The sequence below is a fragment of the Mycobacterium sp. Panama NTM2 genome, from assembly GCF_054355555.1.
The window spans coordinates 4265952-4322645 of the sequence record NZ_CM135953.1; the positions used below are offsets into that span (position 1 = coordinate 4265952).

59 protein-coding genes, 1 tRNA gene and 1 pseudogene (2 of these 61 running past the window's edge) are annotated in these 56694 nt (G+C 67.7%); 29 read left to right on the plus strand and 32 right to left on the minus strand.

Features of this window, described 5'->3' with window-relative positions:
- On the minus strand, positions 1–255 hold the 5' portion of the coding sequence (locus tag ACXYX3_RS20350; protein ID WP_236645037.1) for a type II toxin-antitoxin system RelE/ParE family toxin. It extends 48 nt beyond the left edge of the window; only the first 255 of its 303 coding nucleotides appear in the window; it begins with the start codon at positions 253–255; its stop codon lies beyond the left edge, outside the window.
- A gap of 163 nt (positions 256–418) precedes the next feature.
- Between ACXYX3_RS20350 and ACXYX3_RS20355 the strand changes: the two genes are divergently transcribed.
- Complete coding sequence (locus tag ACXYX3_RS20355; RefSeq protein WP_458608785.1) at positions 419–949, plus strand: hypothetical protein; 531 nt, start codon at positions 419–421, stop codon at positions 947–949.
- A 373-nt stretch (positions 950–1322) separates the two neighbouring features.
- Here ACXYX3_RS20355 and ACXYX3_RS20360 read toward each other — a convergent pair whose 3' ends face one another.
- From ACXYX3_RS20360 to ACXYX3_RS20375, 4 genes are all read right to left on the minus strand, one after another.
- A complete protein-coding gene (locus ACXYX3_RS20360; protein WP_013470983.1) occupies positions 1323–2714 on the minus strand; it encodes a hypothetical protein in 1392 nt (463 codons plus the stop codon).
- Between the two features lie 1314 nt (positions 2715–4028).
- Positions 4029–4517, minus strand: coding sequence for a hypothetical protein (locus tag ACXYX3_RS20365; RefSeq protein ID WP_458608787.1), 489 nt, complete (start codon positions 4515–4517; stop codon positions 4029–4031).
- 22 nt (positions 4518–4539) lie between these two features.
- Positions 4540–5067, minus strand: coding sequence for a hypothetical protein (locus ACXYX3_RS20370; protein ID WP_458608788.1), 528 nt, complete (start codon positions 5065–5067; stop codon positions 4540–4542).
- A 9-nt stretch (positions 5068–5076) separates the two neighbouring features.
- Entirely contained in the window at positions 5077–5364 is a 288-nt protein-coding gene (locus tag ACXYX3_RS20375) for a type VII secretion target (RefSeq protein ID WP_458608789.1), read from the minus strand.
- 187 nt (positions 5365–5551) lie between these two features.
- Between ACXYX3_RS20375 and ACXYX3_RS20380 the strand changes: the two genes are divergently transcribed.
- From ACXYX3_RS20380 to ACXYX3_RS20400, 5 genes are all read left to right on the plus strand, one after another.
- Positions 5552–6163, plus strand: coding sequence for a TetR/AcrR family transcriptional regulator (locus ACXYX3_RS20380; RefSeq protein ID WP_458608790.1), 612 nt, complete (start codon positions 5552–5554; stop codon positions 6161–6163).
- 131 nt (positions 6164–6294) lie between these two features.
- Positions 6295–7803: an MFS transporter gene (locus ACXYX3_RS20385; RefSeq protein WP_458608791.1), complete on the plus strand. Its 1509-nt coding sequence runs from the start codon at positions 6295–6297 to the stop codon at positions 7801–7803.
- 82 nt (positions 7804–7885) lie between these two features.
- Entirely contained in the window at positions 7886–8743 is an 858-nt protein-coding gene (locus ACXYX3_RS20390; RefSeq protein WP_458608792.1) for an ABC transporter substrate-binding protein, read from the plus strand.
- Positions 8740–9567 (plus strand): amino acid ABC transporter permease, encoded by an 828-nt coding sequence (locus tag ACXYX3_RS20395; protein WP_458608793.1) that lies wholly within the window; start codon positions 8740–8742, stop codon positions 9565–9567. Before ACXYX3_RS20390 ends, ACXYX3_RS20395 begins: the two co-directional genes overlap by 4 nt.
- Positions 9564–10304, plus strand: coding sequence for an amino acid ABC transporter ATP-binding protein (locus ACXYX3_RS20400; RefSeq protein ID WP_458608794.1), 741 nt, complete (start codon positions 9564–9566; stop codon positions 10302–10304). The genes ACXYX3_RS20395 and ACXYX3_RS20400 overlap by 4 nt, the downstream gene beginning before the upstream one ends.
- Positions 10305–10323: 19 nt before the next feature.
- Here the strand turns inward: ACXYX3_RS20400 and ACXYX3_RS20405 are convergent, their stop codons facing one another.
- Together ACXYX3_RS20405 and ACXYX3_RS20410 are read right to left on the minus strand one after the other, a co-directional pair.
- A complete protein-coding gene (locus tag ACXYX3_RS20405) occupies positions 10324–10635 on the minus strand; it encodes a hypothetical protein (RefSeq protein WP_458608795.1) in 312 nt (103 codons plus the stop codon).
- Between the two features lie 11 nt (positions 10636–10646).
- Positions 10647–11270 carry a flavodoxin family protein gene (locus ACXYX3_RS20410; protein ID WP_458608796.1) on the minus strand — a complete coding sequence of 208 codons (624 nt, stop codon included), beginning with the start codon at positions 11268–11270 and terminating at the stop codon, positions 10647–10649.
- A gap of 180 nt (positions 11271–11450) precedes the next feature.
- Between ACXYX3_RS20410 and ACXYX3_RS20415 the strand changes: the two genes are divergently transcribed.
- Positions 11451–11633, plus strand: a complete 183-nt coding sequence (locus tag ACXYX3_RS20415; protein ID WP_241207238.1) for a hypothetical protein — start codon at positions 11451–11453, stop codon at positions 11631–11633.
- Here the strand turns inward: ACXYX3_RS20415 and ACXYX3_RS20420 are convergent.
- The 3 genes from ACXYX3_RS20420 to ACXYX3_RS20430 all read right to left on the minus strand — a co-directional run bounded on the left by ACXYX3_RS20420 (position 11630) and on the right by ACXYX3_RS20430 (position 14330).
- Positions 11630–12451: an alpha/beta hydrolase gene (locus ACXYX3_RS20420; protein ID WP_458612159.1), complete on the minus strand. Its 822-nt coding sequence runs from the start codon at positions 12449–12451 to the stop codon at positions 11630–11632. The two genes, ACXYX3_RS20415 and ACXYX3_RS20420, sit on opposite strands and share 4 nt — an antisense overlap.
- A gap of 86 nt (positions 12452–12537) precedes the next feature.
- Positions 12538–13302: an SDR family NAD(P)-dependent oxidoreductase gene (locus tag ACXYX3_RS20425; RefSeq protein WP_458612160.1), complete on the minus strand. Its 765-nt coding sequence runs from the start codon at positions 13300–13302 to the stop codon at positions 12538–12540.
- A gap of 5 nt (positions 13303–13307) precedes the next feature.
- Positions 13308–14330, minus strand: coding sequence for an alpha/beta fold hydrolase (locus ACXYX3_RS20430; RefSeq protein ID WP_458608797.1), 1023 nt, complete (start codon positions 14328–14330; stop codon positions 13308–13310).
- An 83-nt stretch (positions 14331–14413) separates the two neighbouring features.
- Here ACXYX3_RS20430 and ACXYX3_RS20435 point away from each other — a divergent pair, with 83 nt between their 5' ends.
- Complete coding sequence (locus tag ACXYX3_RS20435) at positions 14414–15313, plus strand: LysR family transcriptional regulator (protein ID WP_458608798.1); 900 nt, start codon at positions 14414–14416, stop codon at positions 15311–15313.
- Here the strand turns inward: ACXYX3_RS20435 and ACXYX3_RS20440 are convergent.
- From ACXYX3_RS20440 to ACXYX3_RS20460, 5 genes and pseudogenes are all read right to left on the minus strand, one after another.
- Positions 15299–15556 carry a DUF7218 family protein gene (locus ACXYX3_RS20440; protein WP_458608799.1) on the minus strand — a complete coding sequence of 86 codons (258 nt, stop codon included), beginning with the start codon at positions 15554–15556 and terminating at the stop codon, positions 15299–15301. The two genes, ACXYX3_RS20435 and ACXYX3_RS20440, sit on opposite strands and share 15 nt — an antisense overlap.
- Before the next feature lie 68 nt (positions 15557–15624).
- Positions 15625–16647: a DNA topoisomerase IB gene (locus ACXYX3_RS20445; RefSeq protein WP_458608800.1), complete on the minus strand. Its 1023-nt coding sequence runs from the start codon at positions 16645–16647 to the stop codon at positions 15625–15627.
- Positions 16648–16695: 48 nt separating this feature from the next.
- Positions 16696–17877, minus strand: a complete 1182-nt coding sequence (locus ACXYX3_RS20450) for a zinc-dependent alcohol dehydrogenase (RefSeq protein WP_458608801.1) — start codon at positions 17875–17877, stop codon at positions 16696–16698.
- 39 nt (positions 17878–17916) lie between these two features.
- Positions 17917–18755, minus strand: a pseudogene (locus ACXYX3_RS20455) (SDR family oxidoreductase).
- 62 nt (positions 18756–18817) lie between these two features.
- Positions 18818–19318: a DUF6328 family protein gene (locus tag ACXYX3_RS20460; RefSeq protein WP_241207262.1), complete on the minus strand. Its 501-nt coding sequence runs from the start codon at positions 19316–19318 to the stop codon at positions 18818–18820.
- A gap of 72 nt (positions 19319–19390) precedes the next feature.
- On the opposite strand from ACXYX3_RS20460, the gene ACXYX3_RS20465 reads away from it, so the two are divergent.
- Entirely contained in the window at positions 19391–19666 is a 276-nt protein-coding gene (locus ACXYX3_RS20465; protein ID WP_458608802.1) for a DUF4235 domain-containing protein, read from the plus strand.
- 70 nt (positions 19667–19736) lie between these two features.
- Positions 19737–19976 (plus strand): hypothetical protein, encoded by a 240-nt coding sequence (locus ACXYX3_RS20470; RefSeq protein ID WP_241207264.1) that lies wholly within the window; start codon positions 19737–19739, stop codon positions 19974–19976.
- Positions 19977–20003: 27 nt separating this feature from the next.
- Here ACXYX3_RS20470 and ACXYX3_RS20475 read toward each other — a convergent pair whose 3' ends face one another.
- A complete protein-coding gene (locus ACXYX3_RS20475) occupies positions 20004–20876 on the minus strand; it encodes an alpha/beta fold hydrolase (RefSeq protein WP_458608803.1) in 873 nt (290 codons plus the stop codon).
- 37 nt (positions 20877–20913) lie between these two features.
- On the opposite strand from ACXYX3_RS20475, the gene ACXYX3_RS20480 reads away from it, so the two are divergent.
- Complete coding sequence (locus ACXYX3_RS20480; protein WP_458608804.1) at positions 20914–22785, plus strand: propionyl-CoA synthetase; 1872 nt, start codon at positions 20914–20916, stop codon at positions 22783–22785.
- A gap of 74 nt (positions 22786–22859) precedes the next feature.
- Positions 22860–23327, plus strand: a complete 468-nt coding sequence (locus tag ACXYX3_RS20485; RefSeq protein WP_458608805.1) for a DUF4383 domain-containing protein — start codon at positions 22860–22862, stop codon at positions 23325–23327.
- Positions 23328–23336: 9 nt separating this feature from the next.
- Here ACXYX3_RS20485 and ACXYX3_RS20490 read toward each other — a convergent pair whose 3' ends face one another.
- From ACXYX3_RS20490 to ACXYX3_RS20510, 5 genes are all read right to left on the minus strand, one after another.
- Positions 23337–24278 (minus strand): Ppx/GppA phosphatase family protein, encoded by a 942-nt coding sequence (locus ACXYX3_RS20490; protein ID WP_458608806.1) that lies wholly within the window; start codon positions 24276–24278, stop codon positions 23337–23339.
- Positions 24275–24766, minus strand: a complete 492-nt coding sequence (locus ACXYX3_RS20495; RefSeq protein ID WP_458608807.1) for a DUF501 domain-containing protein — start codon at positions 24764–24766, stop codon at positions 24275–24277. Before ACXYX3_RS20495 ends, ACXYX3_RS20490 begins: the two co-directional genes overlap by 4 nt.
- Positions 24759–25448 carry an FtsB family cell division protein gene (locus ACXYX3_RS20500; RefSeq protein WP_458608808.1) on the minus strand — a complete coding sequence of 230 codons (690 nt, stop codon included), beginning with the start codon at positions 25446–25448 and terminating at the stop codon, positions 24759–24761. Before ACXYX3_RS20500 ends, ACXYX3_RS20495 begins: the two co-directional genes overlap by 8 nt.
- 3 nt (positions 25449–25451) lie before the next feature.
- The gene (gene eno, locus ACXYX3_RS20505) at positions 25452–26741 is read right to left on the minus strand and encodes a phosphopyruvate hydratase (protein ID WP_241207271.1); all 1290 of its coding nucleotides are present in this window, start codon (positions 26739–26741) and stop codon (positions 25452–25454) included.
- A gap of 65 nt (positions 26742–26806) precedes the next feature.
- Positions 26807–27556, minus strand: a complete 750-nt coding sequence (locus tag ACXYX3_RS20510) for a lytic transglycosylase domain-containing protein (protein ID WP_241207272.1) — start codon at positions 27554–27556, stop codon at positions 26807–26809.
- 170 nt (positions 27557–27726) lie between these two features.
- Between ACXYX3_RS20510 and efeU the strand changes: the two genes are divergently transcribed.
- From efeU to ACXYX3_RS20535, 5 genes are all read left to right on the plus strand, one after another.
- Positions 27727–28650, plus strand: a complete 924-nt coding sequence (efeU, locus tag ACXYX3_RS20515; RefSeq protein WP_458612161.1) for an iron uptake transporter permease EfeU — start codon at positions 27727–27729, stop codon at positions 28648–28650.
- A complete protein-coding gene (gene efeO, locus ACXYX3_RS20520; RefSeq protein WP_458608809.1) occupies positions 28647–29804 on the plus strand; it encodes an iron uptake system protein EfeO in 1158 nt (385 codons plus the stop codon). Before efeU ends, efeO begins: the two co-directional genes overlap by 4 nt.
- Entirely contained in the window at positions 29785–31095 is a 1311-nt protein-coding gene (efeB, locus tag ACXYX3_RS20525) for an iron uptake transporter deferrochelatase/peroxidase subunit (protein WP_458608810.1), read from the plus strand. The genes efeO and efeB overlap by 20 nt, the downstream gene beginning before the upstream one ends.
- 160 nt (positions 31096–31255) lie before the next feature.
- Entirely contained in the window at positions 31256–31885 is a 630-nt protein-coding gene (locus ACXYX3_RS20530) for a TetR/AcrR family transcriptional regulator (RefSeq protein ID WP_458608811.1), read from the plus strand.
- The gene (locus tag ACXYX3_RS20535) at positions 31882–32790 is read left to right on the plus strand and encodes an SDR family NAD(P)-dependent oxidoreductase (RefSeq protein WP_458608812.1); all 909 of its coding nucleotides are present in this window, start codon (positions 31882–31884) and stop codon (positions 32788–32790) included. The genes ACXYX3_RS20530 and ACXYX3_RS20535 overlap by 4 nt, the downstream gene beginning before the upstream one ends.
- A gap of 24 nt (positions 32791–32814) precedes the next feature.
- On the opposite strand, the gene ACXYX3_RS20540 is transcribed toward ACXYX3_RS20535, so the two are convergent.
- The 3 genes from ACXYX3_RS20540 to ACXYX3_RS20550 form a co-directional block, all read right to left on the minus strand.
- Complete coding sequence (locus tag ACXYX3_RS20540) at positions 32815–33810, minus strand: nucleoside triphosphate pyrophosphohydrolase (RefSeq protein WP_458608813.1); 996 nt, start codon at positions 33808–33810, stop codon at positions 32815–32817.
- A complete protein-coding gene (mfd, locus tag ACXYX3_RS20545; protein ID WP_458608814.1) occupies positions 33807–37445 on the minus strand; it encodes a transcription-repair coupling factor in 3639 nt (1212 codons plus the stop codon). Before mfd ends, ACXYX3_RS20540 begins: the two co-directional genes overlap by 4 nt.
- Before the next feature lie 63 nt (positions 37446–37508).
- On the minus strand, positions 37509–38102 hold the full coding sequence (locus ACXYX3_RS20550) for a TetR/AcrR family transcriptional regulator (protein ID WP_458612162.1): 594 nt from the start codon (positions 38100–38102) through the stop codon (positions 37509–37511).
- Positions 38103–38189: 87 nt separating this feature from the next.
- Here ACXYX3_RS20550 and ACXYX3_RS20555 point away from each other — a divergent pair, with 87 nt between their 5' ends.
- The 11 genes from ACXYX3_RS20555 (at position 38190) to pth (ending at position 47612) form a co-directional block, all read left to right on the plus strand.
- Entirely contained in the window at positions 38190–39707 is a 1518-nt protein-coding gene (locus ACXYX3_RS20555) for a PucR family transcriptional regulator (protein ID WP_458608815.1), read from the plus strand.
- Positions 39708–39821: 114 nt separating this feature from the next.
- Positions 39822–41078, plus strand: a complete 1257-nt coding sequence (locus ACXYX3_RS20560; protein WP_458608816.1) for an NAD(P)/FAD-dependent oxidoreductase — start codon at positions 39822–39824, stop codon at positions 41076–41078.
- A gap of 70 nt (positions 41079–41148) precedes the next feature.
- Positions 41149–41598 (plus strand): GreA/GreB family elongation factor, encoded by a 450-nt coding sequence (locus ACXYX3_RS20565; RefSeq protein WP_458608817.1) that lies wholly within the window; start codon positions 41149–41151, stop codon positions 41596–41598.
- A gap of 25 nt (positions 41599–41623) precedes the next feature.
- Positions 41624–41695, plus strand: a tRNA-Gln gene (locus ACXYX3_RS20570).
- A 94-nt stretch (positions 41696–41789) separates the two neighbouring features.
- The gene (gene glmU, locus ACXYX3_RS20575; RefSeq protein WP_241207279.1) at positions 41790–43244 is read left to right on the plus strand and encodes a bifunctional UDP-N-acetylglucosamine diphosphorylase/glucosamine-1-phosphate N-acetyltransferase GlmU; all 1455 of its coding nucleotides are present in this window, start codon (positions 41790–41792) and stop codon (positions 43242–43244) included.
- Positions 43245–43348: 104 nt separating this feature from the next.
- Positions 43349–44329, plus strand: a complete 981-nt coding sequence (locus ACXYX3_RS20580; protein WP_241207280.1) for a ribose-phosphate diphosphokinase — start codon at positions 43349–43351, stop codon at positions 44327–44329.
- Positions 44326–44667 carry an arsenate reductase (glutaredoxin) gene (arsC, locus tag ACXYX3_RS20585; RefSeq protein WP_458608818.1) on the plus strand — a complete coding sequence of 114 codons (342 nt, stop codon included), beginning with the start codon at positions 44326–44328 and terminating at the stop codon, positions 44665–44667. The genes ACXYX3_RS20580 and arsC overlap by 4 nt, the downstream gene beginning before the upstream one ends.
- The gene (locus ACXYX3_RS20590) at positions 44664–45335 is read left to right on the plus strand and encodes an LpqN/LpqT family lipoprotein (protein WP_458608819.1); all 672 of its coding nucleotides are present in this window, start codon (positions 44664–44666) and stop codon (positions 45333–45335) included. The genes arsC and ACXYX3_RS20590 overlap by 4 nt, the downstream gene beginning before the upstream one ends.
- A 21-nt stretch (positions 45336–45356) precedes the next feature.
- On the plus strand, positions 45357–46226 hold the full coding sequence (locus ACXYX3_RS20595; protein WP_458608820.1) for an oxidoreductase: 870 nt from the start codon (positions 45357–45359) through the stop codon (positions 46224–46226).
- 133 nt (positions 46227–46359) lie between these two features.
- The gene (locus ACXYX3_RS20600; protein ID WP_458608821.1) at positions 46360–47025 is read left to right on the plus strand and encodes a 50S ribosomal protein L25/general stress protein Ctc; all 666 of its coding nucleotides are present in this window, start codon (positions 46360–46362) and stop codon (positions 47023–47025) included.
- A gap of 8 nt (positions 47026–47033) precedes the next feature.
- Entirely contained in the window at positions 47034–47612 is a 579-nt protein-coding gene (pth, locus tag ACXYX3_RS20605) for an aminoacyl-tRNA hydrolase (protein WP_241207285.1), read from the plus strand.
- Here the strand turns inward: pth and ACXYX3_RS20610 are convergent.
- From ACXYX3_RS20610 to ACXYX3_RS20645, 8 genes are all read right to left on the minus strand, one after another.
- Entirely contained in the window at positions 47609–48658 is a 1050-nt protein-coding gene (locus ACXYX3_RS20610; protein WP_458608822.1) for an epoxyqueuosine reductase, read from the minus strand. The two genes, pth and ACXYX3_RS20610, sit on opposite strands and share 4 nt — an antisense overlap.
- A 36-nt stretch (positions 48659–48694) precedes the next feature.
- Entirely contained in the window at positions 48695–49546 is an 852-nt protein-coding gene (locus ACXYX3_RS20615) for an ABC transporter permease (RefSeq protein ID WP_458608823.1), read from the minus strand.
- Positions 49543–50499 carry an ATP-binding cassette domain-containing protein gene (locus tag ACXYX3_RS20620; RefSeq protein ID WP_458608825.1) on the minus strand — a complete coding sequence of 319 codons (957 nt, stop codon included), beginning with the start codon at positions 50497–50499 and terminating at the stop codon, positions 49543–49545. The genes ACXYX3_RS20615 and ACXYX3_RS20620 overlap by 4 nt, the downstream gene beginning before the upstream one ends.
- A 60-nt stretch (positions 50500–50559) precedes the next feature.
- Complete coding sequence (locus ACXYX3_RS20625) at positions 50560–52194, minus strand: fatty acyl-AMP ligase (protein ID WP_241207289.1); 1635 nt, start codon at positions 52192–52194, stop codon at positions 50560–50562.
- 318 nt (positions 52195–52512) lie between these two features.
- Positions 52513–53481, minus strand: a complete 969-nt coding sequence (locus tag ACXYX3_RS20630; protein ID WP_458608826.1) for a 4-(cytidine 5'-diphospho)-2-C-methyl-D-erythritol kinase — start codon at positions 53479–53481, stop codon at positions 52513–52515.
- Positions 53482–53614: 133 nt separating this feature from the next.
- Positions 53615–54556, minus strand: a complete 942-nt coding sequence (rsmA, locus tag ACXYX3_RS20635; RefSeq protein WP_241207291.1) for a 16S rRNA (adenine(1518)-N(6)/adenine(1519)-N(6))-dimethyltransferase RsmA — start codon at positions 54554–54556, stop codon at positions 53615–53617.
- A complete protein-coding gene (locus ACXYX3_RS20640; protein ID WP_241207292.1) occupies positions 54553–55680 on the minus strand; it encodes a transglycosylase family protein in 1128 nt (375 codons plus the stop codon). The genes rsmA and ACXYX3_RS20640 overlap by 4 nt, the downstream gene beginning before the upstream one ends.
- 79 nt (positions 55681–55759) lie before the next feature.
- A complete protein-coding gene (locus ACXYX3_RS20645; RefSeq protein WP_458608827.1) occupies positions 55760–56623 on the minus strand; it encodes a TatD family hydrolase in 864 nt (287 codons plus the stop codon).
- 17 nt (positions 56624–56640) lie between these two features.
- Between ACXYX3_RS20645 and metG the strand changes: the two genes are divergently transcribed.
- Positions 56641–56694, plus strand: partial view of a methionine--tRNA ligase gene (metG, locus tag ACXYX3_RS20650; protein ID WP_458608828.1) — the 5' end (the start) only. Its footprint extends 1491 nt past the window's final position; only the first 54 of its 1545 coding nucleotides appear in the window; its start codon is at positions 56641–56643; its stop codon lies off the right edge, out of view.

Sequence of the window (56694 nt, forward strand, 5' to 3'; positions counted from 1 at the left end):
CGGCTCAGTTGCGTCGTGTGGACGAATCACAAGGCGGTAGTTGCCGCTGAGCTTTCCCGCCCACTGACCGTCCCGGTCAGCGCTGAGCTGGTGCCATTCCCCCAGCGGGTCGTGAGTGGACAGCTCGCCAACAGACTTCGCTGTCTCCAGCGCTTTGATCCGCAGCCGCAGCTTCCCCGCGATGTCAGAGCGCCTCTTCTTCATTTCCCGCTCGTCTGTGCACAGCTTCTTAAGCTTCTTGTGTTCGTACTGCACTTCCAAGTGGATGTCACCGATCTCGTTACAGTCTAACGCACGTACTGGAGACATTATGCCCATCAGAGGCGACGACCCAGAGGGCGCGCGCAGGCATTCTCCCCGTCAGGTGTTGCGGCCATGCTTAGCCAAGGTTGGCGCCCCAACCGTAGATACTTGCCCCATGGAGAAGTGGGTCGTCCCTCTCAGCGTGGCGCTGATCGCCGGTCTCGCGACGATCGCTGCCGCCTACCTCGCGGCGCGCAAGGACCGCCGAGACCTCCGGGATGGCATCGCACGCGACCTCGACCTGCTGGAGAAGTTGCCGGGGGACTCTGAGGCTCGACGAATGCTCGCCTTCTACGTCGAAGAACGCGTCATGCTTCTGTCCGCTGAGCAGCAGATACGCGCCGCGGGGAGGAGAGACCTTTGGCAAATGCTGACGCCGGTCGAGGCCTTGGTTGCTGCGTGGGCTTGGCACCGGACGGGCAGCTGGGTCGCCGCCGCGGTGGTCCTACTCGTTGTTCCGGTGTTCGTGCTGTGGGAGCTTCGGTTGAGGCGAAAATCGCACGATTCAGCGATCACCGCCCGCGTGGAGTACATACGTGATCACATCAGGCCGATTAGCTACACACCCAGTCGCGGGCTGTGCGACTGTCCCGCCGATTCCGGCCTGGCCCGGGCTTCAATGACGCCTAGTGGCTCACCGTCGTAGCGGTCCGGTTCGGGGAGAGGTAACCGATACATGGAACCGAAACTGCGGTACCGGATAGAACCGTTTGCAGCGCGGCAGTCGCCGGCTACACACCCCTGAGCCAAGCCAGGCGGTACCGCAGTCGTTTCACTCGGCCCCGACGCCGGCCAACGCAGCCAATACTGCATTCTGCGCGAAGCGATTCTCAACAAACGCCCAGTTCAGGAACTTCTAAGCCCGAATACCCTGCCTGATTAGGGTTTCTACGACGCTTCGTCGCGATCCAACAGGGCCGTCAATATCCAGTTCAGCGGTGGGGTACGGCTCCGAGAACGGGCACTGTAGCCGGTGCTGTCTCGTTGTCGCAGGCAGCCGGATTGCTGCCGCGCTGCTGTCAGGTCGCTGTCCCGTCACCTGCATCACTGGCACCCACGTCGTCAGGTTCGTACGAAGCGACGAAGGACAGCACGCGCGGGGCGAGTGGGCTCATGGGCGGACACATCTTGCGACGCGTGAAGCCAGGACCGTCCTGCAGCGCATGCACTCCGTTCGGGTGCGGGTAGCGGCTCAACAGTTCGCGAACGGTCGCAACATCATCCGCCACGTTCGGGTACAGAATCGTGTCAAGCTTCTCCTGAAGCGGTCCCATGAGCGGCTGAATTGCCTTGATCATGTCCAACACGCTCGGATCAGAATCCATGTCTTCCAGTTCCCGACGCTTCAACCACTTCTTCTGCGACGAGTTGCGCGTGAAGTCGAGCATGAACTCCCGACTCATGTACACGTTCGCCACCGGTTCTTCGTTCATCGATGCCCCGAAGCCCCACTTAAAGGCGTTGATGTCGCCGTGCTGCAGCGCGCCACGCAGTTCTTCCAGCCAGCCGTACTCGAACGACGTCTTGCGCAGCTCGTCAAACAATTTCTCGACCGCCTGGACCTCAGGACCGCGATTGAGGGTCTTCTTGGCCGTCCTGACCGTCTGCTCCCTGTGGCTGTACAGCGCGGCAGTAAATGAGATCAACGCGGACCGCACCTTGCGCCTGTGTTCGTCCCAAGCATCCTCATCGAAGATTGGAATCCGGTTGTACCGCAGGTCAGTCAGCAGCGCCATCACCACGTCGCAGAGCCGGTCGCTCTCGTCCGAGATGTGCTGCAATAGTTCGCTGTCGATCATGCGCCGAAGTTGTTCGTATGCATCGCGATAACGCTCATCTTCGTCCTCAGTCAAGGAACACACCTTCTCGAAGATTGGAGCATCAGCAGATCGGCTGGGGTCCAGGTGAACCAGGATCGCGCCGTAGGGGTCTGCCGCAGCTTCTGCGTCTTGCGCGTCATGCTCTGCATTGCGCTTGCCAAGCAGTTCCTGCGCGTCTCGCATGTCCTTCGCCGCGGTCGAGATACGTTGCTTCACTTCCTCCTCGGAAGGTAGGCCGTCGGAAAACCAACGCGTGCAGTTCGAGAGCACGCGATCCAGCGCGTCCTTCACGAGCCGCTGCGCGGTGTCCCGTGTGTAACGATCCCGAACGTCAGGTGTGTCCGCCCAGTCCATGATCACGGTTGTCGTTGCCCAGGTCACCGTGCTCGCGGCCTCCAACGCCAGCAGCATTGACGGAACCCGTGCCGGGGCCACGTGCGGCATCACCACGGACTGCATTGCCTCAAGCACGTCGTTGGCGAAATCAGTGGCGCTGTTGCCTTCGATGTCGTCAAGTGCAGAGGCGAAGGCTTCAAGCCGGCCGATCCACTCTCGTACTCGCTCTATCTCTTCCTGCTCGTCGGCCTCCACATGCGTGCCTTTCTTCGATCTTTCACATCGTGTGTGGCTCCCTTCTGGTGGGCAGCCATACAGGATCGCACAGAGGTGCGACAGAACGCACGACAGTTTCCTGGCGTTCCCTACAAAGGCCGACTATGCGCGACAGCAGCAGGCGGCCTCAGTTGGGCGCGATTTGGTCGTACCTCTCTAATAGAATCCGCTCGCGCGATCGCTAAAGGCACCGCAGAGCGATGGGAGGTGGGACGACAACGCCGTGAACGCCTGTGGATGCGGGTGCGGAGGCGAAACCAAGCGTCAGTTCGTCCGTAGACACCATCGCCGGGTGCCAGGAGCGAAGCCTCCACGCGCTGCGCAGCCACTCGACCGTCCTCAGTCACCCGAGAGTTGTTGCGAATGCGGTCATCCTCGGGGCCACATGAGAACTCCTAGCCTCCGAGTCCAGTTCGTCCATGTCCAGCGGACGTCTTTCCCGATCTCGAGTGGCGCGCGGCTAGTTAAATTCTCGCACGAAGTATGACCAGGGAAATACCGCAGTGAGTACCGCAGTGCTCTCGTCCGATTTCGATGACCGCCAACGCAGCCAACACAAAATCCGCAGCTAGATACGGTTCTTCCGGCGGCTACCGCCACTTCCCAACACAACAAACGCCCAGTTCAGAGGATTTTAAGTCCGCTGCCTCTGCCAATTGGGCTATGGGGGCGTTTCAGCTCCGAGAGTAGTTCAGGCCGTCTTGGCCCCCTGCCGCCGAAGGCCCTTCAGACCACGTACCCAGAGCCGCCACGCGACCACGCCCATGTCACCGTGGCGGAAGCGGGCCGTCGGGATCTGCGTACCGGCGAGGTTCTACCGCAGGCGGGAGGGGATCGATCCACGCCGGATCCGGAGGCGGCGGCATATAGCGATGGTTCGCGGGAAGCTCGGAGAGACGGGCCGGCAGATGATCGAGCGGGTATCCGCGCCACCAGATCAGATCGTCATCTTCGTCGGGCTCTCTGGACTCTGCGCCTGGCCACTCCTCTTCGAGATCTAGCAGGTAGTAGTACAGCGCTGGGTTGTCGGCCTCGTTCCACGGACCCGGGTCTATGAGTGACCTTCGGGTGTCGCGGGCCAACCCCCACGTGCGATCCGAGGGGGGTGTGACGTAGACCAGACGAATCGAAGAACCATCCGTCCACGCGTGAGAAACCAGGAATACGCACCGCCCTGGCCCTGGATGGGAAGTGGCGTTGGCGTTGCGGACTTCAATTCGATGGAGCAGGTCCTGGAGAACCCCGGCCGCGAACTCGCACTCCGCGGCGCTTGGAGTCTCGTCAGGTGAGGGCTCAGTTGATGGGTGCATAGTTGTTTACCCACGGCGGCGTCAGCGTCCAGTTTTTCTCTACTTCAACGACTCCGCTGCCCCCTGGGAGGGGATACATCGTGATCACTCCTTTCTGCCCGCCGCCGGGCACGTCGTAGCTGGGATTGGTGTTGGCCACGATTCTCATCGTCAAGCTCTCGCCAGTGTCGGTACAACTGGGCAATCCGAGAAAGCCGGATGTGCAGTGAGCTTTGTTGATCGGCACGTCGTAGACAAGTGTTCCGCCCTGACTCTCCTTCGGACGGCTATGGGAGATAAGGTCACTGAAGACGTTCGGGTTGATCAGTCCGTGCTTCCAATAGATCTTGTCCCATCCAAACCCCTCCTTCGTTGCGGCGCTGTAGTAGCCGCGCCTCAGCACGACGTGGTTGCCATCGAGATCGGTTGCCTCGGCGATGACATCGTTGACCGGGTACGCCGGATCAGGCGGCGGCGCGAGCGGGACATCCAACGCGTGGACCGTTTGGGGCGACTCAGCGAATGGATCGCCGCTCAATCGGGTTGTTGCGGCGCTGATCTTCGCGGCGATATCCCGGTCCCCGGTACTCAGAGCGGCCGCACGAGCTGCGATCGCGCCAGCATGTGAACGCGCGGCAGCGATCCGAAGACCGCTGTACTTGCTGGCGTCGGTGACTGAGAGGGGTTGCGTCCACGATGAAGCCCGCCTCGTGGGCCTCGTTGATGGCCTCGACGACCTTGCGTTTCAAATAATCCAGCTGATCAGCACCGCGCCGCGCGATCGTTGCGGCGTCGCTCAGCGCATCGGACATACCGCGCACCTTCACCAGGTCGCTGAAGGTGCGTTGTTGGGCTGCGTCAGCAGCTGGGCCTTCCCATGCGGTACCACCCGGCGCCAGCGTGCCGCGGTGCACGTTGGTAAAAGTCTGTTCCCAGTGCTGTGCCGCGCTTGTCCAGTCGGTGGCCGCCCGGTGTAGGTGCGTGGTGTCCCAGCCCAGAATTTGTGACAAGCTCGGAATGCCGCCACTCACATCGGCACGCATCAACGCCCGCTACGGCTCGATACGCAGCGCAGACAGCCTCTGGCCGGAAGCTTCGTCGGTCTTCGAATACTGCGTTGCCGCGACGTTGAGTTTGTCCGCAGTGGCCTGCACTCGGCCAGCCAACATCGCCGCCGCGGATGTAGTCGCCGCATACGCGTGGCTGACCGCTAGCGAGGTTGCCTGCTGTGGTGGCCCTGTCATCCCGATCGAGAGCAGACCCAATAACCGTTCCGCATCTACCGAACACTGCCCAGCCAGTGCCTGCAAACCTTCGCCACAGACGTCCAGTGCCTCCACAATCCGAGTTTAGGGCGCCTCTCCAGACCGCCAGCACACCAATTTGGCTGGCAGTGGCTGATGCCAGGTGCATAGACCTTTCAAGTCCGCTGCCTCTGCCAATTGGGCTATGGGGGCGTGCGCCTTCAGAACATACTTCAGGCCGCTTTGGCTCTGATGCGCCGTGCCCGATGTAAGACTGGTCAACATGGCCGCAAGCTCGTATCACCACGGCAACCTGCGTCAGGCGCTGCTCGAGCAGGCCCTCGACCTCGCTCGCACCGGCGGCCCCGATGCCGTCGTCATGCGCGACGTCCAGCGCGCCGTCGGCGTGAGTAATGCTGCGGCATACCGGCATTACTCCGATCGCCACGCACTTATAAACGCCGTCAAAGAGCACGCGATGGGCCTTCTCGGCGACCAGATGCTCGAGGCGCTGACGCACGTCCCCAACCGTGGCCCCCGCGGCCCCCGCGCCCTGGCCCGCCTCCGCGCCACCGGGCAAGCCTATGTCGACTTCGCACTCGCCGAACCGGGCCTGTTCCGCGCCGCATTCGCCCCCGGCGAGTCGACGCCCACTGACGACGCCACTCCGTCGAGTCGTCACCCCTTCCGCATCCTCAGCGGCTGCATCGACGACCTGGTGACCGCCGGCCTCCTCGACGAGCGCAACCGCGACGGGCTGGACGAAGCCGCCTGGGCTTCGGTCCACGGGCTTTCGGTTCTCTACCTCGAGGGCCCCCTGGCGACGACCGACGACGCGCGCAAAAAGGTGATCACCGATCGCCTGCTCGAGGTCATCGGCGCGGGCATCCGCTAGCCACCCAATATGTTGACAGCGATAACTTCGACTGTCATGCTCGACGAAGTTATCAGCGCCAACATAAGGCGGTTCCTCCCGTGGCCTCACACACGCTCGACCGATCCGCAACCGGCAGCATCACGCCCCTGGTGAAACGACCCGGAGCAGTACTGGCCGTTGTCCTCGTCGCCGCCCTGGCGATCAATGTCGAAACCACCATCGTCAATGTCGCTCTGCCCACGCTGAATTCGTCGCTCGATGCCTCCACCCGCGGCCTGCAGTGGATCGTCGATGCCTACAACCTGGCATTCGCAGCACTGGTCCTCGCGGGTGGCACCATCGGCGACAAGTTCGGCCGGCGCAGCACGCTCATCGCCGGCCTCGTCTTGTTCGCGGCAGCCAGCGTCGGCGCGGCGCTGTGCACCACCACCGGCGAGCTCATCGCGATGCGGGTGGTGATGGGCGTCGCGTCGGCGATGATTTATCCGACCACGCTGGCGATCATCACCGACACCTTCCGCGATCCCCGCCAACGCGCGGCGGCGATCGGATTGTGGGGTGCGGTCACCGGCCTCGGCGTGGCCATCGGCCCGATTCTCGGCGGCGCTCTGCTCGAGGTGTTCTGGTGGGGCAGCCTGTTCCTCGCGCTCGCCCCGATCGCGCTGGCCGCAGCCGTCGCCGCGCCCCTGCTGATCCCCGCCGCCAAAGCCGACACGCAGTCGCGGCTCGATCGCGGCGGGCTGCTGCTGTCCGTGGTCATGCTGGCCGCGCTGGTCTACACGATCATCGAGGCACCGGAGCGGGGGTGGACATCGCTTCCGACCCTCGCCGGCTTCGCGGTGACGCTCGTCGCCGGCATCTGGTTCGCAGTCTGGGAGCGCCGCCAGCGTGACCCCCTGATCGACATCAGCCTCTTCGCCAACCTGCGTTTCAGCGCAGCCAGCGGAGCCGTCACCGTGGCGTTCTTCGCCCTGTTCGGTTTCATCTTCCTGATCACCCAGTTCATGCAACTGCTTCAGGAGTTCGGCCCCCTGGAGACCGGCGTTCGGATTCTCCCGGTCGCGTTGTCCATCGCCATCGGGTCAGTGCTCGGCACCCGGCTCGCCGTCGGCCGCATCGGCACGAAAATCATTGTGGCGCTGGGCTTGATCCTGATGGCGGCGGCGTTCGCCTGGGTGAGCGTGATCGACGTCAGCGTGACCTATCCGGTGATGGCGGCCCAGATGGTTCTCCTCGGCGGCGGGCTCGGACTGACGAGTGCCCCGGCGACCGATTCCATCATGGGCGTCGTGCGTCCCGAGCAGGCCGGCGCCGGCTCGGCCGTCAACGACGCCACCCGTCAGGTGGGAGGCACGCTTGGAGTCGCCGTGCTCGGCAGCATCTTCTCGACGCTCTACCTCACCCGCCTGAATGATGCAGCGGCCGTGCAGATCTTGCCGGAGCCCGCCCGCGCGGTCGCAGGCGAAGGTCTCGCGCAGGGGCTCGCTGTCGCGGCGCAGTCCCCCGCGGCGATCGCCGGCTCCGTGCGTACTGCCGTCGGCGATGCATTCCTGTCCGGCATGAGCGCGGGGTGCCTCACGGCAGCCGGGGTGTGCCTCGCGGGCGCGTTGGTCGTGCTTCTCGCTCTCCCCTCGCACCCGCTGGCCAAGCGGCCATGAGCAGAGCCGCCCGACACCGCGGATCCGATCACCTCGCTCCGATCCGTGGCGTCGGGCGGCCGGATGCGCGATGATGCCGCGCATGCATCGCCTCACTGGTGTCCTCTGCGCGCTCACCCTCGTCCCCGCGGCCATGACCGCCTGCGCCCCGGCCGACGAGCAGCCGGCCGCGTCGTCGTCTGCCTCGGCCAGCGCCGACACCTGCACCAAAGACAACCTCACGACGCTCACGTCGGGCACCTTCACATTCGCCACCGACCAACCGGCCTACGCCCCCTGGTTCGACAACGACGATCCCGCCAACGGCAAGGGCTTCGAGTCCGCCGTCGCCTACGCCGTCGCCGACGAACTCGGCTACGCGAAAGAGAACGTCACCTGGATTCGCGTCCCCTTCAACGCCGCGATCGCTCCCGGCCCCAAGCAGTTCGACGCCGACCTCAACGAGTTCTCCATCACCGACGAACGCAAGCAAGCCGTCGACTTCTCCTCCCCCTACTACGACGTCACCCAGACCGTCGTCGCGCTGAAGTCCTCCCCCGCAGCCGAGGTCACCACGGTCGACGGCCTTAAGGGACTCAAGCTCGGCGCGCAGGTGGGCTCCACCAGCTACACCGCCGCCCAGAAGATCGACCCCGGCGTCGCGGTGTTCAACAACAACGATGACGCCAAAGCCGCACTCGCCAACGGCCAGATCGACGGCCTCGTCGTCGATCTGCCCACCGCGTTCCAGATCCAGGCCGAACTCACCGACGGCACGATCGTCGGGCAGCTGCCCGCCGGCACGGACAAGCCCGAACAGTTCGGCATCGTTCTCGACAAGGGCAGCCCGTTGACGGCCTGCGTCTCCCGCGCCGTCGATCAACTCCGCGATCGCGGCGAGCTTGCCGAGCTGCAGAAGACCTGGCTCGCCCAGGCGGGGAACGCACCGGTCCTGTCGTGACCACGGTCGGCATCGACCGCGTCGCCTTCCGGCAGGCGCGGGCACGCCGCTCCACGCTCGTGGCGCTGCTGTCCACAGTCGTGTTCGCCGCGGTCCTGCTGTTCGCGGTGACCTCGGCACCGGGTTGGCCCCGGGTGCGCGACTCGTTCTTCAACCTGCGCATCGGATGGGACAGCCTGCCGGCGCTCCTGTCGGGGCTCTGGCTGAACATCCGCGTGCTCATCGTCTGCCAGATCCTCGTGCTCGTCGTCGGCCTCACCCTCGCCGCACTGCGCACCCTGCGCGGACCGGTCTGGTTCCCCCTGCGCGCCGTGGCCACCGGTTACGTCGACCTGTTCCGCGGCCTCCCGCTGCTCATCTGTCTTTATCTCGTCGGGTTCGGACTGCCGGGTCTGCGCCTCACCGGCCTGCCGACCAGCCCCGTGATCCTCGGCGGCCTCGCCCTCGTTCTGGTCTACTCGGCCTACGTCGCCGAGGTCCTTCGCGCCGGCATCGAATCCGTGCATCCGTCGCAGTTCGCCGCCGCTCGCTCCCTCGGACTGACGTACCGCCAGACCATGCGCCTGGTGGTGCTGCCCCAGGCCACCCGCCGCGTGACCCCGGCGCTGCTGAATGACTTTGTCGCGCTGCAGAAGGACTGTGGGCTGATCTCGGTGCTCGGCGCCGTCGACGCCGTGCGCGCCGCGCAGATCCAGTCCGCGACCACCTACAACTTCACTCCGTACGTGGTGGCCGGTCTGCTCTTCGTGGCGCTCGCGGTGCCGTCGGCCCGGCTCGCCGACTGGGTCGCGCGTCGATCCGCGATGCGGCAGGGCGCGCTGTGACGCCGCTGCTACAGGTGCAGGGCCTGGTCAAGATGTATCACGACCGGACCGTGCTGGCGGGGGTCGATCTGGACGTCGCCGAGCACGAGGTGGTGGTGTTGATCGGCGCGTCCGGCTCGGGCAAGTCGACGCTGCTGCGGTGCATCGATCTGCTGGAAGAGATCGACGACGGTCGAATCCTGTTGAGTGGGCGCGACATCAGCGATCCCCGCATCGACGCCGAAGAGGCTCGCCAGGCCATCGGCATGGTGTTCCAGTCGTTCAACCTGTTTCCGCACATGACCGCGTTGGGCAACGTGGCCCTCGCCCCGCGGGTCGTGCACCACCACAGCCGCGGTGACGCGGAGCAGCGCGCCCGCGATCTGCTCGCCCGGGTCGGCATGCAATCGCATGCCGACTCCTATCCCGACAAGCTGTCCGGCGGCCAACAGCAACGAGTGGCCATCGCACGCGCCCTGGCCTATGACCCGAAACTCTTGCTGCTCGATGAGATCACAAGTGCTCTGGACCCCGAACTGGTCGGCGACGTACTCACTCTCGTCGGTGAGCTCGCTGCAGCGGGGGCGACGATCGTGATGGCCACCCACGAGATGGCGTTCGCCCGCGACGTCGCCGATACCGTCCATTTCCTCGAGGGTGGCCGGATCGTCGAATCCGGTTCGGCCGCCGATGTTCTCGACTCACCGCGCGAGGAGCGGACGCGACAGTTCCTGCGGCGCTTCACCTCCGGCCGCTGAGCCCTCAGCTCGTCGACCCTCAGCTCGTCGGTGGCTCGTAGGGCACTTCGGGGTGTTCGCGATGCCATTCCACCTTCTTCTCGACCACCTTGCGGTGGCGCAACGCGAGCCACGCGAACCCTGCGGCGGCGAACAGCACGGCCACGATGATCGCGACGACGCCCGTGGTGCGCGATCCGTTGGCGAACGAGAACAGCGCGACCACCATCGACAACACCCCGAGGCCGATACCGATCAGGCCCACTGCGTTCTTGCCGGCCTTCATTGTTTCGCCGGCGTGCTGACGGTAGGTGCGGGCGTGGTCGATGGGATCTCTCGATGTATCCGGCATCTTCACTCCTCTCACTCGACGGGTGGGTACTGGGAGTGCCTCAGTACCCGGGCGAGGTGCGCGGCATTGCGCGCGACCATCGCGTTGGTCGACGCGGTGGCCTGCGGCACCTCGTCCAGCTCTTTGTAGTCGGTCGAATTCATCGCGGGGCCGTTCCAGTACGTCGACCCCTGTGCAGGGACGGTGTAGCCGATGTCATTGAGCGCCTGGAACATATCGGCGACGATCTTGTGCGCACCATCCTCGTTACCGACGACCGCAACCGTGGCGACCTTGCCGAACATCGCGGGCCGCCCCTGCTCGTCGGTGTTCGACAGCTCGGCGTCCAGTCGCTCGAGCACCCGTTGGGCCACCGACGACGGATGACCTACCCACGTCGGTGTGCTCAGCAGCAGGATGTCTGCTGCGAGCAATTTGTCGCGGATCTGGGGCCACTGGTCGCTGTCGCCCATATCCGCTTCGGTGCCGGGGGCGATGTTGTAGTCCACACACCGAACGGATTCACACAGCACATCTTCGGACCGCAGCGACTCGAAGACGTGCTCGACGATCAGTGCACTGCTGGACTCGGCGGGGCTCGGTTTCAGGCTGCACACCAGCGCGATGGCGCGCAGCGACGAATCATTTTCAGCCATGCTGAGGCGATACCCGAGGGCCTACCCGCCAAACGAACAACGACCACCGGTCACAAGTCAGTCATCGATTCGCCGCGACACCAGTTCATCGCCCTCGAAGGTGACACGACCCACCGAACGCCGGCGGGTTTGGATTGGGGCCGTCGGGGCATGCGGTGCGGACCCGATCAGGAGGCATCGATGAGCAATCCGGAATCCGAGAAGGCCGAGTCCGACGTCGAGCCCGACGCCAAAGTGGCCGGCTCGCGTGCGAGTGAGGGCGACGACGACCAGGCAGAGGGCCCGTACGTCGGGCGGGCAGGGTCCGACGACGACATCGACACCCAGGAGTCCGGCGCAGAGGCGCGTGCGCAGCAGGACTAACGCGGCCCGACGCCGACGACGTGTGCGGCGATCTGCGCGTAGACCCGCTCGGTGACGGACACGGCGTCGCTCATGATGTTGTAACCGTGGTCCGCGCCGGCCACCTCGATGTAGTCGACGAGTGACCCCGCGGCAGCCAGCCGGTCGGCATACCACCGGGCCTCGTCGCGCAACCGGTCGTACTCCGCGGTGACGACCACCGCGGGCGCGATGCCGTCGATGTCGTCGGCGTTGGCGCCCCACGCGGGTGAGACCAACCGGTCGCGGCGGCGCAGCCTGTCCGGGACGTAGGCGTTGTCGAACACCTGTCCCATCCACGGTTTCATCACCGCGCGTGCCCCCAGCGCTGACGGCTTGTCACGCACCGCGGTCACCAGATCCAGTGGCGGATAGTGCAACACCTGCAGTCCGATCGTCGGACCGCCGTCCTCGAAAGCCTGGCGGGCAGCTGCGGCCGCGAGATTGCCGCCCGCACTCTGACCGCCTACCGACAAACGCTCGCCATCCCACTCCCGCGCCGCGTCGGCGGCCCAGCAGACCACATCGTAGATCTGTTCTGCTGCAACGGGGAAACGATGTCGCGGAGCGAGGAGGTAGTCGGTGTTGACGACGACCACGCCGGCGGAGTCGGCCAGGAACCGGCACCATGGATCGTCCTGGTCGCGATGTCCTACGACGAAACCACCTCCGTGGATGTTGACGTAGACCGGCGGGCGACGCACCCGCGGGTCCGGCCGGTACACGGTGGCCTCCACAGGGCCGTGCCGGGTCGGAATGCTGATCAGCGACGTATGTCCTGGGATTCCGGGGAACCGCACCGCCGGCTTCGGAACGGGGTTGACCGCTGCCGCGAACAGGCGTGCCAGCGGATCGGTGACGAAGTGGTGCACGAGGATTCCTTGTCTCAGGCTGCAGCGAATCCGCCGTCGACGCTCAGGATGGCGCCGTGGACGTTGGTGGCGTGCGGGCCCGCGAGGAACACCACCGCGGAGGCGACTTCGTCGATGGCGCTCATCCGGTTCGACGGTACGCGGGCCAGCACCGGATTGACCGCCTCACCGAACTCCACCATGCGTTCGGTGGCGATGGGCCCGGGTGCGACCGCGTTGACCCGCACACCCGACGGCCCGTATTCAGCTGCCCATGATTTGGTCAGCAGGTGCACACTGGCTTTCGTCGCACCGTAGAGCGCCGAGCCCGATGCGCCGAACAGTGCGCTGATCGAGCCGATGTTGACGATGGCACCCTCGCCTCGTTCGACCATCGCCGGCGCGATGAGCCCGGTCAGCAGGAACGGAGCGGTGACGCTGACGGCGAAGGCGTCGCTGATCTCGGCGGCGGTGACGTCCGCTGTCGGAGCCGGAAAGACAAGGGTGGCCACGTTGTTGACGAGGATGTCGAGCGTTCCGCCGACCGCTTCAGTGGCTCGTGACGCGACGTCGGCGGCTGCCCGCGCGGGTTTCGAGAAGTCGGCTTCGACGAAAGATGCCTTACCGCCCGACGATTCGATCCTCGCGACAACGTCCTCCCCACGGCTGCGGGTGCGTCCGGTGATCACGACGTGCGCGCCGGCGTCGGCCAGCGCCGTCGCGATGCCTGCGCCGAGTCCTGACGTCGAGCCGGTCACCAGAGCGGTGCGGCCGGCCAACGGGGTTGATGTGGTCATGATCGTCCTCACTGTCGGGTCACGTCGGCGATTGCTGACGCGAAGTCGCGGGGCGCCTCCTGCGGCACGTTGTGTCCGATGCCGTCGAGGACGCGATGCTGATGGCGGCCGGTGTAGAGCGCTCGGTAGGCGGCGCCGTCCTTTGCGGGACCGTCGAAGTCGGACGCGATGGTGATGGTCGGAACGGTGATGGCCGGTTTGGCGGCCAACCGCCGCTCGTCGTCCTCGTACCGGGCTTCTCCCTCGGCCAGGCTGAGGCGCCACCGGTAGTTGTGGATCACGACGTCGGTGTGATCCGGATTGGTGAATGCGGCCGCCGACAGGTCGTAGGTGGCGTCGTCGAACTTCCACAGCGGGGAGGCGTTGCGCCAGATCAGCTTGTTGAAATCGGCTGTGTTGCTGCGGTATCCGCGTTCACCGCGGTCGGTGGCGAAGTAGTACTGATACCACCAGCCGTACTCGGCCTGCGGGGCGAGGGGCGCCAGGTTGGCCTCTCGGTTCACGACGATGTAGCCGCTGACGGCAACGAGCCCCGTGCAGCGCTGTGGCCACAGTGCGGCGACGACGTTGGCGGTCCGACCACCCCAGTCGTAGCCGCCGAGAATCGCCTCGCGGATGTCCAGCGCATCCATCAGCGTGATGACGTCGTGCGCCAGTGCGGCCTGCTGTCCGTTGCGAACTGTGCCGGTCGAACGGAAGCGGGTGCTGCCGAAGCCGCGCAGATACGGCACGATGACTCGGAACCCCTGCCCGGCCAGGATCGCGGTCACGTCGGCATAGCTGTGGATGTCGTAGGGCCACCCGTGCAGCAGGACGACGGGCTGACCGTCGCGGGGCCCGGCCTCGACGTATCCGACGTCGAGATCGCCCGCGATGATCTGTCGGACCGGTCCGAGCTCGTGGCTGGGTGCGGGCGGTGCGGGTGACGGAACCGCGGCCGCCGGAGTGGACGAACACGCGGCCAGCGTCGCCGCCCCGGCTGCAGCCGTCATCAGGAAGCCGAACCGCCGCCTGCTCACGCCATCGCTCATGAATCCATGACAGCGGACGGTAGCGATCAATGCCAACGATTGGTTTTGATGATTGTCATCAATGAAACAGATACGTTGGTGTGATGGAGTTCCGTCAGCTCGAACACTTCCTCGCAGTCGCCGGGGAAATGAGCTTCACGCGCGCCGCCGAACGTGCACACGTCGTGCAATCCGCGCTGTCGACGTCGGTGGGCAAGCTCGAACGTGAGCTGGGGGTCAAGTTGTTCGACCGCTCTCGCCAGCAGATCGACCTCACCCCGGCCGGAGAACGGTTCCGCCACCACGCGCACGATGTCCTACGCGCCGGACGGGCCGCCGTCGACTCCGTCGCCGAATTTCGCGGCACCTTGATGGGCACGGTGGAATTCGGTTCGCTGATCGCGTTCGGACCCCTTGACGTCGCGTCGGCCCTGGGCGGCTTTCACCGCGAACACCCCCATGTGCGACTTCGGTTGCGGCTGAGCCAGACCGGCGCGTCGGCATACCTCGCCGCACTACTCGAAGGCTCGTTGGACCTCGCACTCGTTTCCGTACCGGACCGCTTCCCCGCCCCGCTGAGGCTACAGAAGCTGTTCGATGATCCGCTGGTCTTCGTCTGTCGCGCTGATCATCACCTCGCCGGACGGCAACAGGTGTCAATCGCCGAACTGGACGACGAAGATCTGATCGGATTTCCCCCGGGCTTCGGTCTTCGCCGCCTGGTCGACGATGCGTTTCATGCCGCCGGCCGCCGCGCACGCACGCTGTACGAAGTGCCGGCCGGGTTTCGTGCGGTTGCCGATTTGGTCCGCAGCGGCCTGGGCACAGCATTCGTACCCCGGTCGGAAGCCGCCCGCTTCACCGCGCTGCGCGCGATCGAACTCGCCGAACCAGTGCTGTGGACGGTCTATCTCGCCACGCCGGGCGCCGAGCGCATGACACCCCCCGCGGCGCGTCTCGCGCAAACGCTGCAGGACGCAGCGGCGGACTCAGTGGCTTCGTAGCTTCGAGATCAGTTTGTCCTTGGTCAGTCGCGAATATCCGCTCAGGCCGAGTTCTTTGGCGCGTTCCTTGAGCTCGTCGACCTTCCAATCGTCGTACGAGCCCGAGCGGCCGCCTTTCCTGCCGACCGCCGAAGCACCTCGCGCCGCGGCCGCGTTGGCGATTCGCGCGGATTTCTCTTTCGAGTTCCCCCCGGCTCGCAGATCTTCGTACATCTTCTCGTTCTTGATCGATGAGTTCGGCATCGACACCAACCTCCCTGAACGGTCGACAATGCCCGTAGGTTTTCCGCGCGTGAGGTTTGCCAAACACGTCACCGGTCTTTAGCCACCCGCCGGATCAATTGGCGGGTGGCCTTCTCGAGCAGCTCCTGAGCCCTTTCCGGCTCGTCGATCTTGTCAGCCCGCTTGGTCGCCGCGGCGATGGTCAGCCCCTTCTCGTAACCGGTGACCACGCGCGGGTCGACGTACGAGGCGCGGGCGACCGCCGGCGTATTGCCCAGTTCGCTCGACACCTCCTTCATGACCGCCGACGTCTCCCGCTTGATCGCGGTCTTCGACGTCGGCGGCTTCGCGTCGGCGAATGCTGCGGCAGCCAGCACGGTGCCATGCCAGGTGCGCAGATCTTTGACGGTGAATTCGTCGCCGACGATCTCCTTGAACCGGGTGTTGAGATCGTCGGCCTTCACATCGACCCAGCCGCTGTTCCCGCTGCGGCACACCAGGAGTCGCTCGGTGCGTTCGGTGCGCCGCATGAGGGAACGGACTGCCCGCACCACCTCGGGATCGTCGATCTCGACGGTGCGCTGCACCCCACTCTTGGCCGGATAGTCGAACTCGACCGCGTTCTTCTTCAGCGTCACATGCTCACACAGCAGGGTGGCCAGTCCGTAGTGCTCGTGCTCCTCGGCCGACTGCTCACCGCCGGCGCGGAAATAGCCCCTGTCGAGCAGCTGCAGTGCCAGCCCGAGCACGCGGTCGCGAGTGAGCCCGCGACCGGCCAGATCTCGCGCGATGCGAGATCGCCACTCCGGCAACCGCGTGGAGAGCTCGAGCACCCGGTCGAACTTCTCCTCGGCCCGCTCTTGCTGCCACCGTTCGTGATAGAGGTATTGGCGCCGGCCGGCGGCGTCGGTGCCGACCGCCTGGATGTGACCGTTCGGCCGCGGACTGATCCAGACGTTCTTCCATGCCGGCGGGATCACCAGATCCTTGATCCGCTGCGCCGTGTCGGGGTCTGCCAACAGCTCACCGTCGGGCCCGTAGTAGGCGAAACCTTTGCCGCGCCGCTTGCGGACGATCCCCGGCGTGTCCAGTTTGCTTCGTGCCAGCCGCATCGTGATGTGCCCCTTGTTGCCAACCCAACGTCAGCCGGGGATACCCGCTCAGGGTTGCAGGATCACCTTGACCGCGCCGTCCTCCTTCTTCTGGAAGATGTTGTACGCGTGCGGCGCCTGATCGAGCGGCAGAACGTGGGTGGCGAACGAGTCGACGCCCAACGGGTCGTCATCGGTCAACAACGGCATGATGTCGTCGACCCACTTCTTCACGTTGGCCTGCCCCATCCGCAGCTGGATCTGCTTGTCGAACAGCGTCAGCATCGGCATCGGGTCGGCCGCGCCGCCGTAGACACCACTCAGCGAGATCGTGCCGCCCCGGCGTACGCAGTCGATCGCCGAGTACAGCGCGCCCAGCCGGTCCACTCCCGCCTTCTGCATGAAGGGTTTCGCGACGAAATCCGGGAGGAACGCGGCCGCGGTCTGTGCGGCCTGCGCAACCGGTGAGCCATGTGCCTCCATCCCGACGGCGTCGATCACCGAGTCGGTGCCCCGCCCGTCGGTCAGCTCGCGCACTGCGTCACCGACCGAGCCGCTGAGCCCCATCATGTCGATGGTCTCGATACCTCTCGCACTCGCCCGGGCGAGACGCTCCGGAACTCGGTCGACGGCGATCACCCGATAGCCGAGGTGGGTGGCGATGCGGGCCGCCATGTCGCCGATCGGTCCCAGCCCCAGCACGGTCACCGATCCGCCGTCGGGAATGCCTGCGTACGCGACGCCCTGCCACGCCGTGGGCAGCACGTCCGACAGATAGACGAATCGCGAATCGGGCGGTCCCTCCGGCACTTTGATGTGGGTGAACTGGGCCTGCGGGATGCGCAGGTATTCGGCCTGACCGCCGGGCACCTCGCCGTAGAGTTCGGAGTATCCGAACAGCGCGGCCCCCATCCCCTGGTCGCGAACCTGCGTCGTCTCGCATTGCGTATAGAGCTGCTTGTCGCACATGAAGCAGCTGCCGCAGGAAATCTGGAACGGCACCACGATGCGATCGCCGACGGCGAGGTTCGTCACGCCCGCACCCACGTCGCGCACGATGCCCATCGCCTCGTGCCCGAGGATGTCACCGGCGTTCATGAACGCCCCGAGCACCTCGTAGAGGTGCAGGTCTGAGCCGCAGATGTTGGTGGACGTCACCTCGATGATCGCGTCCGTCGGGTCCTGTATGCGGGGGTCTTCCACGGTGTCGACGCGCACATCGCGCCGGCCGTGCCATGTCACTGCCTTCATGACGCCTGCCGTACCCGAGCCGGTGCGGTTGAAACGCGCTCAGCCAGGAAGGGTTTCACCGCCGATCGGGGCCAGCACCTCACCGCTGTAGTACGACGACAACCGGCCCGCGGCGAAGAACACGTACGACGGCGCGATCTCGTCGGGTTGGGCCGCGCGCCCATCGGCACGTGCTCACCGAACGACTCGGTCTTCTCGGCCGGCATAGTCGCCGGAATCAGCGGGGTCCACACCGGCCCGGGCGCAACGCAATTCACCCGGATGTTGCGCTGGGCGAGTGACTGGGCCAGCGAGTAGGTCAGGGCGATCACCGCGCCCTTGGTCGCCGAATAGTCGATGAGCGACTTGTTGCCCCGCAGCCCGTTGATCGATCCGGTGTTGATGATCGCCGACCCGTCCGGCAGATGCGCCAGCGCGGCTTTCGTGACGTGGAAGAAGCTGTCGATGTTGACCGAGAAGGTCCGCCGCCATTGCTCGTCGCTGATCTCGGTCAGATCGGACACCGGCGACTGGAACGCCACGTTGTTGACGACGATGTCCAGTCCGCCGAGCTGTTGAACCGTCTCGTCGACCACGGAGCGGCAGTGCGCGGCGTCGGCCAGGTCACCGGGCAGATGGACCGCCCGCCTGCCGGCCGCCTCGACCAGCGACACGGTGTGTGCAGCGTCGTCGCGTTCGTCGAGATAGGCGATCGCGACGTCGGCACCCTCCTTGGCGAAGGCCACCGCGACCGCCCGTCCGATCCCGGAGTCACCCCCGGTGATCAGCGCCCGCTTGCCCTCGAGCAGTCCGGTGCCGACGTAGTCGGCCATCTCGTCGCGTGGCTTGTCGGCCATATCGGCTGTCTGGCCGGGATAGGGAATCACACCGTCTGGCATGGGGCCTCCTGAAGCTCGTCGGCTGTCAGGGCGTCGTCGTACCCCGGGAAGGGGTGGCGAAACTACGGGTCCGTGCGGCGAAGGGCGAGGGGTAGCACCACCCAGAACGAGGCGAACACCACCAGCGCCGCCGGCCCGGCGATCAGCGCCGCGGTCAGGCCGGCGACGGCGTCGAAGATGATGACCGTCATCCCGGTGACCGCGACACCGAGGAGCAACAGACCGGCGTAGGCGCACCGGTGCGCTGCCTTGACCAACGTCCCGAGACGATGGCGTCGGAACAGCAGTCGATGCATGCCGACCGGGGCGATCAGCAGTGCCATGGAGAGCACCGCCGCGCTCACCGTCGCCAAATAGACCACCTGCATCTTCTGGCCCAGCATCGTGAACCGCTGCTGGAACGGCAGCGTCAGCAGGAATCCGGTGAGCAGCTGCACCCCGGTCTGCACCACCCGCAGCTCCTGCAGAAGGCTGGTCCAATTGCGGTCCAGCCGTTCGGTTTCCGTTTCGTTCCGGGCGCTCCGGTCCCATCCTCCGTCGCCGTCGAGGGGATGCGCGTTCACGGGTCGATCTTCGCACCCGCCCCTTCCCGTCGCACAGAGTTTGGTAACGGCAGGCTCGGGTAATCAGCGGCCATGAGCAGGCTGTCCAGGAAGTTGTACACCCCGCTGTCCGTCGCCACCGGTGTCGGTGGCGGCCTGCTTGCCGGGCAGATCTTCGGTCAGATCTGGAAGCGGGTCGGACAAAACGATCCCGAACCCCCGGACCCCAAGGACCTCAGCTACTCGACAAAGTCGGTGTTGATCGCCGGCGCGTTGCAGGGCCTGATCGTCGGCCTGGTGCGGGCCAGCCTGCAGCGGGCCAGCGCTCACGGATATCAGGCGCTCACGAATGAACGCCCGCCTGGCTGAGCAGTGAACTCATAGCTTTTCCACAGCTCTCGATGGGCATGTTCTTAATCGCTCGTCGGACCGTGGAGACATGTCTCGCTCGATCGACACCCGGCTGCTCGGGTGTGCAGCTGTCCTGGCGCTACCCGCCAGCCTCGCGGTGATGCTGATGGCGACGCCGGGCGCGGTCTCGCCGCTTCTGTACTGGACGGTGTCAGGAATCGCGCTGGCCATCGCTTTGGCCGTGCTCGTCGCCGGCGAATGCGCGTGGGAGAACACCGTCGCCGAAGCCCAGGCCGCCGGCTTGGTGGCCAGCGAACCCGGACACTAGGCCCGGGTCACGTCGCAGACGGGGAACTCAGCGGGCCGGGATCTCGTCGGCGAGCGCGATCAGCCTGGCGCGGACCAACTCGGGCTGCTCGTCGAGGATGAAGTGACCGCCGTCGACGAGCTCCAGCGTGTAATCGTCGGCGCGGGCGGTCTCGGCCGCGGCCAGCGACGGATGGATCGCGAGATCCTTGCGGGCGAACAGCGCCCGGGTGGGCACGGTCGACCACCGCCGCTCGGGGTTGCGCGCACCCTCGCGGGCCTCCCGCAGCAGGAACGTCCGATAGGTGTCGCGCGCGGTACGGGCGACCATCGGGTCCCGGAACGCGTCGGCGTAGACCTTCGCCGTCTGCCGGTCGAGATTCGGCGCGGCCGACCGGAAGATCACCCGCTCCAGATACGGTGTGCGCCGTTGCAGCGGCGCTCCGATCGACGCCACGAACGGCTGGTAGAGCAGGAACCGCCACAGGTGCGGGGCGAGGGCTTTGGCCGAGATCCACGGGTGCGGGATGTTGAGCACCAGATAGCCGTCTATCCGCTCGGGCACCCGCAGCGCCAGCAGATGGCCGATGAAGCCGCCCCAGTCGTGGCCGACAAGCAACACGTGCTCCAGACCCATCGCGTCCATCAGCGCCACCAGGTCGCTGACCACGTCCTCTTTGGCCCATTTGTGCGGCGCCGGGCCCGACCAGCCGTAACCCGGTAGGTCGGGGGCGATGATCCGCAGCCCGGGCGGCGGATCGGCCAGCAGGTCGCGATACGCCCAGTGGTGTTGAGGCCAGCCGTGCAGCGCCAGCACCGGCCTGCCGTCTTCGGGGCCGGCCTCGGTGACGTGGAAACGGACACCTCGCGCGGTCACGTGACTGCGGCGGACCCCTCCGATCGGCGGGGGTTGGTTCGTCATGCCCCTGAGACTAACGGGGAGGGTTTACGGTGCTGATATGCCCGGGTACCGCGACCTGTTCGACGCCAGCATCTCCGACCCCGAAGCGTTCTGGGCCGACGCGGCCACCGCTGTCACCTGGACCCGCGCGCCCCAGCGCATCCTCGACGACAGCCGGCCGCCGTTCTACCGGTGGTTCCCCGACGCCGAACTCAACACCTGCGCCAACGCCCTCGACCGACACGTCGAGGCCGGCCGCGGGGAGCAGGCCGCGCTGATCTACGACTCCGCGGTGACCGACACCCAGCGCACCTACACCTATCGCGAATTGACAGACGAGACTGCGCGATTCGCGGGCGCGCTGCGTAATCTCGGCGTCGGCCGCGGTGACCGGGTGATCATCTACATGCCGATGATCCCCGAGGCCGTCATCGCGATGCTGGCCTGCGCGCGACTGGGCGCGGTGCACTCGGTGGTCTTCGGCGGCTTCGCACCCCACGAACTGGCGGTCCGTATCGACGACGTGCAACCGGCCGTGATCGTCTCCGCATCCTGCGGGATCGAGCCCACCCGCGTCGTCGAGTACAAACCCATGCTCGACGCCGCGATCGGGATGACCAGCCACCCACCACGCCATTGTGTTGTAGTGCAACGGGATCGGCATCGCTGCGAGCTCATCGAAGGCCGCGATCTGGACTGGGCCGACGTGATGGCTGCGGCGAGTCCCGTCGACCCGGTCCCCGTCGCCGCCACCGACCCGCTCTACGTGCTCTACACCTCGGGCACCACAGGCAAACCCAAAGGCATCGTGCGCGACAACGGTGGCCACGCCGTCGCGCTGCTGTGGAGCATGAAGCACATCTACGACATCGCCCCCGGCGACGTGTTCTGGGCGGCCTCGGACGTGGGCTGGGTGGTCGGCCACTCCTACATCGTCTACGCCCCACTGCTTCTCGGCGCGACGACCATGCTGTACGAGGGCAAGCCCGTCGGCACCCCCGACCCGGGCGCGTTCTGGCGCGTGATCTCCGAGCACGGCGTCAAAGCGCTGTTCACCGCGCCCACCGCGATCCGCGCCATCCGCAAGGAGGACCCCGAGGGCACGCATGTGGGCAGATACGACCTCTCGTCGCTGCAGTACCTGTTCCTGGCCGGCGAGCGCCTCGACCCCGACACCTACCACTGGGCCGCCGACAAACTCGGCGTCCCGGTGATCGACCACTGGTGGCAGACCGAGACCGGTTGGCCGATCGCGGCGAATCCCATGGGAACGCAAGCTCTTCCGATCAAAGCGGGATCACCGACGGTGCCGATGCCGGGCTTCGACGTGCACATCCTGCGCGAGGACGGCAGCGACTGCGACCCCGAGCAGGAAGGCGCCATCTGCATCCGCCTGCCGCTGCCGCCCGGGACCCTGCCGACGCTGTGGCACGCCGATGAGCGCTATCAGCAGTCCTACCTGTCCGAATATCCCGGCTACTACCTGACCGGCGACGGCGGCCACTTCGACACCGACGGCTACCTGTTCGTGATGGGACGGATCGACGACGTGATCAACGTCGCCGGACACCGGCTGTCGACCGGCGCGATCGAAGAGGTGCTGGCGACGCACCCCGCGGTCGCCGAGTGCGCGGTCATCGGGGTGCCCGACGAGATCAAGGGGCAGGCGCCGCGCGGACTGGTGGTCGTCAAAGCCGGCGCCGCCACCGACGGTCTGGCCGATGAGCTGGTCCAACTGGTGCGCGACGAGATCGGGGCCGTCGCCGCGTTCCGGCTCGTCGACGTGGTCCCCGCTCTGCCCAAGACGCGGTCGGGCAAGATCCTGCGCAAGACCATGCGGGGGTTGGCCACCGGCCGGGACGAACCGGTGCCGTCGACCATCGAGGACCCGGCCGTCCTGGACAAGCTCGGGCCGATCCTGCGCCCCTGAGGGGTGTTAACCCCGCGGCGGGCGGGGTACCTCTTCGGCACGCACGTCAATATGACGCGCTGAAGGAGGACGGGATGGCGGACAGCCCGAAATACATGGCCGTGCAGGGCGCAGCGCTGATCGTCGCGGTCGCGCTGACGGTCATCGGAGTCCTCGGTTTCGTCCCCGGTGTGACCTCCGGGCTCGATCGGCTGAGCTGGGCGGGCCAGCACTCCGGCGCCCTGCTGTTCGGCATGTTCGTGGTCTCGGTGCTGCTCAACGTCGTGCACATCGTGGTGGGCGTCGCGGGATTCGCGGGCGCACGCAGCTACGCCGCCGCGCGCGCCTACCTGCTCGGCGGCGGACTCATCTATCTGGGCCTGTGGCTCTACGGGATTTTCGTCGAACACGGCAGCAACGCCCACGTCATCCCGCTCAACGGCGCCGACAACTGGCTGCACGCCGGCATCGGGGCGGTGATGGTGCTGCTGGCCGTCACGCTCGCCGGCCAGCACGACCCCACCAAGCGACGCTCGCGGGTTCGCCGCGCCGCCAGCCACTGAGCCACGCCGTCAGGCGATCGACAGCGCGATCCCGTCGAGGATGTCGTGCTCGCTGACCAGCAACCGGTCGATGCCGGCACGCTCGCCGAGCACCGCAGCCAGCTCCGTCACGATCAGCGCGCCGCCGCCGATCACGTCGACCCGGCCCTCGTGCATCGGGCCCAACACCGCACGCTGGGCCCGCGTCATCGCCAGCAGGTCGGTACAGACGGGGAGAAGATCGTCGAAACTCACCGAGGACAGGTGGATCGCGTCCGAGTCGTAGGTGGTCATCTTCCGCGCCAGCGCCGCCAGCGTGGTCATCGTGCCCGCAACGCCGACCCACGTCCTGGCCTGCTGCACCGGCACCTGCGCGAGCACGGTGTCGAGCGCCTCGCGGACCACCGCCCGCGCCACGTCGATCTCGTCGGGAGTCGGCGGATCGGAGTGCAGGCACCGTTCGGTCAACCGCACACACCCGATGTCCGCCGAGTACGCGGCCTCCACATCGTCGGAGCCGAGCACCACCTCGGTCGAGCCGCCACCGAGATCGACCACCACGAACGGTGCTGCCGCGGAATCCAATTCGCCGACCGCACCGAGGAAGGACAGCCGCGCCTCCTGCTCGCCGGTGATCACCTCGGCCACCGCGCCCGGCACCACCGCACCGAGCACCTCCGACGTCATCGCGAAGAACTCGTCCCGATTGCCGGCGTCGCGCGCCGCCGACGTCGCCACCATCCGCACCGCCGACACCTCGTGATCACGCATCAACGCGGCGTAGGCCTCGAGTGCCGCCCGGGTCCGGGCCAACGCCTCGGGCGCGAACTCGCCGGTGGCGTCCACGCCCTGACCCAGCCGCACGATCCGCATCTCGCGATGCACATCGGTGAGCCGCCCGCCCGCGACGTCGGCGATCAGCAGGCGAATCGAGTTGGTACCGCAGTCCACCGCGGCCACCCTCGCGCTCATGTCCACACCTCCGAATCGAGAATGCCGGCCATCTCCGGCTCGACCGCCAGCAGCGCCAACGCCTCGTCACCGAACGGGTTGACGCCGGGGCCCTTGGCCAGCGAGTGGGCGATCACCACGTGCAGGCACTTCACCCGGTCCGGCATCCCGCCTCCCGAGAACGTCGTGCCCAGCGGCTCGATCGCGTCGCGCTCGGCCAGATACGACTCGTGCGCGCGCCGATACGCCGCAGCCAACGCGGGATCCTCCGCCAGCCGCTGGGTCATCTCCCGCATCAACCCCGACGATTCCAACCGGCTCGCCGCCGCCGTCAACGCCGGATGCGTCAGGTAGTACAGCGTCGGGAACGGGGTGCCGTCGGGCAGCTTCGGCGCGGTCTTCACCACGGCGGGATCCCCGTCGGGGCAGCGGTAGGCGATCTCGAGAACACCGCGCGGCTCACGGCCCAACTGCCGCGCGACGATCTCCAGATCCGTCGGCTCAACCACCGGGCGCCGGCGGTGGGGCGGGCGGGGCAGGAGCAGGCGGCGGCGGCACGGGCGGAGCCGTCGGCGTGATGCCATGCGGTGCATCGGCGATCGTGTGCCACAGCGCCGTGTACCAGGGATCGGAACCCGCGACCGGCCCCGCACCCTGCGGGGCCTGGCCTGCTTGCGGGGCCCCGGCCGGGAGCTGCACCTGATACGGGATCTCCCCCGGCATCACGAAGCCCAGCCGCTCACGCGCCTGCGCGGCGATGAACACCGGATCGGCCAGCTTCGCCTTCTGCGACTCCAGATCGGCGATCTGATTCCGCAATTGGGACTCCGAGGCCTGCAATTGCTTCATCTCGGTGCGCTGGCTGAAGTACGTGCGCACCGGCCCGGCGATGGTCAACGTCAGCACGCAGATCACCGCTGCCAGGATCGCGGCGCGCCGCGCCGTCGAACCGAACCGCTGATCGGCCGACGCCTGCATGGACGCAGCGATCGACACACGGATCGACGTGCCCGGGGCGGTCTGCTCGAGCTCAGCGGGAGCTGAGCCCTCGGCCCCGTCGGCCACCCGTGGTTCTGGTGCGCTGCGCTCACGACGGCCCGAGGTGACCCCGGGCTTGGCGCGCCCAGGCTTACCCGGCCCGGCGGGCCGGGACGTGCGCCGCCGAGGGTCGGGCCGCTTCGCTTCGGGCACAGGCTATTTCGCTCCGCCTTCGAATCGCGGGAAGGCCAGGTCGCCGGCGTAACGCGCCGCGTCGCCGAGCTCTTCTTCGATGCGCAGCAGCTGGTTGTACTTGGCGACGCGCTCGCTGCGGGCCGGGGCGCCGGTCTTGATCTGCCCGCTCCCGACGGCCACCGCGAGATCGGCGATCGTGGTGTCCTCGGTCTCGCCACTGCGGTGGCTCATCATCGTCTTGTAGCCGGCGTTGTGCGCCAGCGAGACCGCATCCAGCGTCTCGGTCAACGTGCCGATCTGATTCACCTTCACCAGCAGCGCGTTGGCGGCGCCACGCTCGATGCCGTCCTCGAGCCGTTCGGGATTGGTGACGAAGAGATCGTCGCCGACGATCTGCACCCGGTCACCGATCGCGGTGGTCAGCGTGACCCAGCCGTCCCAGTCGTCCTCCGACAGCGGATCCTCGATGGACACCAACGGGTAGGACCCCATCAGCTCTTCGTAGAACGCGGCCATCTGCTCGGCGGTGCGGGTCTGCTTCTCGAACGCGTAACCGGTGCCCTCGGTGTAGAACTCGGTGGCCGCCACGTCGAGCGCGAGGGCGACGTCGCTGCCGACCTTCAGGCCCGCGGCCTCGATGGCGGTGCCGATCAGATCCAGCGCCGCCGTGGTGCCGGGCAGATCCGGGGCGAACCCGCCCTCGTCACCCAGACCGGTTGCGAGCCCCTGCTTCTTGAGCACCGACTTGAGCGCGTGGTACACCTCTGCACCCCAGCGCAGCGCCTCCTTGAAACTCGCGGCGCCGATCGGGGCGATCATGAATTCCTGGACATCGACGCCCGTGTCGGCGTGCGCGCCGCCGTTGATGATGTTCATCATGGGCACCGGCAGGATGTGCGCGTTCGGGCCGCCGACGTAGCGGAACAGCGGCAGCGCGGCACTGTCCGCGGCGGCCTTGGCCACCGCCAGCGAGACGCCGAGGATCGCGTTCGCGCCCAGCCGGGACTTGTCCGGGGTGCCGTCCAGATCGACGAGCGCCTGGTCGACGAGGCGCTGCTCGTCAGCACCGAGCCCGATCACCGCGGGGCCGATCTCGTCGAGCACCGCCTCGACCGCCTTCTGCACGCCTTTGCCGAGGTAGCGCGACCCGCCGTCACGCAGCTCCACGGCCTCGTGCTCACCGGTGGAGGCACCCGACGGGACGGCGGCGCGGGCGACCGTGCCGTCCAGCAGGCCCACCTCCACCTCGACTGTCGGGTTGCCCCGGGAATCGAGGATCTCGCGGGCTCCGACCTGCTCGATGATGGGCACTACTGCCTCCTTGCTAGATCCGGGGTCATTCCGGGCGTGACGATCAGCACTGAGCCTAGAGGGTCTTACAGCGGGTGTCCTTCGGCGTACGCAGTCGCCCAGTCGCGGACCGTCCGCGCGTACTGATCCGAGTGGTTGTACGCGTGCAGCGCGCCCATCCAGCCACGCGGGGTGGCCAGGTCCTTGCCACTCCAACACAGGTAGCCCGCCGCCGAGAGCGCAGCGTCGTCGATGTTGTCGGCGCTGATCTTGCCGTCGTTGTTGGCGTCGACGCCGTAGAGCCGCCACGTCTCGGGGATGAACTGCATCGGCCCCATCGCGCGGGCGAACGGCTCGTCGCCCCTGTTCTCGGTGGCCGGATCGTGGCTGACCGAATCGTGGTCGAGGATCTCCAGGTTGCCTCCGGTGCCGTCGAGGAGCACCCCGCGGATCGGCGGCTCGACATCCCCGTCGGGGCTGATCACCGCACCGCGATACGTGCCGTGGTGACTTTCCACCTGCCCGATGCCCGCCAACGTGGTCCACTTCAGATGGCAGTCGGGATTCTCCACGTCGGCCACGCGCGCTGCATAGGCATAAGCCTCCAACGCGGTCACCGGAATGCCGAGTGCGGGGGCGCGGGCAGCCGCCCAGTCGTGCAGCGCATCGGCCGGCCGGCCTTTGGCGTAGGTGTCGATCTGCGGCACCGGATCCCCAGGTGGCGGCGGCACACCCTCGGGAATCGGGTTGCCGAGGTGCCACGAACAGCTGGCGCCGAGGAGCAGCGCCGTCGCGCCGATCACGGCCACCGTTCGCAGCCACCGCACCCGTGTCACCGGACTCCCTAACGCCAATCTCGTCCTAGCCATGCTGCCACGCGCCCGGGGACTTAAGACCCATCCCGGGCCCGACACAGGCGGTGTACATTCAGTGAGCGCATCACCAACCAAGGTGAGCCGAACCTATGTTTGGCAAGCCAACACTGAATACCGACGAGGACTACGCGATGAGCATGAGCACCGATCTGACGGTCACCATGCACTCGGCTACGTTGGCGGCCTCGCCCAACGTCACCTCCCAACTGTTCGGTAGCGGACTGATCGGGCTGCGGGAAGGCCTCGAAGCCGCGATCGTCGTGTCGATCCTGGTGGCCTTCCTGGTCAAATCGGACCGGCGCGACGCACTCAAATGGGTGTGGCTGGGGGTGGGCGCCGCGATCGCGATGACGGTGACCGTGTTCCTGGTCATCCAGTTCGGCGAGAACACGATCACCGGTCTGGCCGCCGAAGCCATCGCCGGCGTGGCGTCAGTGATCGCGGTCGTCATCGTCACCACGATGGTGCTCTGGATGCGTCGCGCGGCCGCGGGCATGTCCGGTGAGCTGCGCAACGACATGGCCCAAGCACTGGAAACGGGGCCGCTGGCCGTCGCATTGCTCGCCTTCTTCGCAGTCGGTCGCGAAGGCGTCGAGACCGCGCTGTTCATGGTCGGATACGCCGAAGCATCGACGAACTGGCCGCTGGTCGGGTTGATCGTCGGCGTGCTGATCGCCGGCGCCATCGCCTACGGCATGTACCGCGGGGCCCTGAGCATCAACCTCGCGAAGTTCTTCACCTACACCGGTGTGTTCCTGATCGTCGTCGCCGCCGGAATCCTGTCCTACGGCATCGGCGCACTGCAGACCGTCGGCTGGCTGCCCGGCCTGGGCACCAAAGCGTTCGACATCACCGCGTGGTTCAACTGGTCCTCCTGGTACGGCGAAGTGGTGCAGGGCGTCTTCAACGTCACCCCCACCCCGACGGTGCTGCAGCTGTGCGGTTGGCTCGCCTACCTCGTCGTGATCCTCGTGCTGTTCCTGCGTCCCACCCCGGCGCCGACACGCTCGGCCCCGACATCCCCACTCCCCGACCCCGAAAGGTCCACCACGTGAAGGTCTCCTCGTCTGTCGCCGTTCTCGGTACGGCCGTCGCCGCACTGGCGCTGAGTGGCTGCCAGGCCAAAGAGGAGCCGGCCAACGCCGCCGAAGGCACCGACGCGCCGGCCCAGATCACCGTCGACGCCTCCGACAGCTCCTGTGAGCTGTCCGGCACCGAGGGCACGACCGGCGCCAACACCTTCGTCGTCACCAACAACGGCAACAAGGTCACCGAGTTCTACGTCTACGGCGAAGGCGAGCGGGTGATGGGCGAGGTGGAGAACATCTCCCCCGGCCTCCAGCGCAAGCTGATCTTGCAGCTCACCCAGCCGGGCACCTATCAGACGGCCTGCAAGCCCGGCATGATCGGCGACGGCATCCGCACCGACTACACCGTCACCGGCGACGCCGTCGAGATCGACACCGAAGGCAAGTTCAAAGAGGCCGCCGACAGCTACAAGCGCTACGTCAACAGCCAGACCGACGCGCTGATCCCGGCGGTCGAATCGTTCGTCGCCGCGATCAAGGCGGGCGACATCGAGGCGGCCAAGGCGCAGTACCCGGTCGCGCGGACGTACTACGAACGCATCGAACCCGTCGCCGAGTCGTTCCCCAACGACCTCGACCCCCGCATCGATCTGCGCGAAGCCGATCTCGAGCCCGGACAGAAATGGACCGGCTTCCACCGCCTGGAGAAGGACCTGTGGGTCAGCGGCCTGCAGCCCGACACCAACGCCATCGCCGACCAGCTCGTCGCCGACGTCAAAGAACTCGACGCCGGCGTGAAGGCGCCCGACTACACGATCGATTCGACCCAGATCGCCGGCGGCGCGCAGGGCCTGCTCGACGAGATCGCCACCAGCAAGATCAGCGGCGAAGAGGACATCTTCAGCCACACCGACCTGTGGGACTTCAACGCCAACCTGCAGGGTTCGCAGACGGCGGTCGCGTCGGTGCGGCCGATCCTCGACGAGCGCAACCCCGATCTGGGCAAGCGTGTGGACGAGCGGTTCGCCGATGTGGAGAAGATGCTCGAGCAGTACCGCAAGGGCGACGGTTTCGTCAGCTACGACACCGTGACCGAACCGCAGCGCCAGGAGCTGTCCCGGGCGATCGACGCGCTGAGCAAAGAGGTGAGCCAGGTGCAAGGTGTCATCGCACCCCAATGATCCGGTGGCCCCGAATGATTCGACGCGCCAAGGGCTGAGCAGGCGCAAGCTGTTCGGCGCGGCCGGAGTCGGCGCCGCGGTGGTCGGTGCGGCCGGCGCGGGTGCGCTGGCCGGCCGGGCCTCGGCGGCCCAGCCCGCTGGTCACCTGGACACCGCAGTGCCCTTCCGCGGTGAGCACCAGGCGGGGATCATCACCGAGGCGCAGGACCGCATGCACTTCGCGACGTTCGACGTGACGACGAACAGCCGCGACGACGTCATCAAGATGCTGGCCGACTGGACCGAGATGGCCGAGCGGATGACGCAGGGCGAGGAGGCGTTCAAAAACGGTGCCACGGGCCAGAATCCGTACTCCCCACCGACCGACACCGGCGAAGCGCTTGGCCTGCCCCCGTCACAGCTCACGCTGACGATCGGGTTCGGACCGTCGTTCTTTCTCAAAGACGGTGTCGACCGGTTCCGCATCGCGGACAAGAAGCCGGCGCAGCTGGTCGACCTGCCGAAGTTCCCGAACGAGAAGATCGATCCGGCCCGCAGCGGTGGCGACATCGTCGTGCAGGCCTGTGCGAACGACCCGCAGGTCGCCGTCCACGCGATCCGCAACCTGGCCCGCATCGGCTTCGGCACCGTCGCGGTGCGCTACTCGCAGCTCGGGTTCGGCCGGACCTCGTCGACCACCCGCGATCAGTCCACCCCGCGAAACCTGTTCGGTTTCAAAGACGGAACAGCCAACTTGCGCTCCGACGAGACCGACAAGCTGAACCAGTTCGTCTGGGTCGGCGACGGGGACGGGCCCTCGTGGCTGACCGGCGGCAGCTACCTGGTGGCGCGGCGGATCAGGATGCGGATCGAGCAATGGGACCGCACCACGCTGCTCGAGCAGGAACGAGTCATCGGCAGGCAGAAGGGCAGCGGCGCGCCGATGGGGCTCAACGACGAGTTCGACGAGCTGAACTTCTCGCTGACGGACAAGAAGGACAAGCCGCTGATCGACGAGCAGGCGCACGTGCGTCTCGCGTCGAAGGAGAACCTCGGCGGCATCGAGATCCTGCGCCGCGGCTACAACTTCACCGACGGCTCCGACGGGTTCGGCCACCTCGACGCGGGGCTGTTCTTCATCGCGTTCGTGCGCGACCCGGTCAAGCAGTTCGTGCCGATGCAGAACGCGATCTCGCGCAACGACGCGATGAACGAATACGTCACGCCGACCAGCTCCGCGGTGTTCGCATGCCCGCCGGGAATCCGCGAGGGCGACACCTCGACGTTCTGGGGCTCGACGCTGTTCGAGTAGCGCTGATCGCGCACCCCACCTTTTCGCCCAAACCGACACACGGGCGAACAATCGCGAGACCACGCCGCCATTTCGTCGATCTCGGCACAAGGTTGGCCATTGCACGGCCACGTCGTCGCCGTTACTCTGTCTGTAACGATCCTTACAGAGGAGTGGCGACGTGGCACCGACGAAGAGCAAACGTCAGCAGCAGGGAGACAACTCCCGAGAACAGATCCTCGACGCCACCGAACGGTTGATGTCCACGCAGGGCTACGCAGCGACGTCGATCAGCCACATCCGCAAGGAATGCGGACTTCCCGCCAGTTCCATCTACTGGCACTTCGGCTCCAAAGAGGGCGTGCTGGCCGCCGTCATGGAACGCGGCGCCGATCGCTTCTTCGCGCAGCTGCCGCGGCGTGAACCGAGCTCGACGGACGATCCCGACATCGAGACGCGGCGCGCCGAGGCGGCGAAACTCCTTGCGCAGCATCCGGATTTCCTGCGGCTGACCTACATGCTGTCACTCGAGCGACACACCGACCCCGCGGTCGGCGCAGCCATCCGCAGGGTGCGCGACACCGCCATCGCCGGCTTCCGCGAGGCGATCGCGCCGATGATCCCGGCCGGCGTCGCGCCTGAGCGCGCCGAGCGCGTCGTCGACGAACTCGCCGCGTTCGCCACCGCGGTATCCGACGGGGTGTTCTTCGCCGACCACCTCGAACACGAGACGACGGACGTCGACCGGATGTACGTCCGCATGATCCAGGCCGTGCAGGCCCTCATTCCCATTCTCTTGGAGGAGACATGACATCACGATCCGTCGTCATCACCGGCGCCAGCGCGGGGCTCGGCCTCGAATGTGCCCGCGCCGTCCTCGCCGATGACCCGACCTGGCATGTGGTGCTCGCGGTGCGCGACCCCGCACGCGGAGCGGCCGCTGTCGACGAGCTCGGCGCGCCCGATCGTTGCACCGTGCTGCCCTGCGACCTCGCTTCGCTGCGATCGGTCGACGGGTTCGTCGATGCGTTCACCCACGCCGACGTGCCCCCGCTTCATGCCATCGTCTGCAACGCCGGCCTGCAGGTGGTCGACGTCAGTCAGACCACAGCCGACGGAGTGGAGATGACATTCGGGGTCAACCATCTCGGCCACTTCGCGCTCGTCACAGGCCTTCTCGACCAGCTCGTCGCGCCCGCGCGCATCGTGGTCGTCAGTAGCGGGACTCACGATCCGACGAAGTTCACCGGCGGCATGCCCCATCCGCTCTACACCAGCGCCGCGGAGCTGGCACGGCCGGGGAGCCCCGGCGACAAGGACGGGCGTCGCCGGTACACCACGTCGAAACTGTGCAACATGCTGTTCGCCTACGAACTCGATCGCAGGCTCGGCGAAGGCGCGCGCGGGGTCACCGTGACGGCGTTCGACCCCGGCTTGATGCCGGGATCGGGATTGGCGCGGGAGTACTCGCCTGCACAGAAGTTGTTGTGGCGCTATGTCTTTCCAGTTCTTCGTGTCCTACCCAACGTCAACAGCACCACGACGTCGGGCAAGCGACTGGCGGCCCTGGTGCACGATGCGCGCTACGACGGCATCACCGGAACCTATTACGAGGGCGCGCGTCCGATCCGGTCGTCGGCGGACTCCTACGACACGGCCAAGGCGCTGGACCTGTGGGCGACGAGCGAACACCTGGTGGCCACTGCGAGAGCGTGATCGAACTCGACGATATGGCGAGATCTACTCGACTTCTTGCGCCCGTTCGTCGGTTTGGGCGTCCTGGGGCTCGGGCTCGTCGAACACCTCATGCGGCCAATGGGCACGCCACTCGTCGGCACTGATCACCCCGCGCGGGCTGTCGTCGAGCTCCTCGGCCACGTCGTCTCCGCGTCGGGCGGCCGCGGCTGCACGCTCAGCGACTCGCACATCCTCCATGAACTCCAGAACCGCTGTGCGCAAGGCGTTCTCGGCGTCGAACTCGGGGTTCACGGTGATCCAGGTGAGCGCGTCGGGCACCAGCTCTGCGGGGAAGCCGGCGGCTTCGGCGCGGGCGAGCACCTTCTGCGCGAGCGCCAATGCTGGCTGTGCGGTCGGAATGTCGTCCATGATGGACTCGCGCGTGGATTTCTCCAGCGCCTTGCGCGCCTCCCACTGCGCCAGCTGATCCTCCAGCGAGATCGATTCGCCGGCCAGCACCGCGGGCACCCGGTTGCCGAGCTTGCGCACCAGCGCGTCGGCGACGTCGTCGATGCCGAACGCGTCGGTCGGCGCATCCTCGGCGATGCGCGCGTGGAAAAGGACCTGCAGCAACACATCTCCGAGCTCGTCACGCAGCTCGGTCAGGTCACCGCCGTGCACCGCGTCGAACAGCTCGTAGGTCTCTTCGAGGAGATAACGCCGCAGCGAGTCATGCGTCTGCTCGCTTTCCCACGGACCGGCGGTGCGCAGCTTGTCCATCATCGCGACCGCGTCGACGAGGTGCTCACCGGGCTGCGGGTCCGGCGCGGCGATCACCCGCTCCCCGGCGGCGATCCGCGCGGCGACCGACGGGTGCTCGGGGTCCGACGACAGCAGCGTCGGCGCCGGCTCCCCGATGTAGGCGGGCCGCGCCGAGGGCAGCGACCACGGCACCTTGACCGGCATCTCCTCGGTGTACTGGACGTCGCCCGCCAGGAGGTCGATGGCCTCGATCGGCACCAGCGACGGGCGGCGCGGGTCCACCAGGACGACCGTCATGCGCCACCTCCGAACTTCGCGATGTCGACCGGGGCCTGCCCATCCCCCGCGATCGCCACGAGCAACCCTGCCACGAACGCGATCAGCTCGAGATCCCGGATGCGCGGCGCACCCACCCCACTGCCGGCCCGCGGAATAGGCACCTGCACCGTCGACGTGGTGGCCCGGTAATTGGCGCCGGAATAGAGCCGCTTGAGCCGCAACTGCGCCGAATCCGGCAGCGTCAGCGGCGCGATACGCACCGTCGACCCCGACGGCGCCCCGATCTCGGTCACCCCGAAGGCCCGCGCCAGCAGCCGTAACCGGGCCACCGCGACCAGCAGATGAGCCGGCTCGGGCAGCGGGCCGTACCGGTCGACGAGCTCCTCGATCACCGAGTCGACCGCCCCATCGTCGGCGGCAGCGGCCAGCCGGCGATACGCCTCGAGCCGCAGCCGGTCACTGCCGATGTAGTCCGGCGGCAGGTGCGCGTCGACAGGCAGGTCGATCCGCACTTCCTTCGGCTCTTCCGGTGCGAGAACGGTTTTCCCGTCCGCCGCCGCGCGATAGGCCTCGACGGCCTCGCCCACGAGCCGCACGTACAGGTCGAACCCCACGCCCGCGACATGGCCGGACTGCTCGGCGCCCAGCACGTTGCCCGCGCCGCGAATCTCGAGATCCTTCATCGCGACCGCCATGCCCGCACCGAGATCGTTGTTCTGCGCGATCGTCGCGAGCCGGTCGTAGGCCGTCTCGGTCAGCGGAACCTCCGGCGGATACAGGAAGTACGCGTAGCCACGCTCCCGGGAACGCCCGACACGGCCGCGCAACTGGTGCAGCTGCGACAGGCCGAACGTGTCCGCCCGCTCGACGATCAACGTGTTGGCATTCGAGATGTCCAGGCCCGTCTCGACGATCGTCGTGCACACCAGGATGTCGAACTCGCGGTTCCAGAATCCCTCGACCGTCTTCTCGAGCTGCTCCTCGGGCATCTGCCCGTGCGCGACCACCACCCGCGCCTCGGGCACCATCTGCCGCACCCGCGCGGCGGCCTGATCGATCGAGCGCACCCGGTTGTGGATGTAAAACGCCTGCCCGTCGCGCAACATCTCGCGGCGCAACGCCGCGGCGACCTGCTTGTCGTCGTGCGGGCCGACATAGGTCAGCACCGGATAGCGTTCCTCAGGCGGGGTCAGGATCGTCGACATCTCTCGGATGCCGGCCAGGCTCATCTCCAACGTGCGCGGAATCGGCGTCGCGCTCATGGTCAGCACGTCGACGTGGGTGCGCATCGACTTGATGTGCTCCTTGTGCTCGACGCCGAAGCGCTGCTCCTCGTCGACGATGACGAGGCCGAGGTCCTTCCACGTCACGCCGGTCTGCAGGAGTCGGTGGGTGCCGATCACGATGTCGACCGAGCCGTCCTTCATCCCCTCCATCACGGCCTTCGATTCCGAGCCGGAGGTAAAGCGCGACAAGCCTTTCACCGTGACAGGGAAGCCCGCCATGCGTGCGCTGAACGTCTGCAGGTGCTGATCGGCCAGCAGCGTCGTCGGCACCAGGACCGCGACCTGCTTACCGTCCTGCACCGCTTTGAACGCCGCGCGCACGGCGATCTCGGTCTTGCCGTAGCCGACGTCGCCGCAGATCACCCGGTCCATCGGGACGGGCTTCTCCATGTCCGACTTCACCTCGGTGATCGCGGTCAGCTGATCCATCGTCTCGGTGAAACCGAACGCGTCTTCCATCTCGAGCTGCCAGGGGGTGTCCGGCGCGAACGCGTGACCGGGCGACGCCTGCCGCTTGGCGTACAGCGTCACAAGCTCGGCCGCGATCTCCCGAACCGCCCGGCGCGCTTTGGTTTTCGTGTTCGCCCAGTCGCTGCCGCCGAGTTTGGACAGCGTGGGCGCCTCGCCGCCGACGTAGCGCGACAACTGATCGAGCGAATCCATCGGCACGTAGAGCCGGTCCGACCCGCCACCGCGTTTGGCCGAGGCGTACTCGAGCACCAGGTATTCGCGCCGGGCGCCGCCCACCACCCGCTCGGTCATCTCGACGAACCGGCCGATGCCGTGCTGATCGTGCACCACCAGGTCACCTGCGGTCAGCGCCAGCGGGTCGACGACGTTGCGCCGCTTGGCCGCCAGCTTCTTGCCCTCGGTGGCCGCGACCCGGTTGCCCGTCAGGTCGGCTTCGGTGATCACCACCAGGTTCGCGCCCGGCATCACGACACCGTCGTGCAGCGGGCCCTTCATCACCCCGACGACGCCTTCGCGCGGCACCGCGCCGGGCTCGAGAATCGTTGCCGCCGTGTCGGCCTCGCCGAGCTGCTCGACCACCCGCATGCAGGTGCCGGTGCCCGGCGTGACGACGACGCCGTATCCGCCCGTGGCGACGTGGGCGCGCAGCATCGCGAAGATCTCGCTGACGTTGTGCCGTTGGCCCCGCGCGGACGGCGCCGGCCGGATGTCGAGGCGTACCGGCTCGTCGGCGCCGCTGTCGAGCTGGCTCAACGTCCACCACGGGTGCCCGGCCGCGCGCGCTGCGTCACGGCTCTCGTCGAACGGGACGAAACCCGACGCGCCCAGCGCCTCCACGTCGATCGGCGCGTCACCGCCCACGGCGGCCGTCGACCACGACGCCTCCAGGAACTCGCGCCCCGTCTTGATCAGATCGGCGGCGCGGCTGCGCACCTTTTCCGGATCGCAGATCAGCAGCGGCGTGCCCGCGGGCAGCAGCGAGGGCAGCGTCACCAGGCCGACCGGCTTCAGCAGCGGAAGCAGCGCCTCCATCCCGTCGACGGGGATTCCCTCGGAGAGCTTGGCCAGCATGTCGGGCACGCTGCCCGGCACGCCGTTCTCCATCACCGGATGCTCGGCGGACAGCGCCGCGGCCCGCTCGCGCACCTCCGCCGTCAGCAGCACCTCCCGGCACGGCACGGCGATCACGGTGGAAACGTCGATCTCGGGAATGGAGCGCTGATCGGCCACGGCGAACATGCGCATCTCCGAGACCTCGTCGCCCCAGAACTCGATGCGCACGGGATGCTCGGCCGTCGGCGGGAACAGGTCGAGGATGCCGCCGCGCACGGCGAACTCGCCGCGCTTGGCGACCATGTCCACGCGGGTGTAGGCCAGATCGACCAACCGCGCGACGGTGCCGTCGAAGTCGGAGTCCTCACCGACGGTCAACGTGACGGGCTCGACGGCGGCCAGGTCGGGCGCCATCGGCTGCAGCAGCGAACGGGCCGTCGTCACCAGTACCCGCAGCGGCGGACCGAGCCGCTCGTCGTCGGGATGGGTGAGCCGGCGCAGCACCATCATCCGGGCGCCGACGGTGTCGACGCCGGGTGAGAGCCGCTCGTGCGGCAGTGTCTCCCACGACGGGAACATCGCGACCGCATCGCCGAACACGCCTGTGAGCTCGGCGGTCAGGTCGTCGGCTTCCCGTCCGGTCGCGGTGACGGCCAGCACGGGGCCGGCCTGGGCGAGTGCGGCGGCGACGAACAGGCGCGCGCTGGCCGGGCCGACGATATCGAGATCAGCGGGCCGGTCGGCGGCGCGGCGCGTGACGTCCTGCAGAGAGGGGTCGCGCAGTGCCAGCTCGACGAGGCCCGCGATCGGGGTGTGGACATGAAGGGTCCCCGATACGGTCATGATGAGTTCCATCGTAGGCCCCGACGGCGCGATGGCCGAACCGGCCGAACCCGAGAAGGCGGGCTACTCGGCCCGCAGTTGCGGGTCGGCCTCGAGATGGGTGAGCCCGTTCCACATCAGGTTCACCAGATGCGCGGCCACCACTTCCTTCTTGGGCTCGCGGGTGTCGAGCCACCACTGCGCAGACATCGACACCGACCCGACGAGCGCCTGCGCGTACAGCGGCGCCAGGTCCGGGTCGAGGCCGCGGCGGGAGAAATCCCCGGCCAGGATCGACGACACCTGGTTGACGGCGTCGTTGAGCAGCGTCGAGTAGGTGCCCGCGGTGATGCTGGCCGGCGAATCGCGGATGAGGATGCGGAACCCGTCGGTGTGCTCCTCGACGTAGGTCAGCAGCGCCAATGCGACCCGCTCCAGGCGCACGCGGGACCGGTTGTTGGTCAGCGACGACGTGATGCCGTCGAGCAGCGCCGACATCTCGCGGTCCACCACGACGGCGTAGAGGCCTTCCTTGCCGCCGAAGTGCTCGTACACCACGGGTTTGGAGACGTTGGCCCGCAGCGCGATCTCCTCGATCGAGGTGCCGTCGAAACCGCGCTCGGCGAACAGCGACTTCGCGATCTCGATCAGCTGCTGGCGACGCTCACTGCCGGTCATCCGGGCGCGTGGGGCGCGGACATCCTTGTCGGGAGCTGGCACGCCGTTCAGGGTAAACCGCGCCACCCCGGCGTACCGTCAAGCTCCGTGATCACGCTGGATCGGCTGATCAACGTCCTCGGCGGCTACGGCGTGCGGTGGCAGACCGGCTCGGCGGACCGTTCGAGCGAACTGCGCAGCGTCGTGCTGCCCGAGACCGTCGAAGGCCGCACCGTGCCCGGCGACGTGCTGCTCGCCGTGGGCGCCGCGTCGGGCGGCGACGCAGTGGGGTGGGCCAGGGCCGCAGGCGCCGTCGCCGTGCTCACCCGCCCCGACCCCGACGACACCACGGGTTACGACGACACCGACGGCCTTGCGGTGCTGGTGGTCGATCCGGCGGTGCCGTGGAGCGACGTCGCCGCGATCGTCTACGGCCTCGTGTTGGAAGGCCGGGAGACGGAGTCGGGGCGTGGGCCGACCGACCTGTTCGCAGTGGCCGACAGCCTGGCCGCCGCGGTGGGTGGCGCCGTGGTGATCGAGGACCGCCGCTCGCAGGTGCTGGCGTTCTCCCGGGATCAGCGCGACGCCGATCCGCCGCGCGTCGCGACGATCCTGACCCGGCAGGCGTCGGCCGATGTGCGGGAGATCTTCGCCGACCACGGTGTGTTCGCGCACCTGTCGAGCTCCGACGAGCCGATGTTCGTCCCCGCCGACCCCGCGACCGGACGAACAGGCCGCATGGTGGTGGCGGTGCGCTCGGGCCGGGACCTGCTCGGCTCGGTGTGGGTGGCCTGCCCCGAGCCGCTGACGGGAGCACGGCGCCGCGCCCTCACCGACGGGGCGCACACGGTGGCTCTGCACCTGTTGCGTTCACGCGCCAGCGCGGATCTGGAACGTCAGGTCGAGTCCGAGCTGGTGCTCCGGTTGCTCGACGGCACACCGGACGCCCCGACGCTGGCCAGCCGCCTCGGGCTTCCGCCGGCGGAACTGCGGGTCGTCGCGCTGCGCGCGCACGAGCGCGGGCATCGGCACACGGCGCTTCTGCAGGCCTTCGAGCAGGCGACCGCCGGCTTCGGCTGGTCCCGCCCGTCGCGCAGCGCACTCGCTGCCACCACCGTCTACACCGTGCTGGCCGCCGACGAGGCGGCGGTCGCCCGGGCATGGGTGGAGGCACTGGTCACCGCGCTGCCGCCGCAGCTTCGCGTGCAGGCCGGCATCAGCGCACCGGCGGCCGTCGGCGATCTGACTGCCGCACGCAACGAGGCGGACGAGTGCCTCGCGCTGCAGGAGAGCACCGGCGCCGCCGTCGCACCCGCCTACGACGAATCGTGGAACGACGTCGTGCTGCAGCGTCTGCGATCGGCCGCGGGCGCCGGCCGCAACCCGCACCGGGGGGCGGTCGCCGAACTGCGGGCCCACGACGCGACGCAGGGCACTTCCTACGAGGCGACGTTGCGGACCTGGCTGCAGGAGCGCGGCGATCCGGCCCGCACCGCGGCGCGGCTGGGCGTGCACGAGAACACCGTCCGCTACCGCATGCGGCGGATGGCGGAGCTGACCGATCTGCACCTCGACGACGCCGAGAAACGATTCGCGATGATGATCGAACTCGCCGTGCGCGACTGACCGTCTTGTCCCAGACCGACAATCCGGCACCGCCCTGTTGTCGCATCGGCACAACACCTCGCCACCGTTCCCGTCCGACCATGGAGTCGTCGGTCATCGAACGAGGAGGGTGTCATGTGGGCCAGATCAGGGATGGACGGCGGTCCCCGATCTGTCGTGGTCGTCGGTGCGGGCATCGTCGGCCTGTCGACGGCATGGTTCCTGCAGGAGCGGGGCGTCGACGTGACGGTGGTCGACCGCAGCGGGGTGGCCGCGGGCGCGTCGTGGGGTAACGCCGGCTGGGTCTCACCGGCCCTGACCACGCCGCTGAACTCGCCGTCCGTGCTGCGCGAAGGATTGCACGCACTGACCGACCCGGCGGCTCCGCTGCACATCCCGCTGCGGGCGGACACCGCGCTGGCACGCTTCTTGATGCGGTTCGCCGCGCACTGCCGTCCGGGCTCGTTCCAGCGTGCCGCGCAGGCCGGCGCGGTGCTCAACGACGAGGCGATCGAGACGTTCGACGTGCTGGTGGCCAACGGCGTCGACGCGCCGGTCACCGATACGCCGATCTCGGTGGCGTTCCGCGACGCCGAGCTCGCGGCCGCATTCGGCCGCGAGCTGCGCACCTGGCTGGGTGATCGACCGACGGCCGTCGAGGTGCTGACCGGGCCCGCTCTGCGCGAGCGGGTTCCGCTGGCGGCGCCGACCGTCGCGACCGTCGTCGACATCTCCGGCCAGCGCTTCGTCGACCCCGGCCGCTTCACCACCGCGCTCGGCCGGGCAGTCACCGAGCGGGGCGCGACGGTGCACACCGGGATGGTCGTCGGCGTCTCCCCCGACGGCGGCGGGGTGCAGGTGCGTCTGCGCGATGCCGAGCCCCTGCGCGCCGACGCCGCGGTTGTCGCGGCCGGCGCCTGGCTTCCGGCGCTGACGGGTCGCCGGGTGCGGGTGGCGCTGCAGGCCGGGCGCGGCTACTCGTTCACGGTGCCGGTGGAGCGGCCTCTGCCGGGGCCCATCTACCTGCCCGAGGCGCGGGTGGCGTGCACGCCGTACCGCGGCGGGCTGCGTGTCGCCGGGACGATGGAGTTCCGCCGCCCGGACGAGCCGCCGTCGATGCCGCGGGTGAACGCGATCGTCGCCGCCGCCGCACCGCTGCTCGACGGCGTCCGCTGGCATGAGCGCACCGACGTGTGGGTGGGCCCGCGGCCGGTCACCGACGACGGCATTCCGCTGATCGGTCAGCTCGAGCGCGGGGTGTTCGTGGCGGGCGGGCACGGCATGTGGGGGCTCGCGCACGGCCCCGCCACCGGACGTCTCCTCGCCGAACAGATCGTCACCGGCAAGGTGCCCGAGGTTGCGCGGGCCTTCGATCCGCTGCGCAGACGCTGACTCACCCCAGGTCGTCAGGGGCGGTGCCGTGACCCGCCCCTGACGACGAGCCCTCTCGAAAGGACCCCTCATGACCACCGTCTGGATGACCCCGCACGCCCGCACCGCGCTGGAAGCCGAGCTGGCCGAGCTGCTGACCGTGCCACGTACGGGCACCGACCGCACCGGCGACGTCGTCGACGCCTGGCTGGCCCGCAAACAGCGCATCCGCGACATCCACGAACTGCTCAGCCGATCCGTCGACACCGGGTCTCCGCCCGACGACGGCGTCGCCGAGCCGGGCATGGTCCTCACTGTCCGCTTCGACGACTCGGACGAGACGGAGACCTTTCTCCTGGGCACCCTCGGCGCGACCGACGACGAGCTCGACGTCTACACCGCGGCGTCGCCGCTGGGCAGCGCGCTGCTCGGAGCCACACCGGGCAGCCGCCGCACGTATCGACTGCCGACGGGCCGCACCGCGTCCGTCACCCTGCTGGCGGCTGTTCCGTTCGGTCTGCACCACCACGCCATGGGCTAAAGTCGCACGCGTATCTCGTCACCGGTCCGTCGTGGTGTAATCGGCAGCACCTCTGATTTTGGTTCAGATAGTTCAGGTTCGAGTCCTGGCGACGGAGCGTCACGAGAGCTCGCCGCCGCGAGCGTGCGAACTGATACGGCGCACCCGGCGTGTCCCGGATGAACCTGCACAGTCGACAGGCAGGAGCCGCGATGACGCGTGACGCAGCCGTCCTCATCCTCGCCGCGGGAGCCGGCACCCGGATGAAGTCCGACACCCCCAAGGTGCTGCACACCCTCGGCGGGCGCAGCATGCTGGCCCACGCCCTGCACGCTGTCGCCGGCGTGGAACCGACGCACCTGGTGACGATCGTCGGCAAGGATCGGGAGCGCGTGGCCCCGGCCGCACTGCAGATCGGCGAGACCCTCGGCCGCCGGGTCGAGATCGCCGTGCAGGAAGAGCAGCGCGGTACGGGCCATGCCGTCGGCTGCGGGCTCTCGGCACTGCCCGAGGATTTCACCGGCGTCGTGGTCGTCACCTCCGGCGACGTGCCGCTGCTGAACTCCGCAACGCTCGACGCGCTGATCGCCGCCCACATCGCGGCCGGCGCCGCGGCGTCGGTGCTGACGACCACCCTCGCCGACGCCACCGGCTACGGCCGCATTCTGCGCACGCAGGACGGCGAGGTGATCGGCATCGTCGAGCAGGCCGACGCCACCCCGGCGCAACGCGCGATCCACGAGGTCAACGCCGGGGTGTACGCGTTCGACGCGGAAGAGCTGCGCTCGGCGCTGAGCCGGTTGCGCTCCGACAACGCCCAGCACGAGCTCTACATCACCGACGTGTTCGCGATCGTGCGCGGCGACGGACTGCCCGTCCTCGGCCAGCACATCGATGATGCTGCGCTGGTGGCCGGCGTCAACGACCGCGTTCAGCTGGCCGCGCTCGGCGCGGAATTGAACCGTCGCGTCGTCGCGGCCCACCAGCGCAACGGGGTGACCGTCGTCGATCCGGCCACCACGTGGATCGACGTCGACGTGACGATCGGACGCGACGCCGTGGTCCGCCCCGGCACCCAATTGCTGGGTGCGACCGCCATCGGCGCGCGGTGTGAGATCGGGCCCGACACCACATTGACCGACGTCACCGTCGGCGACGGCGCATCCGTGGTGCGCACCCACGGCTCGGAGTCGGTCATCGGCGTCGACGCGGCCGTCGGACCGTTCACCTACCTGCGCCCCGGCACCGTCCTCGGCGACGACGGCAAGCTGGGCGCCTTCGTCGAAGCCAAGAACGCGACGATCGGCACCGGGACGAAGGTGCCGCACCTGACGTATGTCGGCGACGCGGACATCGGCGAGCACAGCAACATCGGCGCATCCAGCGTGTTCGTCAACTACAACGGCGAGACCAAGAGCCGGACGACGATCGGCTCCCACGTCCGCACCGGGTCCGACACGATGTTCGTCGCCCCCGTCACCATCGGCGACGGCGCGTACACCGGCGCGGGCACCGTGGTGCGCGAGGACGTGCCCCCCGGCGCGCTCGCAGTGTCCGCCGGACCGCAGCGCACGATCGAGGGCTGGGTGGAACGGAAACGGCCCGGCAGTGCCGCCGCGCAGGCGGCCGCCGCGGCGCGCCAGGCAGGGCAAGCTACCGGCGAGTAGCGTTTCGTCGCCGTTTATTGGCATTCTGGTAACCCGCCGACGTGTGAGCATCCCCGCTACGTACGATGGCCCGAGAATCGACTGCGAGAAGCCGAGGGCAGCCCGTGAGCCACGACTGGACCGACAACCGCAAGAACCTGATGCTCTTCTCGGGTCGGGCGCACCCCGAACTCGCCGAGCAGGTCGCCAAGGAACTCGACGTTCCCGTCACCGCGCAGACCGCACGCGATTTCGCCAACGGTGAGATCTTCGTCCGGTTCGACGAGTCGGTACGCGGCAGCGACGCCTTCGTCCTGCAGAGCCATCCCGCGCCGCTGAACACGTGGCTGATGGAACAGCTGATCATGATCGACGCGCTCAAGCGTGGCAGCGCCAAGCGGATCACCGCGATCCTGCCCTTCTATCCCTATGCGCGGCAGGACAAGAAGCACCGCGGCCGGGAGCCCATCTCCGCGCGCCTGGTCGCCGACCTGTACAAGACGGCCGGCGCCGACCGGATCGTCACCGTCGATCTGCACACCGATCAGATCCAGGGCTTCTTCGACGGCCCGGTCGACCACATGCGGGCGCAGAAGCTGCTGTGCGGCTACATCAGCGAGAACTACGCCGATCACGACATGGTCGTCGTCTCCCCCGACTCGGGCCGCGTGCGCGTCGCCGAGAAGTGGGCCGACAGTCTGGGCGGTGTCCCGCTGGCCTTCATTCACAAGACCCGCGACCCGCTGGTGCCCAACCAGGTGAAGTCGAACCGGGTGGTCGGCGACGTCAAGGGCAAGACCTGCATCCTGACCGACGACATGATCGACACCGGCGGCACCATCGCCGGGGCGGTCAAGCTGCTCAAGCAGGACGGTGCGGGCGACGTGATCATCGCCGCCACCCACGGTGTGCTGTCCGATCCGGCGCGGGAAAGACTGGCCGACAGCGGAGCCCGCGAGGTCATAGTGACCAACACGCTGCCGATCGGCGAGGACAAGATGTTTCCGCAGCTGACCGTGCTGTCCATCGCGCCGCTGCTGGCCAACACGATTCGCGCGGTGTTCGAGAACGGCTCGGTGACAGGGCTTTTCGACGGATCGGCATGAGCGCGCGCATCCTGCACAATCCGCGCTGCACGACATCGCGCAAGGTGCTGGACATGCTGCGCGAGAGCGGGGCCGAACCCGAGGTGGTGCTCTACCTGAAGAACCCGCCGTCGCGCAGCGAGCTGAAAGCGATGATCGCCGACGCCGGCATCGACGTGCGCGCGGCCGTGCGGACCCGGGAATCGCTCTACGCCCAACTCGGGCTGGCCTCGGCGTCCGACGACGAGTTGCTCGACGCGATGGTCGAACACCCGATCCTGATCGAGCGGCCGTTCGTCGTCACCGGCAAGGGCACCCGGCTGGCCCGGCCCCTGGAGCGCGTTCGCGAGATCCTGTGAGCGCGCGGCACGTGTTCGCAGCGGCCGCTGCAGCGCTGACTTTGGCCGCGTGTTCCCCGGAAGCACCCGACTACCAGGCGGTCTGGTCGACGACGAGCGTGCCCAGCCCGTCGCCGCAGGCGGCGAACCCTTCTGGGGCGCCGGTCCCCATCGCCGCATTCCTCGAACAGGCCAGGGTCACCGGCCAACCCGTCGCCTACAACAAGGTGACCGACCTGACGGTGACGATACCGACCCCACCCGGCTGGCATCCGTACCAGAACACCAACCTCTCACCCGGAACCCGGATGATCGTCAAGGGCGACACCTATCCGACCGCGATGCTGATCATGTTCGAGCTGACCGGCGACTTCAACATCGCCGAGGCGCTCACCCACGCCAACGTCGATGCGCAGATGAGCCAGAACTTCCGCGAACTCAACGCCTCCACAGCCGATTTCGACGGCTTCCCGTCGTCGATGATCGAAGGTAGCTACGACCTCAACGGCGCCCGGATGCACAGCTACAACCGCATCGTCATCGCCACCGGTGCCGCCCCCAAGAAGCAGCGCTACCTGATCCAGTTCACCGTGACGGGATTCGCCGACAAAGCGGCCGAAGAGGCCGGCGACATCGAAGCCGTGATCAAGGGCTTCACGGTGAAGGTGCCCACCCCGCCAACGCGCTGAGGGCCTCTTTACAGTGATGCCATGAGCGACTGGACAGCGGCCGACCTGCCCTCCTTCGCCGGCCGCACCGTGATCGTGACCGGCGCCAACAGCGGGCTGGGCCTGGTGACCGCCCGAGAACTCGCCCACGCCGGCGCCCGCACCATCCTCGCCGTGCGCAACGTCGACAAGGGCCGTGACGCCGCGGCGACGATGTCCGGCGACGTCGAGGTACGCCGACTGGATCTGCAGGATCTGTCATCGATCAAGGCGTTCGCCGACGGCGTCTCGGGAGCCGACGTGCTCGTCAACAACGCCGGGATCATGGCCGTGCCCTACGCGCTGACCGTCGACGGATTCGAGAGCCAGATCGGCACCAACCACCTGGGCCATTTCGCATTGACCAACCTGCTGCTGCCTCGGCTCACCGACCGAGTGGTCACGGTGTCGTCGTTCATGCACGTGTTCGGCTACCTCAGCCTGTCCGATCTGAATTGGAAGTCCCGGCCCTACCTCGCCTGGCCCGCGTACGGCGCGTCGAAGCTGGCGAATCTGCTGTTCACCAGCGAGTTGCAGCGCAGACTCACCGCCGCCGGTTCCCCGGTCCGGGCCCTGGCCGCGCATCCCGGTTACTCCGCGACCAATCTCCAGGGCCAGACCGGCAGTCGGCTCGGCAGCCGCATCACGGACGCGGGCAACGCGTTCTTCGCCACCGATGCGGACTTCGGCGCGCGGCAGACGCTCTACGCCGTCGCTGAGGACCTGCCAGGCGACACGTTCATCGGCCCGCGGTTCTCCCTGCGTGGCCGCACCGGCGCCCACTCGCGCACCCCGCTGGCCCGCAACCGCGCGAAAGCCGCCGACCTGTGGACGCTGTCCGAGCAGCTCACCGGGGTGGAATTTCCGCTCTAGCCCGGTGCTGGGCTACCCTGGTGGACGCATCACGGCGAGGGTGGTCATTGTGACCGCCGTTATCGACGGGACCGAGCATCTGCAGTTCGTGTCGCCCTGGCCGTGTCCGACTACTGGCACAGGAGCACCGAACATGGCGAAGAACGCCCCGAACAATCTGACCGCTGCGGTCCGCACCACCACCGGCAAGGGCGCATCCCGCCGCGCCCGCCGCGAAGGCCGGGTGCCGGTGGTGCTCTACGGCCACGGCACCGAGCCGCAACATCTCGAGCTCGACGGCCACGACTTCGCCGCCGTGCTGCGCAACGCAGGCACCAACGCCGTGCTCACCCTCGACATCGCCGGCAAGGAACAGCTGGCCCTGACCAAGTCGCTGGAGATCCACCCGATCCGTCGCAACATCCAGCACGCCGACCTGTTGGTCGTGCGTCGCGGAGAGAAGGTGACGGTCGAGGTCAGCATCGTCGTCGAAGGCGAGGCCGCACCCGGCACGCTGGTCACCCAGGAGCAGGCGGTCATCGAGATCGAGGCCGACGCACTGTCGATCCCGCAGCAGCTCACCGTCTCGATCGAGGACGCCCAGGAGGGCACCCAGGTGCTCGCCGGCCAGGTGGAGCTGCCCTCGGGTGTGACGCTGGTGTCCGATCCCGAGCTACTCGTCGTCAACGTCATCACCGCGCCCAGCGAGGAAGAGCTCGAGGCCGAAGGCGGCGGTGAGTCGCTCGAGGAGCAGGCCGAAGAGGCCGAGACCGGGGCCGAGGGCGCTGACGACGCGCCTGCCGACGGCGACTCCGAGTAGTCACCGACGTGGCCGAACCCCTGCTGGTGGTCGGCCTGGGCAACCCGGGTCCGCAGTACGCCCTGACCCGGCACAACCTCGGTTTCCTCGTCCTGGACATTCTCGCCGACCGCATCGGCGAGACGTTCAAGGTGCACAAGAAATCCGGGGCCGACGTGGCCACCGGGCGGCTTGCCGGCCGCCCGGTGGTGCTGGCCAAGCCGCGGGTCTACATGAACGAATCCGGGCGCCAGGTCGGCCCGCTGGCCAAGTTCTACTCGGTGCCCGCACGCGATGTCATCATCGTGCACGACGAGCTCGACATCGACTTCGGCCGAATCCGGCTCAAGTACGGTGGCGGCGTGGCAGGTCACAACGGCCTGCGGTCGGTCGGTGCGGCGTTGAGCACCAACGACTTCCACCGGGTGCGGGTCGGCATCGGCAAGCCGCCGGGCCGGCAGTCCGGGGCGTCGTTCGTCTTGGAACCGTTCGCTGCCCGCGAGCGGCCCGAGGTGGGGGTGATCTGCGAGCAGGCCGCCGATGCAGTCGAACTGCTGATCGCGCAGGGCCTCGAACCGGCGCAGAACGTCGTACACGCCTGGGCTTAATCGCCGCGCACGCTCCGGATTCCCTGGATGCCACTGCCGACGTGCTTCACCGGCTTGTGCGGAAACCGCTTGAGCGCATGGTCCTCGGCCGCCGAACCCGGCAAGACGTAGAGCGTTTCCTGCTTGTCCTGCAACGGTTTCAGCACCAGGTCCATGAACGCCCTGCGGTCGTCGAGGTAGGGCTCGATGACCTCCTCGCCCGCCGGGCACACCGCCAGGCAGTAGGCAGCCTTGTAGTTCGCCTTGAACGAGAGACTCTGCCACATCGAGGCATTCTCGGAATCGGTGACGCGGGAACGGAAGTCGCCGCCGTCCGCGCTGTCGGCGACGGTCTCCACCCAGTCGGTGAAGCCGCCCATGAATTCGCGGTAGTTGTGCACCGAGCAGGCGAAGAAGTCGAACCCGCCGTCTTTCTTGATCGCCCCGACCGGGCAGGCCGCCACACACAGCTTGCACTCGAGGCACGGCGAATAGTCCAGCGGCGCATCGTAGGCGGAGATGTCGCCGGCAACCAGGATGGTGCCGAGCAGAATGAAGTTGCCGAAGCGGGGATGGATCACGTTGCGATGGATGCCCATCACCCCCATGCCGGCGGCGACCGCAACTGGCTTGTGCGCCACCACCCAGATGCGCCCCGGATAGCGGTCCATCTCCATCGGGAAGGTCGCCGACGGGTTGACCACCCGATGGCCGGCATCCTGCAGCGCGCGGGTGATGCGATGGGCGGCCTCGTTCATGATCTCGCCGCTGCGGTGGAATTCCTGGTTGGCGACGCTGCGGGCGGTCGAGCGGACGTTGTCGCGGTTCATCTTCACCACCAGCGACACATAGCTGACGGCCCCCGGCAGCGCCGCCTCGACGTACTCGACCTCGCTCGCCAGCGCCGGGTTGTCGACACGGGCGAAGCCCACGTCGTCGACACCGGCTTCCCGGCAGACCGCGCGCAACCACTCGGCGTCGATGACGCCGGGAGGCTGTGACGAACGCTGTTGCACCGCGCGCACGGTCGGGTGTGCGGCGAGCCGGGCCGGCAACTTCTGCACCATGCTGGGTATCGTACCCAATACCCAGCGGTGGTGGGGTCAGTCCGTGGTGCGGCGCCGGTAGGCAGCCAGGGCGAACGGCGCGAAGACCGCGGTCAGCGCCAGCGACCAGAGGATCGTCGCGAGCACCGGATGATGCAGCGGCAGTTGGGCATCCGGAGCGGCCGGTCCGCCGTTGCCCCACAGTTCGCGCATGGCCTGTGCCAGTGACGACACGGGATTCCACTCGGCGATGACACGCAACCAGTGCGGCATCGGCTCGGTCGGGACGAAGGTGTTGGCCAGGAACGTCACGGGGAACAGCACGGTGAACATCACGCCGTTGACCGCCTCGACCGTGCGCATCAGCGACCCGACCAGGATGCCGAACCAGATCATGCCGAAGCCGAAGACCAGGATCAGCGCGAAAGCCAACACCGCCTCGGCGATGCTGCCGCGGATGCGCCAACCGATGGCCAGGCCCGTCAGCGCCATCACCACCACACCGAGCGACGAGTGCATCAGGCTCGCGATGCTGCGCCCGATAAGTACCGAGGACCGCGAGATGGGCAGCGAGCGGAAGCGGTCGATGATGCCCTTCTCGACGTCGGCCGTGATGCCCGACGCGACGACGAACGCCGAGAACACGATGGTCTGGGCTTGAATCCCGGGCAGCAGGAACTCCCGGTACGAGGCGCCGCCGGTGTTGGTGATCGACGCCCCGAACACGAACGCGAACAACAGGACGAACATGATGGGCTGCGCGGTGACGTCGGTCAACATCTCGGGCATCCGCTTGGTGTGGATCATGTTGCGCTTCACCATGATCCATGACTGTTGCACGATGTTGGTGGGGAGCGTCGCCACCGCGGCGGCGATGGTCTTCGGGCGGTGCGTGTCCAACGCGGTCATGCGCCGACCTCCTCGGTGTCGTCGGTACGGTGGCCGGTCAGGCTGAGGAACACGTCGTCCAGGCTCGGCCGCGACAAGCCGATGTCGTCGACGGCGATGCCGCTGTCCCGCAGCCATCCGGCGACGGCGATCATGTCGTCCAGCCCGTCCGCCGAGGCCGTCAACCGGCGAGCGCCCGCGTCGACGTGGACCTCGGCGCCTGTCCGCTGCAACAGTTCCTGCGCGGCAGGTAAGTCCCCGGCATCCCCGACGGTGATGACCAGGCTGGCACGACCCGCCTGCTGCTTGAGCTTCAACGGGGAGCCCTCGGCGATGATGCGGCCGCGGTCGATCACCACGATGTTGTCGGCCAGTTGGTCGGCCTCTTCCAGATACTGCGTGGTCAGCAGCAGCGTGGTGCCGCCGGCGACCAACTCCCGCAGCACGTCCCACAATTCGCTGCGGCTGCGGGGGTCCAGTCCGGTGGTCGGCTCGTCGAGGAACAGCACGGGCGGCGAGGCGAGCAGGCTGACCGCCAGGTCGAGGCGACGGCGCATCCCGCCCGAGTAGGACTTGACCACCCGGTCGCCGGCGTCATCGAGCGAAAACTGCTGCAGCAGTTGGTCGCCGAGCTTCTCGAGGGCCTTGCGACGAATGCCGTAGAGGCCGCCGATCATCCGGATGTTCTCCCGACCGGTCAGCAACTCGTCGACGGTGGCCACCTGTCCGGTGAGGCCCATGTGGCGGCGCACCTGATCAGGGTGAGTGCGGACGTCGAACCCCGCGACGCGCGCCGTGCCGCTGGTGGGCTCGGTCAGCGTCGTCATCATCCGCACCGTGGTGGTCTTGCCCGCGCCGTTGGGGCCGAGCAGACCGAGGACCGTTCCCGGAGGAACGGTGAAGCTGACACCTCCGACAGCGGTGTTCTCGCCGAAGCGCTTCACCAGCTCGACGGCTTCGATGGCCGAATCCATTCCCCGACGGTATCCGCGGGGGCCGACATCCGGCGAATGCTTTTGTCGCGCGCTGTCGCTCTAGGTGACCAGCGAGACCGAGGTCGAGCGGCGCAGCTTGCCCGACGACGTCTTCGGGATGCTGCCGGGGCCCAGCACCACGACGTTGCGCGGCCGCATCTCGACCTCGGCGACGACCTCGTGCGCGACCTGATGCTCGATGCGGCGCACCTCGGCCGGGTCCTGCCAGGCGTTGGACTCCACAGCGACGGCGAACGTCTCGCGCGAGTGCCCGGCGTCCAGTCGCACGGCCACCGCGCAGCCCGGCCGCACCCCCTCGACACGGCCGGCCGCCCGCTCGATGTCGGTCGGATAGATGTTGCGCCCGGCCATGATGATGACGTCCTTCACGCGGCCGCACACCACGACGTGGCCGTCCTCGGTGAGGTAGCCGAGGTCACCGGTGTCGTACCAGCCGTGCTCGTCCTGGGCCGGGATGAATCCACCCATCGTCATGTAGCCGGGCGTCACGCACTCGCCGCGCAGCTCGATCACACCGACCCCGCGCGGCGGCATCACGTTGCCGTGGTCGTCGATGACACGGGCTTCCAGATCGGTCAGCAGCGGGCCGAGGTCGGCGAGCCGCTTGGTGTTGCCCTTGGTCGCCGGGACGGCGCGGCGCAACGCGGCCAGCAGGTCGGCGTCGACCTCGTCGACCACCAGACCCGCGTTGCACGGGGAGAACGACACGGCAAGACAGGTCTCGGCCATGCCGTAGGCGGGCAGGATTGCCGATGCCTTCAGCCCGAACGGCTTGCCGGCGTCGATGAGGTCTTCCACGTCCCCCGGCTCGACGGGTTCTGCGCCCGAGAGCGCGAAGCGCAGCGTCGACAGGTCGAAGTCGCCTTCCTTGGCCTGGCGGCGCAGGCGCTTGGCCAGCAGCGCGTAGGCGAAGTTGGGCGCCGCGGTCATCGTGCCCTTGTACTTGTCGATGAGCTTGGCCCACAGCAGCGTGTCCCGCAGGAAGTCCAGCGGGGTGACCTTGACCAGCTCGGCGCCGAAGTACATCGGGATGGTCAGGAAGCCGACCATGCCCATGTCGTGGAAGCAGGGCAGCCAGCTGACCATGACGTCCTTGTCGACGTCGTACTGCGCGCCGATGAACATCGCCTCGGCGTTGGAGTGGATGTTGCGGTGGGTGATCTGCACGGCCTTCGGGGAGCCTGTCGACCCCGACGTCAGCTGCATCAGCGCCAGCTCGTCCTCGCCCACCTCGATGGGGTCGATCGGGTCGGCGGCGAGCAGATCGGTGACGGTCAGGACCGTGATGCCCTTTTCCTCCAGCACCGGGATCGCCACGAGGAACGGCTCGGACACGATCACGGCCTTCGCCTCGATCATGCTGATCACGTTCATGGTGTCTTCGGACCACATCACCAGATCGGTGCGGGGCGTGGGCTGGTGCAGCATCGTGAGGCTGGCACCGCGCATCCACAGACCCTGAGCGGTCGGGGCGATCTCCACCGGGAGCCCCGCAAGGACGCCCACCGCGTCGCCGAGCCCCACGCCTGCCTCGGCGAGGCCACCGGCGATGCGCCGGGCACGCTCGTGCACCTCACCCCAGGTGTGCCGGACGGGCTCATGCGGCTCGCCGGTCACCATGCCCCGGGTGCTCGTGCGGGCGTTGCGGTACATCTTCTCGGTGAATCTGCTCACGACGACCTCCTCGCCGACATCTGCTGGTGTGCACATGCCCGTTTGCCATGTTCCGCCTGTTGAACGGCCTTTTCATGGAGGCGCGCACACATTAAGGCAGCGGTTCTGTCTCGAAACGGTGATGGTCCGTTCCGGCGATGCGCACGGCGGCCGGAGCCTTTGGCGCGACCACAGCAGCACCCTCCGTCGACGAGGACGGGGGAACCTGACGCGTCCACTGCTTGACCGCTAGCTCTCACCGTGTGTCATCTTAGAAGACTCTTAAGTAACTGCCAAACGAGTGCGGACTTTGAGGGATTCGTCACACGTCGCCGACGGTCACGCCGACGGTGTCGCGCTGGGCACCACCCGGGCGCCGTGCACCGGGCCACTGGCCACCCGCACCGTCCGGCACACCCCGGCGCCCGCCAATTCGGTGCCCACGTCCACCGCCGACCCCGCCGACGCGCAGAGGAATGCGCACGTGGGCCCGGAGCCGGACACCACCCCGGCCAGCGCGCCCGCCTCGACGCCGGCGCGCAGGGTACGTCGCAGCCCCGGATCGAGGGTCAGCGCCGCCGGCTGCAGATCGTTGCCCAACAGCGGGGCCAGCGCAGCCGGGTCACCTGTGGCCAGGGCGGCCAGCACCGGCTCGGCGGATTCCAGCCGCGGGGGCAGGCTGTGGTCCTGCAGATCACGCAACCGGTCGACCTCGCCGAACACCCGGGCGGTCGACAGCCCCCCGTCTGAGAACGCGAGTACCCAGTGAAAGGTGTTGCGGGTCAACACCGTTGCCAGCTCTTCGCCACGACCGGTGCCCAGTGCCGTGCCGCCGTGCAACGCGAACGGCACGTCGGAGCCGAGTCGGGCGGCCAGTGCGTGCAGATCCCGGCGGGGCACGCCCAGCTCCCACAGCTCGTTCATCGCGACCAGAACGGCGGCGGCGTCGGCGCTGCCGCCGGCCATCCCGCCGGCGACCGGAATCGTCTTCTCGATCGCGATCGCGACGTCGGGCGCACGTCCGACGTGCTCGGCCATCAGCTCGGCCGCCTGCCACGCGAGGTTACGTTCGTCGGTCGGCAGCGAGTCCGCGCCTTCCCCGCTGATCTCGAGACTCAGCACATCGGCGGTCGTGACCGTGACCTCGTCGAGCAGCGAGACGGCATGGAACACCGTGGACAACTCGTGGTAGCCGTCGGGGCGGCGGTCGCCGACCTCCAGATACAGATTGACCTTGCCGGGCACCCGGACCGTGACCGAACCGGTGGGAACCCACTCGGGGGCGGTATTACCGTCGCGCGCGGACACCGAACGACCCTAACGCCGCGATGAAGCCAGGATGAACCCCACTCGGGGAATGTGCCGTCGCCCAGCCAAGGCTTCGCCGGCTTCCGCCACGCCCCTCCCGGCGCACACGCTCAGACCGACGACGGCCCAGGACCTACGGAGAGGTGACCTGAGCGTCGAGTCCGTCGGAGGTGGACTCGACGGCCGCAGCCGGGGCCGCCTTCGGGACGATGTGCCAATCCGCGTTGCGCTGCAGCAGCCGCACGAAGTCCGCGATGGCCAGCGTCTCGCCGCGACGCGACGGGTCGATGCTCGCGGCCAACAGTCGGCTCGCCGACTCGTTGCCCGACCCCGCCCACTCGGCGAACGCGTTGCGTGCGGTCTTGCGGCGTTGCGCGAACGCGACGTCGACGAGCTCGAACACCTGCTGGCGGAACTCGGCGTCGGTGGGCCACGGAGACGTCTCGTAGCGGTCGATCCGGACCAGCCCGGAGTACACGCGCGGGATGGGCCAGAACACCGTCGGCGAGACCATGCCGTAGCGCCGCACGTTGCCGAAGAACCGCACCTTCGCGCTGGGCACGCCGTAGTCCTTGCCACCCGGCTCGGCGGCGAGGCGCTCGGCGACCTCGGCCTGGACCATCACCATCACGGTGCGGATGGACGGGAACTCGGCGAGCAGGTGCAACAGTGCAGGTACAGCAACGTTGTAAGGCAGATTCGCGACCAGCGCGGTGGGCTCGTCGTCGAGATCCTCGCGGCGGAACGTCAGGATGTCGCGGTTGAGCACACGCAGCCGGTTGATCTCGCTGTGCGAGTGGTCGGCGATCGTCGTGGGCAGCTGTTCGGCCAGCACGGGATCGATCTCCACGGCCGTCACCCGGGAGCCACGATCGAGAAGGGCCAGGGTCAGCGACCCGAGTCCGGGGCCGACCTCCAGGACGTGATCGTTGCGGTTCACCCCCGACGCGGAGACGATGCGCCGCACCGTGTTGGCATCGTGGACGAAGTTCTGACCGAACGATTTCCGGGGTCGGAAATCAATCGACTTTGCCAAGTGACGAATCTCAGTTCGCCCGAGCAGCCGAATTGTCATGACGCACCGATCCTTCCACTACAGACCGGCCACGCACCCCAACCCTGGCGCGCCCTGGTCACTTCAGCAATTGCGATCTGCTCTTCTCTCGTTGCCAGATCTGCACGCTGAGCATACCTCAGACCACCGTTTCGCTCCCAGGTGTTTTGGTCAAATTGGACGCCACCAAAAAATCCGTTGCCCGTGTTGATCGCCCAATTACCTCCCGCTTCGCAGCGAGCGAGGGCATCCCACTGACCCGGGTTGGACACCGGCGGCACCTCGGTGCCCGGCTTGGCACCGATGCGCAGAACCCCGTCACGGGCGGGAACCACGATGACATTGGCTACTGGCATTCTGCCTGTTTCGGCGCCATTGACGCGGGCAACCGCGAATGTGACGTCCTGAGTCCCGGGCATGCCGGGATCCTCGACGACCTGGCGGCTCATGTTGAGCGTGACGTCGGGGATCTGCTGGTTGTTCGGGGCGAGCGGGAGCCGCTCGGTGACCTTCTCGATGCGCACGCGGGTGACCGTGATCCGCATGCCATCGACGATGGCAGCCGAAGGTGCTGGATTCACGATGTCACTTTGCTGAAGCGGCGCCCCGGCGGCGTCGAGCAGCGCTGCGACATTCGGCGCCGCGAGTCGCACGGTCCGCACCGCGCCGCCGTCGTCGAGCTGAACTGTTTTGGGGCTCACCACCGGTAGGGCCATCCCGCCGAGCGGCACGCGGCTGCCGCGCGACGCGGCCAGCGGCGCCTTGTCGGTCATCCGCAGCTGCGCGAGTGCCTCCTGCACGGTCGACGCCGTTGTCCACACCTGCTCGGTGCCGCCGCCGTCGGTGGAGATCTCGAGGGGACGACTGCGCCGCAACACGATCGTGTCGGACTGGTGCACAGGCGTATCGGCGGCCGGGAACAGGTCGTCGCGCTCGCCGACATCGAAGCCGTTTTCCTTCACGACATCGATGACTCGGCTCTTCATCGTCGGCACCGTCATCGACGCACCATCGACGGTGAGCGTCACCGTCTTGTGCATCGCGACCGCCGCGCCGCCCGCGAAGACGAGCGCCAGCAAAGTCGCCAGGACCAAGGCCCGCAGAATGGGCGAACGCGTTCGATGAAGTCTGGTGATGGCATTCACGATGTCGTCGACCCCAACTTCTTGGACGCGCGCAGCTTCTGTACGCGCGTGCAGTATCACAAGACGGTAACGAAAAGGCCTACGTGCGGCAACTCTGCAGGCCGTAGACACGCTCCGCCGCCACCGAACTCTGTTCGGCGATCACTTCCGGCGCCCGGCCGACGAGTTCGGCCAGCGCACGAACAGTGTAAGGGAGGCAGTAGGGCTCATTCGGTGCGCCGCGGAACGGATGAGGGGTCAGAAACGGGGCGTCGGTTTCGACGAGCAACTGGTCCGGCGGGATCAGCGGCGCGGCTTCCCGCAGCGCACGGGCGTTTTTGAAGCTCACGGTGCCGGACAGGCTCAGCAGCCACCCCTCGTCGACGCAGCTGCGCGCCATCTCCGCATCGGAGGAAAAACAGTGGAAGATCACACTCTCGGGGGCGCCTTCTGCGCGCAGGACGTCGAGTACCTCGGCGTCGGCGTCGCGATTGTGGATCATCAACGGCTTGCCCGTGCGCTTGGCGAGGTCGATGTGCCAGGCGAACGCCTCCCGCTGAACCGCCGGCTCGGCACATCCCTCCAGGCGCCCGGGCCAGTAGAGGTCGAGGCCGGTCTCCCCGATCGCCACGACCCGGGGATGCACCGCGAGGGTCTCGATCGTCGCGCGCGCATCCTCGGTCAACGCACCGGCACGGGTGGGGTGCAGCGCGACCGCGGCGTAGACCCGGGAATCCCATTCCGCGGCGGCGACGGCCCACTGCGCCGAGTCCAGGTCGTCGGCGATCGTGACGACGGCGCCCACCCCGGCACGTGCGGCCCGGTCGAGGATGACCCGCACGTCCTCGGCGGTGCGCGCACCGCAGGCATCGAGATGAGTGTGTGCGTCGATCAGCGGGGCCAGCGGCTCGGGAAGCGGCGGCGGCTCACGCCGCTGTCGGGAGGAGGAGCTCACCGTCCACACCTTAGGGTGAAGCACAAATGAGCGAGCCTTACTACATCACGACGGCGATCGCCTATCCCAACGGCGACCCC

Coding starts and splice junctions, on each gene's coding strand:
- ACXYX3_RS20450 (WP_458608801.1), bottom strand. CDS start 17,877: ATGAAGGCAGTGACATGGCACGGCCGGCGCGATGTGCGCGTCGACACC.
- ACXYX3_RS20430 (WP_458608797.1), bottom strand. CDS start 14,330: ATGAGCGATGGCGTGAGCAGGCGGCGGTTCGGCTTCCTGATGACGGCT.
- ACXYX3_RS20480 (WP_458608804.1), top strand. CDS start 20,914: ATGCCCGGGTACCGCGACCTGTTCGACGCCAGCATCTCCGACCCCGAA.
- ACXYX3_RS20470 (WP_241207264.1), top strand. CDS start 19,737: ATGTCTCGCTCGATCGACACCCGGCTGCTCGGGTGTGCAGCTGTCCTG.
- ACXYX3_RS20355 (WP_458608785.1), top strand. CDS start 419: ATGGAGAAGTGGGTCGTCCCTCTCAGCGTGGCGCTGATCGCCGGTCTC.
- ACXYX3_RS20445 (WP_458608800.1), bottom strand. CDS start 16,647: ATGCGGCTGGCACGAAGCAAACTGGACACGCCGGGGATCGTCCGCAAG.
- ACXYX3_RS20565 (WP_458608817.1), top strand. CDS start 41,149: ATGACCACCGTCTGGATGACCCCGCACGCCCGCACCGCGCTGGAAGCC.
- ACXYX3_RS20535 (WP_458608812.1), top strand. CDS start 31,882: ATGACATCACGATCCGTCGTCATCACCGGCGCCAGCGCGGGGCTCGGC.
- ACXYX3_RS20440 (WP_458608799.1), bottom strand. CDS start 15,556: ATGCCGAACTCATCGATCAAGAACGAGAAGATGTACGAAGATCTGCGA.
- ACXYX3_RS20620 (WP_458608825.1), bottom strand. CDS start 50,499: ATGGATTCGGCCATCGAAGCCGTCGAGCTGGTGAAGCGCTTCGGCGAG.
- rsmA (WP_241207291.1), bottom strand. CDS start 54,556: ATGACAATTCGGCTGCTCGGGCGAACTGAGATTCGTCACTTGGCAAAG.
- ACXYX3_RS20595 (WP_458608820.1), top strand. CDS start 45,357: ATGAGCGACTGGACAGCGGCCGACCTGCCCTCCTTCGCCGGCCGCACC.
- ACXYX3_RS20405 (WP_458608795.1), bottom strand. CDS start 10,635: ATGCCGGATACATCGAGAGATCCCATCGACCACGCCCGCACCTACCGT.
- ACXYX3_RS20615 (WP_458608823.1), bottom strand. CDS start 49,546: ATGACCGCGTTGGACACGCACCGCCCGAAGACCATCGCCGCCGCGGTG.
- ACXYX3_RS20415 (WP_241207238.1), top strand. CDS start 11,451: ATGAGCAATCCGGAATCCGAGAAGGCCGAGTCCGACGTCGAGCCCGAC.
- arsC (WP_458608818.1), top strand. CDS start 44,326: ATGAGCGCGCGCATCCTGCACAATCCGCGCTGCACGACATCGCGCAAG.
- ACXYX3_RS20550 (WP_458612162.1), bottom strand. CDS start 38,102: ATGACCGGCAGTGAGCGTCGCCAGCAGCTGATCGAGATCGCGAAGTCG.
- efeU (WP_458612161.1), top strand. CDS start 27,727: ATGAGCATGAGCACCGATCTGACGGTCACCATGCACTCGGCTACGTTG.
- ACXYX3_RS20490 (WP_458608806.1), bottom strand. CDS start 24,278: ATGAGCGCGAGGGTGGCCGCGGTGGACTGCGGTACCAACTCGATTCGC.
- ACXYX3_RS20560 (WP_458608816.1), top strand. CDS start 39,822: ATGTGGGCCAGATCAGGGATGGACGGCGGTCCCCGATCTGTCGTGGTC.
- ACXYX3_RS20540 (WP_458608813.1), bottom strand. CDS start 33,810: ATGACGGTCGTCCTGGTGGACCCGCGCCGCCCGTCGCTGGTGCCGATC.
- ACXYX3_RS20410 (WP_458608796.1), bottom strand. CDS start 11,270: ATGGCTGAAAATGATTCGTCGCTGCGCGCCATCGCGCTGGTGTGCAGC.
- ACXYX3_RS20475 (WP_458608803.1), bottom strand. CDS start 20,876: ATGACGAACCAACCCCCGCCGATCGGAGGGGTCCGCCGCAGTCACGTG.
- glmU (WP_241207279.1), top strand. CDS start 41,790: ATGACGCGTGACGCAGCCGTCCTCATCCTCGCCGCGGGAGCCGGCACC.
- ACXYX3_RS20390 (WP_458608792.1), top strand. CDS start 7,886: ATGCATCGCCTCACTGGTGTCCTCTGCGCGCTCACCCTCGTCCCCGCG.
- ACXYX3_RS20600 (WP_458608821.1), top strand. CDS start 46,360: ATGGCGAAGAACGCCCCGAACAATCTGACCGCTGCGGTCCGCACCACC.
- ACXYX3_RS20380 (WP_458608790.1), top strand. CDS start 5,552: ATGGCCGCAAGCTCGTATCACCACGGCAACCTGCGTCAGGCGCTGCTC.
- ACXYX3_RS20610 (WP_458608822.1), bottom strand. CDS start 48,658: ATGGTGCAGAAGTTGCCGGCCCGGCTCGCCGCACACCCGACCGTGCGC.
- ACXYX3_RS20435 (WP_458608798.1), top strand. CDS start 14,414: ATGGAGTTCCGTCAGCTCGAACACTTCCTCGCAGTCGCCGGGGAAATG.
- ACXYX3_RS20485 (WP_458608805.1), top strand. CDS start 22,860: ATGGCGGACAGCCCGAAATACATGGCCGTGCAGGGCGCAGCGCTGATC.
- ACXYX3_RS20370 (WP_458608788.1), bottom strand. CDS start 5,067: ATGCGTGCCGATGTGAGTGGCGGCATTCCGAGCTTGTCACAAATTCTG.
- ACXYX3_RS20465 (WP_458608802.1), top strand. CDS start 19,391: ATGAGCAGGCTGTCCAGGAAGTTGTACACCCCGCTGTCCGTCGCCACC.
- mfd (WP_458608814.1), bottom strand. CDS start 37,445: ATGACCGTATCGGGGACCCTTCATGTCCACACCCCGATCGCGGGCCTC.